This window comes from Streptomyces sp. NRRL S-646 (assembly GCF_000720765.1).
Classification (GTDB): domain Bacteria; phylum Actinomycetota; class Actinomycetes; order Streptomycetales; family Streptomycetaceae; genus Streptomyces.
On the sequence record NZ_JODC01000011.1, the window covers coordinates 115,343 to 170,936 of the forward strand.

General features: G+C 70.5%; 53 protein-coding genes (2 of these 53 cut by a window edge). 27 read left to right on the forward strand and 26 right to left on the reverse strand.

Annotation, left to right across the window (positions count from 1 at the left end; all coding sequences use genetic code 11):
- Together IH68_RS0129180 and IH68_RS0129185 are read right to left on the reverse strand one after the other, a co-directional pair.
- Nucleotides 1-217: the 5' end (the start) of a Crp/Fnr family transcriptional regulator gene (locus tag IH68_RS0129180; RefSeq protein ID WP_030940836.1), read on the reverse strand. The gene continues 500 nt to the left of window position 1, outside the view; the window shows 217 of its 717 coding nt (coding positions 1-217); it begins with the start codon at nt 215-217; the stop codon falls past the left edge of the window.
- A gap of 61 nt (nt 218-278) precedes the next feature.
- Nucleotides 279-1,487, reverse strand: coding sequence for an MFS transporter (locus IH68_RS0129185; RefSeq protein ID WP_030940838.1), 1,209 nt, complete (start codon nt 1,485-1,487; stop codon nt 279-281).
- Nucleotides 1,488-1,570: 83 nt separating this feature from the next.
- Between IH68_RS0129185 and IH68_RS0129190 the strand changes: the two genes are divergently transcribed.
- The 3 genes from IH68_RS0129190 to IH68_RS0129200 all read left to right on the forward strand — a co-directional run bounded on the left by IH68_RS0129190 (nt 1,571) and on the right by IH68_RS0129200 (nt 4,020).
- Nucleotides 1,571-2,566 carry an ArsR/SmtB family transcription factor gene (locus IH68_RS0129190; protein ID WP_030940840.1) on the forward strand — a complete coding sequence of 332 codons (996 nt, stop codon included), beginning with the start codon at nt 1,571-1,573 and terminating at the stop codon, nt 2,564-2,566.
- A 9-nt stretch (nt 2,567-2,575) separates the two neighbouring features.
- Nucleotides 2,576-3,085, forward strand: coding sequence for a glutathione peroxidase (locus tag IH68_RS0129195; protein WP_030940842.1), 510 nt, complete (start codon nt 2,576-2,578; stop codon nt 3,083-3,085).
- A gap of 68 nt (nt 3,086-3,153) precedes the next feature.
- Nucleotides 3,154-4,020, forward strand: coding sequence for a MerR family transcriptional regulator (locus IH68_RS0129200; protein ID WP_030940844.1), 867 nt, complete (start codon nt 3,154-3,156; stop codon nt 4,018-4,020).
- Between the two features lie 122 nt (nt 4,021-4,142).
- On the opposite strand, the gene IH68_RS0129205 is transcribed toward IH68_RS0129200, so the two are convergent.
- Both IH68_RS0129205 and IH68_RS0129210 read right to left on the reverse strand, forming a co-directional pair.
- Entirely contained in the window at nt 4,143-6,038 is a 1,896-nt protein-coding gene (locus IH68_RS0129205) for a membrane protein (RefSeq protein WP_030940847.1), read from the reverse strand.
- A 201-nt stretch (nt 6,039-6,239) separates the two neighbouring features.
- Nucleotides 6,240-9,317, reverse strand: coding sequence for a D-alanyl-D-alanine carboxypeptidase (locus IH68_RS0129210; RefSeq protein ID WP_030940849.1), 3,078 nt, complete (start codon nt 9,315-9,317; stop codon nt 6,240-6,242).
- 232 nt (nt 9,318-9,549) lie between these two features.
- Here IH68_RS0129210 and IH68_RS0129215 point away from each other — a divergent pair, with 232 nt between their 5' ends.
- From IH68_RS0129215 to IH68_RS53660, 3 genes are all read left to right on the forward strand, one after another.
- On the forward strand, nt 9,550-10,308 hold the full coding sequence (locus tag IH68_RS0129215) for a GOLPH3/VPS74 family protein (protein ID WP_030940851.1): 759 nt from the start codon (nt 9,550-9,552) through the stop codon (nt 10,306-10,308).
- A gap of 354 nt (nt 10,309-10,662) precedes the next feature.
- A complete protein-coding gene (locus tag IH68_RS0129220; RefSeq protein ID WP_030940853.1) occupies nt 10,663-11,520 on the forward strand; it encodes a helix-turn-helix domain-containing protein in 858 nt (285 codons plus the stop codon).
- 214 nt (nt 11,521-11,734) lie between these two features.
- A complete protein-coding gene (locus tag IH68_RS53660; protein ID WP_078912651.1) occupies nt 11,735-11,926 on the forward strand; it encodes a DUF397 domain-containing protein in 192 nt (63 codons plus the stop codon).
- Between the two features lie 117 nt (nt 11,927-12,043).
- Here IH68_RS53660 and IH68_RS0129230 read toward each other — a convergent pair whose 3' ends face one another.
- Nucleotides 12,044-12,883: a hypothetical protein gene (locus IH68_RS0129230; protein ID WP_030940856.1), complete on the reverse strand. Its 840-nt coding sequence runs from the start codon at nt 12,881-12,883 to the stop codon at nt 12,044-12,046.
- 79 nt (nt 12,884-12,962) lie between these two features.
- Here IH68_RS0129230 and IH68_RS0129235 point away from each other — a divergent pair, with 79 nt between their 5' ends.
- Nucleotides 12,963-13,748 carry an SDR family oxidoreductase gene (locus IH68_RS0129235; protein ID WP_030940859.1) on the forward strand — a complete coding sequence of 262 codons (786 nt, stop codon included), beginning with the start codon at nt 12,963-12,965 and terminating at the stop codon, nt 13,746-13,748.
- Between the two features lie 149 nt (nt 13,749-13,897).
- Nucleotides 13,898-15,472 carry a sodium:solute symporter family protein gene (locus tag IH68_RS0129240; RefSeq protein ID WP_030940860.1) on the forward strand — a complete coding sequence of 525 codons (1,575 nt, stop codon included), beginning with the start codon at nt 13,898-13,900 and terminating at the stop codon, nt 15,470-15,472.
- Nucleotides 15,473-15,548: 76 nt separating this feature from the next.
- Here IH68_RS0129240 and IH68_RS0129245 read toward each other — a convergent pair whose 3' ends face one another.
- Complete coding sequence (locus IH68_RS0129245) at nt 15,549-16,664, reverse strand: ADP-ribosylglycohydrolase family protein (RefSeq protein WP_030940862.1); 1,116 nt, start codon at nt 16,662-16,664, stop codon at nt 15,549-15,551.
- A 114-nt stretch (nt 16,665-16,778) separates the two neighbouring features.
- Between IH68_RS0129245 and IH68_RS0129250 the strand changes: the two genes are divergently transcribed.
- Nucleotides 16,779-17,150, forward strand: a complete 372-nt coding sequence (locus tag IH68_RS0129250; RefSeq protein WP_030940864.1) for a class I SAM-dependent methyltransferase — start codon at nt 16,779-16,781, stop codon at nt 17,148-17,150.
- 41 nt (nt 17,151-17,191) lie between these two features.
- Nucleotides 17,192-17,698, forward strand: coding sequence for a DUF2165 domain-containing protein (locus tag IH68_RS0129255; RefSeq protein ID WP_030940866.1), 507 nt, complete (start codon nt 17,192-17,194; stop codon nt 17,696-17,698).
- Nucleotides 17,699-17,728: 30 nt separating this feature from the next.
- Here IH68_RS0129255 and IH68_RS0129260 read toward each other — a convergent pair whose 3' ends face one another.
- The 4 genes from IH68_RS0129260 to IH68_RS0129275 all read right to left on the reverse strand — a co-directional run bounded on the left by IH68_RS0129260 (nt 17,729) and on the right by IH68_RS0129275 (nt 22,363).
- Entirely contained in the window at nt 17,729-18,226 is a 498-nt protein-coding gene (locus IH68_RS0129260) for a hypothetical protein (protein WP_234341663.1), read from the reverse strand.
- Entirely contained in the window at nt 18,226-18,789 is a 564-nt protein-coding gene (locus tag IH68_RS0129265; RefSeq protein WP_030940872.1) for a hypothetical protein, read from the reverse strand. Before IH68_RS0129265 ends, IH68_RS0129260 begins: the two co-directional genes overlap by 1 nt.
- 54 nt (nt 18,790-18,843) lie before the next feature.
- Nucleotides 18,844-21,429 (reverse strand): bifunctional FO biosynthesis protein CofGH, encoded by a 2,586-nt coding sequence (locus IH68_RS0129270; protein ID WP_030940874.1) that lies wholly within the window; start codon nt 21,427-21,429, stop codon nt 18,844-18,846.
- Between the two features lie 67 nt (nt 21,430-21,496).
- Nucleotides 21,497-22,363: an LLM class F420-dependent oxidoreductase gene (locus tag IH68_RS0129275; RefSeq protein WP_030940877.1), complete on the reverse strand. Its 867-nt coding sequence runs from the start codon at nt 22,361-22,363 to the stop codon at nt 21,497-21,499.
- Between IH68_RS0129275 and IH68_RS0129280 the strand changes: the two genes are divergently transcribed.
- Nucleotides 22,289-23,863, forward strand: coding sequence for a PHP domain-containing protein (locus tag IH68_RS0129280; protein ID WP_078912682.1), 1,575 nt, complete (start codon nt 22,289-22,291; stop codon nt 23,861-23,863). The two genes, IH68_RS0129275 and IH68_RS0129280, sit on opposite strands and share 75 nt — an antisense overlap.
- 31 nt (nt 23,864-23,894) lie before the next feature.
- On the opposite strand, the gene IH68_RS0129285 is transcribed toward IH68_RS0129280, so the two are convergent.
- Complete coding sequence (locus IH68_RS0129285; RefSeq protein WP_030940881.1) at nt 23,895-24,569, reverse strand: hypothetical protein; 675 nt, start codon at nt 24,567-24,569, stop codon at nt 23,895-23,897.
- 179 nt (nt 24,570-24,748) lie between these two features.
- A complete protein-coding gene (locus IH68_RS0129290) occupies nt 24,749-27,421 on the reverse strand; it encodes a helix-turn-helix transcriptional regulator (RefSeq protein WP_078912652.1) in 2,673 nt (890 codons plus the stop codon).
- Nucleotides 27,422-27,739: 318 nt separating this feature from the next.
- Here IH68_RS0129290 and IH68_RS0129295 point away from each other — a divergent pair, with 318 nt between their 5' ends.
- Nucleotides 27,740-27,985 (forward strand): DUF5302 domain-containing protein, encoded by a 246-nt coding sequence (locus tag IH68_RS0129295; RefSeq protein WP_030940886.1) that lies wholly within the window; start codon nt 27,740-27,742, stop codon nt 27,983-27,985.
- Nucleotides 27,986-28,053: 68 nt separating this feature from the next.
- Nucleotides 28,054-28,446: a nitroreductase/quinone reductase family protein gene (locus tag IH68_RS0129300; protein WP_030940888.1), complete on the forward strand. Its 393-nt coding sequence runs from the start codon at nt 28,054-28,056 to the stop codon at nt 28,444-28,446.
- Between the two features lie 24 nt (nt 28,447-28,470).
- On the opposite strand, the gene IH68_RS0129305 is transcribed toward IH68_RS0129300, so the two are convergent.
- The 6 genes from IH68_RS0129305 to IH68_RS0129330 form a co-directional block, all read right to left on the reverse strand.
- Nucleotides 28,471-29,922 carry an aldehyde dehydrogenase family protein gene (locus IH68_RS0129305; protein WP_030940890.1) on the reverse strand — a complete coding sequence of 484 codons (1,452 nt, stop codon included), beginning with the start codon at nt 29,920-29,922 and terminating at the stop codon, nt 28,471-28,473.
- On the reverse strand, nt 29,919-31,649 hold the full coding sequence (locus IH68_RS0129310; protein WP_030940892.1) for an N-acyl-D-amino-acid deacylase family protein: 1,731 nt from the start codon (nt 31,647-31,649) through the stop codon (nt 29,919-29,921). The genes IH68_RS0129305 and IH68_RS0129310 overlap by 4 nt, the downstream gene beginning before the upstream one ends.
- A gap of 123 nt (nt 31,650-31,772) precedes the next feature.
- Nucleotides 31,773-32,891, reverse strand: a complete 1,119-nt coding sequence (locus IH68_RS0129315) for an LLM class flavin-dependent oxidoreductase (protein ID WP_078912653.1) — start codon at nt 32,889-32,891, stop codon at nt 31,773-31,775.
- Between the two features lie 122 nt (nt 32,892-33,013).
- Nucleotides 33,014-33,784 carry an SDR family NAD(P)-dependent oxidoreductase gene (locus IH68_RS0129320; protein WP_030940896.1) on the reverse strand — a complete coding sequence of 257 codons (771 nt, stop codon included), beginning with the start codon at nt 33,782-33,784 and terminating at the stop codon, nt 33,014-33,016.
- 11 nt (nt 33,785-33,795) lie between these two features.
- Entirely contained in the window at nt 33,796-34,698 is a 903-nt protein-coding gene (locus IH68_RS0129325; protein WP_051833828.1) for an LLM class F420-dependent oxidoreductase, read from the reverse strand.
- 17 nt (nt 34,699-34,715) lie between these two features.
- Nucleotides 34,716-35,948, reverse strand: a complete 1,233-nt coding sequence (locus tag IH68_RS0129330; protein WP_030940899.1) for an amidohydrolase family protein — start codon at nt 35,946-35,948, stop codon at nt 34,716-34,718.
- Nucleotides 35,949-36,179: 231 nt separating this feature from the next.
- Here IH68_RS0129330 and IH68_RS0129335 point away from each other — a divergent pair, with 231 nt between their 5' ends.
- Complete coding sequence (locus IH68_RS0129335; RefSeq protein ID WP_030940901.1) at nt 36,180-39,131, forward strand: AfsR/SARP family transcriptional regulator; 2,952 nt, start codon at nt 36,180-36,182, stop codon at nt 39,129-39,131.
- A 190-nt stretch (nt 39,132-39,321) separates the two neighbouring features.
- Complete coding sequence (locus tag IH68_RS0129340) at nt 39,322-39,507, forward strand: hypothetical protein (RefSeq protein WP_030940903.1); 186 nt, start codon at nt 39,322-39,324, stop codon at nt 39,505-39,507.
- Between the two features lie 69 nt (nt 39,508-39,576).
- Here IH68_RS0129340 and IH68_RS0129345 read toward each other — a convergent pair whose 3' ends face one another.
- Nucleotides 39,577-41,139 carry a FadD3 family acyl-CoA ligase gene (locus IH68_RS0129345; protein WP_030940904.1) on the reverse strand — a complete coding sequence of 521 codons (1,563 nt, stop codon included), beginning with the start codon at nt 41,137-41,139 and terminating at the stop codon, nt 39,577-39,579.
- 95 nt (nt 41,140-41,234) lie between these two features.
- On the opposite strand from IH68_RS0129345, the gene IH68_RS0129350 reads away from it, so the two are divergent.
- From IH68_RS0129350 to IH68_RS0129360, 3 genes are read left to right on the forward strand one after another with little or no spacing between them, the layout of a single operon-like run.
- Complete coding sequence (locus IH68_RS0129350; RefSeq protein WP_030940906.1) at nt 41,235-42,383, forward strand: lipid-transfer protein; 1,149 nt, start codon at nt 41,235-41,237, stop codon at nt 42,381-42,383.
- Nucleotides 42,384-42,385: 2 nt separating this feature from the next.
- Nucleotides 42,386-42,802 (forward strand): Zn-ribbon domain-containing OB-fold protein, encoded by a 417-nt coding sequence (locus tag IH68_RS0129355; protein WP_030940908.1) that lies wholly within the window; start codon nt 42,386-42,388, stop codon nt 42,800-42,802.
- The gene (locus IH68_RS0129360) at nt 42,799-43,578 is read left to right on the forward strand and encodes an enoyl-CoA hydratase/isomerase family protein (protein WP_030940911.1); all 780 of its coding nucleotides are present in this window, start codon (nt 42,799-42,801) and stop codon (nt 43,576-43,578) included. Before IH68_RS0129355 ends, IH68_RS0129360 begins: the two co-directional genes overlap by 4 nt.
- Before the next feature lie 4 nt (nt 43,579-43,582).
- On the opposite strand, the gene IH68_RS0129365 is transcribed toward IH68_RS0129360, so the two are convergent.
- The 3 genes from IH68_RS0129365 to IH68_RS0129375 all read right to left on the reverse strand — a co-directional run bounded on the left by IH68_RS0129365 (nt 43,583) and on the right by IH68_RS0129375 (nt 47,561).
- Nucleotides 43,583-44,074, reverse strand: coding sequence for a hypothetical protein (locus IH68_RS0129365; RefSeq protein WP_030940912.1), 492 nt, complete (start codon nt 44,072-44,074; stop codon nt 43,583-43,585).
- Between the two features lie 134 nt (nt 44,075-44,208).
- Nucleotides 44,209-46,569: a PQQ-binding-like beta-propeller repeat protein gene (locus tag IH68_RS0129370; protein WP_030940913.1), complete on the reverse strand. Its 2,361-nt coding sequence runs from the start codon at nt 46,567-46,569 to the stop codon at nt 44,209-44,211.
- Nucleotides 46,570-46,778: 209 nt separating this feature from the next.
- Complete coding sequence (locus IH68_RS0129375) at nt 46,779-47,561, reverse strand: VOC family protein (RefSeq protein WP_078912654.1); 783 nt, start codon at nt 47,559-47,561, stop codon at nt 46,779-46,781.
- 123 nt (nt 47,562-47,684) lie between these two features.
- Here IH68_RS0129375 and IH68_RS0129380 point away from each other — a divergent pair, with 123 nt between their 5' ends.
- Nucleotides 47,685-48,332 carry a TetR family transcriptional regulator gene (locus IH68_RS0129380; RefSeq protein ID WP_030940915.1) on the forward strand — a complete coding sequence of 216 codons (648 nt, stop codon included), beginning with the start codon at nt 47,685-47,687 and terminating at the stop codon, nt 48,330-48,332.
- A 99-nt stretch (nt 48,333-48,431) separates the two neighbouring features.
- On the opposite strand, the gene IH68_RS0129385 is transcribed toward IH68_RS0129380, so the two are convergent.
- Nucleotides 48,432-48,896: an Lrp/AsnC family transcriptional regulator gene (locus tag IH68_RS0129385; protein WP_030940916.1), complete on the reverse strand. Its 465-nt coding sequence runs from the start codon at nt 48,894-48,896 to the stop codon at nt 48,432-48,434.
- 82 nt (nt 48,897-48,978) lie between these two features.
- Between IH68_RS0129385 and IH68_RS0129390 the strand changes: the two genes are divergently transcribed.
- Nucleotides 48,979-49,599, forward strand: a complete 621-nt coding sequence (locus IH68_RS0129390) for a LysE family translocator (protein WP_030940919.1) — start codon at nt 48,979-48,981, stop codon at nt 49,597-49,599.
- 71 nt (nt 49,600-49,670) lie between these two features.
- Nucleotides 49,671-49,964, forward strand: a complete 294-nt coding sequence (locus tag IH68_RS0129395; protein ID WP_030940921.1) for a hypothetical protein — start codon at nt 49,671-49,673, stop codon at nt 49,962-49,964.
- Between the two features lie 7 nt (nt 49,965-49,971).
- Here the strand turns inward: IH68_RS0129395 and IH68_RS0129400 are convergent, their stop codons facing one another.
- Together IH68_RS0129400 and IH68_RS0129405 are read right to left on the reverse strand one after the other, a co-directional pair.
- Nucleotides 49,972-50,436 carry a nitroreductase family deazaflavin-dependent oxidoreductase gene (locus IH68_RS0129400; protein ID WP_030940923.1) on the reverse strand — a complete coding sequence of 155 codons (465 nt, stop codon included), beginning with the start codon at nt 50,434-50,436 and terminating at the stop codon, nt 49,972-49,974.
- Nucleotides 50,433-51,623 carry an acyl-CoA dehydrogenase family protein gene (locus IH68_RS0129405; RefSeq protein WP_030940925.1) on the reverse strand — a complete coding sequence of 397 codons (1,191 nt, stop codon included), beginning with the start codon at nt 51,621-51,623 and terminating at the stop codon, nt 50,433-50,435. Before IH68_RS0129405 ends, IH68_RS0129400 begins: the two co-directional genes overlap by 4 nt.
- 80 nt (nt 51,624-51,703) lie before the next feature.
- Between IH68_RS0129405 and IH68_RS0129410 the strand changes: the two genes are divergently transcribed.
- Nucleotides 51,704-52,873 carry a thiolase C-terminal domain-containing protein gene (locus IH68_RS0129410; protein WP_030940928.1) on the forward strand — a complete coding sequence of 390 codons (1,170 nt, stop codon included), beginning with the start codon at nt 51,704-51,706 and terminating at the stop codon, nt 52,871-52,873.
- Nucleotides 52,874-52,890: 17 nt separating this feature from the next.
- Here IH68_RS0129410 and IH68_RS0129415 read toward each other — a convergent pair whose 3' ends face one another.
- Entirely contained in the window at nt 52,891-53,238 is a 348-nt protein-coding gene (locus tag IH68_RS0129415) for a DUF1330 domain-containing protein (protein WP_030940930.1), read from the reverse strand.
- Between the two features lie 249 nt (nt 53,239-53,487).
- Here IH68_RS0129415 and IH68_RS0129420 point away from each other — a divergent pair, with 249 nt between their 5' ends.
- The 5 genes from IH68_RS0129420 to IH68_RS0129440 all read left to right on the forward strand — a co-directional run.
- A complete protein-coding gene (locus IH68_RS0129420) occupies nt 53,488-53,820 on the forward strand; it encodes a WXG100 family type VII secretion target (protein WP_234341664.1) in 333 nt (110 codons plus the stop codon).
- Nucleotides 53,817-54,953, forward strand: coding sequence for a WXG100 family type VII secretion target (locus IH68_RS0129425; protein WP_030940935.1), 1,137 nt, complete (start codon nt 53,817-53,819; stop codon nt 54,951-54,953). The genes IH68_RS0129420 and IH68_RS0129425 overlap by 4 nt, the downstream gene beginning before the upstream one ends.
- 24 nt (nt 54,954-54,977) lie before the next feature.
- Nucleotides 54,978-55,208: a hypothetical protein gene (locus tag IH68_RS0129430; protein WP_030940937.1), complete on the forward strand. Its 231-nt coding sequence runs from the start codon at nt 54,978-54,980 to the stop codon at nt 55,206-55,208.
- Nucleotides 55,209-55,287: 79 nt separating this feature from the next.
- Nucleotides 55,288-55,518, forward strand: a complete 231-nt coding sequence (locus tag IH68_RS50280; RefSeq protein WP_159403738.1) for a hypothetical protein — start codon at nt 55,288-55,290, stop codon at nt 55,516-55,518.
- Nucleotides 55,515-55,594 carry the beginning of a hypothetical protein gene (locus tag IH68_RS0129440; RefSeq protein ID WP_234341665.1) on the forward strand. Its footprint extends 193 nt past the window's final position, so the window shows 80 of its 273 coding nt (coding positions 1-80); the start codon lies at nt 55,515-55,517; its stop codon lies beyond the right edge, outside the window. Before IH68_RS50280 ends, IH68_RS0129440 begins: the two co-directional genes overlap by 4 nt.

The window sequence follows — 55,594 nt, forward strand, 5'->3', positions numbered from 1 at the left end:
CGAGCAGGGACTCCTCACCGTTCTCCACCCGGGCGGTCACCTTGGCGAAGCCGGAGAGCAGCAACAGCACATGCCGGTCGGGCCCGCCCTCCCGCAACAGCACGTCACCCGCTTCGAACCGGGTCTCCACCCCCAGCGCGAGCAACTCCTGCCGGGCCTGCGGGGACACCGCCCCCAGCAGACCGCGCGCGGGCCACTTCACAGGGTCGTACGACATGGGCGCTCTCCCCCGGACTTTTCGACGAACGCACCCTTCAATGCTGCCCGTTGCCGAGGCCTCAGGGACGGGAAACCACCGTACGCCGTGCTGCCCGGCCACCGGCTGGGGACTCGGTGCGCCGTCCCGCCCACGCCAGCGTCGATGTCACGACAGCCGACGCGGCCGCCATCACCGTCATCGCCGTGGCGGGCGAGGTGAGTTGGGCCACCGAACCCGCCAGGGCCGCGGCCACGCCCTGCATGGTGAGCATTCCGGCCGAGTGCAACCCCAGGGCGTGGCCGCTCAGTTCGTCCGGGGTGAGGGCCATCAGGCGCTCCTGCTGGACGAGGCTCGCGCCGAAGCCGGCGGAGGCGATCACGGCGAGGACGGCCGACCAGGGCAGCGCGGGCTGCAGGGCGAAGAACAGGTACGGCGTGGCCAGCAGGAGGAGCAGCGGGGTGGCGAGCCGGGGGCGCAGCGCGGGCGGCACCAGACGGCCGACGGTGACGTCGCCCACGAACATACCCAGCGCCCCGCAGGCGAACAGCGCGCCGGCCGCGTGGGGGTCGTAGGAGACGTAGAGGGATTCGCAGCCGACGACCAGGCCGTTGGGGAGCCACAGGCCGAGGTAGGTGAGGCGGCGTGGGCGCGAGGACCACAGGAGGGTGTTCGTGCGCCAGGTCGCCGCGGCGGACGGCCGGCCCGAGGAGCGCGGCGGGCGGGCGGTCAGGCCCAGCCGGGTGCCGAGGGCGGCGGTGGCGTAGAGCGCCGCCGAGATGAGCAGGCAGGCGTGCGGGGACAGGACCGTCAGCAGGGCGCCGCCGGTCGCGAACCCGGTGATCTGCATCAGGCCGGAGAGCATGTTGAACACCGAACGGCCCAGCAGATAGCCGTCCTTGGAGAGGATCTCGTTCAGCAGCCCCCAGCGCACTCCCCCGCCCAGCGAGGCGACCAGGCCCTGGACGAGGACGACGCCGAAGACGGCCGCGACCGGCAGCCCGGGCAGGGCGAGGACGGCCGTACCGGCCGCGAAGGCGAGACCGATGCCGGCCAGCGTCGACCTCGGCGGCAGCCGGTCGGCGCCCGAGAGGAGGAACGTGGCGCCGAGCACCTGCGCCAGCTGAGGGCCGAACATGCTCACCGCCGACAGCAGCGGCGAGTCGGTCATCCGGTAGACCAGCGTGCCGAGTGCCAGGGCGCCGATCGTCTGGGCCGCGGTGTGGGCGGCGGAGGCGAGGAAGAACGGGGTGAACTCCGGGGTGCGGAACAGGTCTCGGTAGCTGCGCATGCACGGAGTCTCGGGAGGGCCGGAGCCCGCGCGTTATTGTTTCGCGCCGACGCGAAAGGTCGTGGGAGGTCGGGGGTGGCTCCATGGGCTGGTGGCAGATCAACGCGGACACCCTCGCGGGCAGCCGGTTCGTGCTGTCGCCGATGGCCGAAACCCTCGCCTCCCTGAAGCTGCTGCACGCGGGCGAGGCCGCGCACCCGGGCGAGCGGGCCTGGCTGGACCGGCATCTGCCCGGCTACCGGGAGCGGCTGGCCGCCGATCCCGTCACCGCGCAGCTGCTGCGCGCAGGGCTCGGGCGGGTGTGGACCGCCGACTTCCTCGCGCCCACCCCCGGCGACGCGGAGAGCTTCGAGGAGGGGGTCGCACGGGTGCGGGCCACCGCCGCCGACCGGGCCCGCGCCGACCTCGTCGTCTCCCTGGCCGGCGGCCCGCTGCCCGCCGCCCTGGACCGAGACGACCTGCCCGAGCGTGCGGCCGGCCTCTTCTGCTACGTCTGGAACGAGACCGTACGGCCGGACTGGGACCGGCGCCGGCGCATCCTCGAGGCCGATGTCGTCGCCCGCACCGCGCAGGTCAGCCAGGGCGGCTGGGCGACCGTGCTCGACGCGCTGCGGCCCGGTCGGACGCGCTGGCTCGGCGACAACCGGCTGCAGGTGAACCTGCACGAGTACCCGCCGCGCGAGATCTCCGGCGCCGAACTCGTCTTCGTCCCGGTGACCCCGCAGCGCCAGGGCGGCTGGGTCTCCTGGGAGGACACCCGCCGGCGGTACGCCCTCGTCTACCCGTGCACCGGCGCCCTGGCCGGCGACCGACCGTCCGCCGTCCCCGCGAGCCTGGCCGCGCTCCTCGGAACCGCCCGCGCCGGAGTCCTCGTCCTTCTCGCCTCGCCCATGAGCACGAGCCAGCTCACGGCGGTGACCGGCCAGGGCCTCGGTTCGGTCGGCCGGCATCTGAAGGTGCTGCTGGACGCGGGGCTGGTGGAGCGGCGGCGGGCGGGCCGGTCGGTGCTGTACTCACGGACGGCGGCCGGCGGGGTTCTGGTGGAGGCCCAGAACCGGGACGACACGTACCGGAGTTAGCATCCGCTTATGACGACTGCAGACAGCAACGGCGCCGCCCCCCTCGACGTGGAGATCGGCGCCCTCAAGGGCGGATCCGCCGACCTCTCCCAGTACGAGGGCAAGGCCGTCCTCATTGTGAACGTGGCCTCCAAGTGCGGGCTGACCCCGCAGTACACCGGGCTTGAGCGCCTCCACGAGCGCTACGCCGAGCAGGGCTTCACCGTCCTCGGCGTGCCCTGCAACCAGTTCCTCGGGCAGGAGCCGGGCAGCGCCGAGGAGATCGCCGAGTTCTGCTCGGCGACGTACGGCGTGACCTTCCCGCTGACCGAGAAGGTCGAGGTGAACGGCGAGAACCGGCACCCCCTCTACGACCGTCTGACCGGCTTCGCCGACGCCGAGGGGCACAGCGGTGACATCCGCTGGAACTTCGAGAAGTTCCTGATCGGCAAGGACGGCAAGGTCGTCGCCCGCTTCTCCCCGCAGACCGAACCGGAGGCCGCGGAGGTCGTGGCGGCGGTGGAGAGCGCCCTCGCGTAGCCGGGCGTTGACCTTGCCCCTGGGGCAAGGACGAGCGTTCCCGTCACCGGGCGGAAAGGACCCGTCCGGTGACGGAGGATGCTCAGGTGGACGACGAACTGCTCACCATCGGTGCGTTCGCGACCCGGGCGCGCCTGTCGGCCAAGGCACTACGGCTCTACGACCGCCTCGGCCTGCTCGCACCCACGCACGTCGACGAGCTCAGCGGCTACCGCTACTACCGCGCCGACCAGGTGGAACGCGCCCGGCTGGTGGCATTGCTACGGCAGCTCGACATGCCGCTCGCCCGGATCGCCGAGGTGGTGGAGGCGGACGGCACCGAGGCCGCCGACCGGCTCGCCGCCTACTGGGCGGACGTCGAGACTCGCATCGCAGGGCAGCGGACGCTCGCCGAGTACCTCCGTGGACGACTGTCGGGGAGGAGCTCCGAGATGTACGGGAAGTTCGTGGTCGAGACGGTGGACGTGCCCGAGCAGGTGGTGATCACCCAGTCACGGCACACGCTGCAGGACGAGTTGCCGGCGTGGATCGATGCGTCGCTGGACCGGCTGGTGCCGGTGGCCGACGAGTGCGGGGGTGTCGCGGCGGCGCCCTACGTCGTCTACCACTCCGAGGTGTCCATGGAGAGCGACGGCCCCGCCGAGACCTGTGTGCCGGTCGCGGACGAGGCCGCGGCACGGGAGTGGGCCGAGCGGCACGGGCGGAGCTGGGACACGAAGGTGCGGGTGGAGCCGGCGCAGCGGCTGGCGTACACCCGGATCACCAAGGCGCAGGTGGCTGCGCCGCAGATCGGGGCCGCCTTCGAGGCGGTGGAGCAGTGGATCGCTGGGCAGGGGCTTGAGCAGGCGGGGCCGTGCCGGGAGGTGTACTTCGCGGACTGGGCTGCGGCGGGGCCGGAGGATGCGGTGTGTGATGTGGCGTTTCCGGTGAGGTGAGTGGCTTTGGGGCGGCGTCGGTTTTTTCGCCCCCGCCGCCCCTTCCCGTCCCATCCCTGGGGGCTGCGCCCCCAGACCCCGGCTTTCGGCCTGAACGGCCTCGTCCTCAGACGCCGGACGGGCTATTTGAGCTCGTCCGGACAGGGGGTCCCGCGAGGCAACTGGTACGGCGCGCCCAGCCGGTACGTTCCCGCCTTCGGGGCCAGCAGGATGGTCCACTTGTCGCCCTTGTCGTCCTCCTGCGTCTGCATCAGGCAGCCGTTGACGTTGTCGAACGACTTGGGCGTGCCGTCCGCGCGGTGCTTGGAGGCGTATGTCTCCTGCGGGGGTTTGACGCCCTTGCCCTTGGTGTCGACCAGGCCGAGCCACGGGGAGTAGGGGACGCGGATCAGGACGCGGCCGGGCTTCTTGACCTCGATGGTCAGCTCGCCCTGGGCCGCGCGGTCGACGGTGGCGGGCGGGTCGGCGAGCGGGGTGGGGTCGGTGACGCGGAACAGCTGCCAGTTGGCGTCGCCCCAGATCTGCTTCAGATACGGCATGCCCCGCTGCACGAGCTCCCGCTCGCGCTCCCCGCCGTCGCCGTCCGGCTCGCCCTTCGGCAGGACGACGAAGTGGACGGCCCAGCGCTGCAGCCACTCGTGGTAGTTCGCCGAATTGAGGGTGTCGTCGTAGAAGAGGGGGTTGCGCTCCATGTCGGCCTGGCGGTTCCAGCCGCGGGCCAGGTTGACGTACGGGGCGAGGGCGGAGGCCTCGCGGTGGGAGCGGGCGGGGACGACCTCGACGCGGCCCTTCTCGGCGCCGACGCCCTGGAGTTCGTTCACCAGGGGGGCGAGTTCGCGCGCCCAGGACGCGGCGGGCGACGTGTGGATGATGTCGTCGACCGACTTGAAGCCGATCCAGCCGGTGAACCCGAGGAACGCGAGCACGGTGACGTACCACTGGCGTGAGCGCGGGACCGTGAACGGGAGCGCCGCGACCAGCGTCACACCGGCGAAGAGCATCGCCAGCCGGGTGATGTTGGAGCCGATCTGCGAGCTGACCAGCCAGACCGCGAGGACTGAGAGGCCGTAGACCGCGGACGTCAACCGGACCGTCGTCCACTCCTTCGGGACGAGCACGAAGGAGAGGACCGCGTACAGGAACGGCAGGATCACCGACCAGAAGGTCATCGGCTGGGTCCCGGAGAAGGGGAACAGCCAGGCCGACACGGCCACCACCGCGGCCGGGGTGAGCCCCAGGGCCCAGGCGCCGGGACGGCGTTTCTGCAGGAACAGGGCGACGGCGACCAGCCCGACGAACAGGCCTGCGACCGGTGACGACATCGTCGCCAGCGCGGCCAGCGGGGCCGTGCACAGGGCCTTCGCCCAGCGCTTGTAGCGCCACTTGTACGGCCAGCAGAAGACGGTGGCGACCGCGCCCAGCGCGAACATCGTGCCCAGGCCGAAGGTCACCCGGCCCGAGACCGCGTTGCACAGGAACGCGAAAAGTCCCGCCAGCGACGCCCACAGCGGGTTCTTCACGCTCCGGCTGCGGATGAGGATCATCGTCAGCAGGCCGGCCGAGAAAGTCCCGGCGATCATCATCGTCGTACGGACGCCGAGCACCGACATCAGGTACGGCGAGACCACGCTGTACGACACCGGGTGCATACCGCCGTACCAGGCGAGGTTGTACGCCGAGTCCGGGTGCCGGCCGACGAACTCGGCCCATGCGTCCTGCGCCGCCAGATCGCCACCACTGTTCGCGAAGGTGAAGAACCAGACGATGTGGAGTACGCCGGACAGGGCGGTGAGGGAGAGCACCGGATGGCGCAGCAGACGCTCGCGCAGGGCGAGGAAGGCGGCCGTCGCACGTGACGTGCTGTCGCTGTTCGCCCGCTCGCTCACCTGCGGACGATCAGTGTCACTTCCGTACATACCGGGCACACCGTCCGTGCGCGGTGCGGGCACGCGTATTCGCGGGCCGGTTCCCGGTCCCGGATCGGCGTCGTCGGCGCGTGTCGGCTCCGCAGTGGCCACCTGAAGGCACTCCCCGTGGTGTCCCGTCTTCTGTTCTGGGACGCGTCCCGTTGTCCGCTGGTTCGCGGCTGCGTCCCCGGGGATTTCCCGGTCGCGTCCCGTGAGCGGCGGCCTGCCCCGTTTCGTGACGCTAGCACGCACCCCGCCGGGGGGCTCCCTGGTGGGCCCGCCGACGGGGTGCGACGGCATCCGCGGCTGCTGTCAGCCGAGGCGCTTGAGCTTCGCCGTGAAGCCGGGTTCTGCGAGGTCCTTCTGCAGCGCGACCGGGACCTTGACCGCGCCGCTGGTGCCGTCGCCCACGGTGAGCGTGCCCACCTTGGTGCCGGCCTTCGCGGTGTGCGGGACGTCGTCGGCGTCGAAGGACAGCTTCACCTTCAGGCCCGCCCAGCCGACCGCGGCGACGTCCTTGGTGAGCACTACCGGCGTGTGACCGCCGAGCTGGTCGTCCACGTACCCGACGACGTCGCCCTTCTTGAGTATCTTCGTCGAGGTCAGCGCGTCCCGGGCGGCGAGCATCGCGGTCTTGCTGACGTGGTTGACGGTGTCGATGATCGGCGCCGTTTGCTGGTCGAGGATCGCGCCGACGACGGTGACCGTCTCCCCGCCGACCTCCTTGGTGGCGGCGAACAGGAGATTGCCGCCGGCCTTGCTGGTCGTACCCGTCTTGATGCCGATGGCGCCGTCGAAGGGGACGAGCTTGTTGTAGTTGCCCCACTCCTTGCCGGAGGGGTCGACCCATTTGGGCAGCTTGGTGATGTCCATCAGGGCCGGGATCTTCACCAGCTCGTTGCCGAGCTTCACCTGGTCCTCGGCGGTGGAGACGGTGGTCTCCTTGAGGCCGGAGGCGTCGGTGTAGGTGGTGTTCTTCATCCCGAGCTCCTTGGCCGTGTCGTTCATCTTCTTGATGAACGCGGCCTCGGATCCCTCGTCCCAGCGGGCCAGCAGCCGTGCGATGTTGTTCGCGGACGGGATCATGACCGCCGACAGGGCCTGCTTCTCGGTGAGGACGTCACCCTTCTTGACGGTGTTGAGGGTGGACTCGTTGTGCTTGTCGTAGCCGCCCTCCTTCTCCGCCAGGGCGTCGACCGTGATCTTCTTGCCCTCCTCGCCGGGCTTCAGCGGGTGGTCCTTCAGGACGATGTACGCGGTCATCGCCTTGGCGACGGAGCCGATGGCGACGGGGGTCTGCTTGCCGAAGTTCCCCATCGTGCCGATGCCGTTGACGTCCATCCAGCCCTGGCCCTCGCTCGGCCAGGGAAGGCCGGCCTTGTTGCCGTCGAAGGTGTACGAGTCGTCGGCGGTGAGCGCGAGGGTGGGGGTGGGCAGGGGGCGCACGGCCTGCACGATCGCAAAGATGATCGCGAGGAGCAGCACCAGCGGGGTCCAGATCTTGACCCTGCGGATGAGCGTGCGGACCGGGGTCTGCGGCGGCGGAGGCGTGTTGGTCAGCTCGGCCAGCAGGTCCAGCGGCGGCTTCGGGGGCAGCGGCTGCTGGGCGGTGCGCTCGGGGCCGACCTGGGGGACGGGGGCAGTCGCGTCCGCGGGCTGGCGCGGCGTGCGCGGTTCGTCGAGGGGCTTGAGCGCTACGAATTTGCTGGTGCGCTCGGCTTCGGACGGCTCGGGGGTCTTGGGCGCCTTGGTGCCGCCGCCCAGCTTGAGCATGGTGGTGGGGTGGTCGAGCTGGGGCTTGGTGGGGCGCTTGAAGACGGCGGTGGGCTGGTCGACGGGCCGGTCCTCGGCCTCGGCCTCGCCTTCGGCCCCGGCGCTCCCACCCGCACCCCCCGTACCACTTTCGTCGTCACCTGCGGGTGCCCCCTCCGGGGCTCCCTCGCCGTCGGCGGCTGCGGGTCCGTCGTCGGCGACGGGTTCGCCGTCCGCTTCGGCTTCGCCGCCCGTTCCGGGCCCGTCGCCGGTGCCGGGGCCGTCGCCGGCTTCGGGCCCGTCGCCCGTCCCGGCGTCGGCGTCCGCTCGGGCATCAACATCCGTTTCGGAGTCGACGTCCGTTTCAGACTCGGCGTCCGTTTCGGAGCCGGCATCCGCGACGGAGTCAGCGCCCGCCTCGATCCCGGGGACAGCGTCCTCCGGGCCCTCTTCCGCTTCTGCCTCCGCCTCGTCGGAGTCGGCAGCAGCCCCGTCCTCGACATCGCTGTCGGCGTCGGGGCCTGCTTCCGCTTCCGGCTCCGCGGCAGCGTCCTCGTCGGCCTCAGCGGCCGTCTGAGCGTTCTCGGGCTCCTCGGGGTCCTTGGAGTCCCCGGAGCGGACCCACGCGGCCACAGCAGCCCGCAGCCGGGCGTCACCGGTCTCGTCGCCCTTGGTCGCGGCGGCGTCGGTGGCGACCGCGTCGTCGGCGGAATCCGCAGCATCGGCACCACCGGCCGCCGCGCCCTCGACGTCGGAGTCCTCCGCCTTCGCAGCCCCGGACTCCTCACCCGCGGTCCTCTGGGCCCCGGGCCGCGCGGCCGCGGGCTCCTCAGCCGCAGCCGCCTCGCCCTTCGCCTCCGCAGTCCTCGGCTTCTCAGCCGCGGCCTCCTCGGCCCCGGGCTGCGCGGCGGCGGGCTCCTCAGCGGCCGCCTTTCCGGCCTCCGCCTTCACGGTTCCGGGCTCCCCGCCCTCGGGCTCCTCAGCCCCAGACTCCTCGACCTCGGCCCCCTCAGCGGCGGCCCCGGCCACAGGCTCGTCGGCTTCCGCCATCGCAGCCCCGGACTTCACAGCCGCAACCTCTTCGGCCCCAGACCGCTTGGACGCGAGCTCCTGAGCAGCGGCCCCGGCAACAGCCTCGCCCGCCTCGGCGGCCGCCGGCTCCTCAGCCGCGGGCTTCTCGGCCCCAGGCCCCTCAGCCGCAGCCGCAGCCCCGGCCCCGGGCGTGTCCGCCACAGCCTCCCCGGCCTCCGCCTCCGCAGCCCCGGACTTCACAGCCGCAGCCCCCTCGGCCCCAGACCGCTCGGCCTCGGGACCCTCGGCCACAGCCTCCCCGGCCTCGGCCTCCGCAGTCCCCGGCTCCTCGGCCGCCGTCCCCCCGGCCTCCTCGACCGCGGTCTTCAGATCCCGTACCGAGAACACCCGTGTTGCCGTGTCGACGCCTCCGCGTGACTCCGGCGTATCGGAGGATGTGGACGGTGAGCCGGTTTCCCGGGCCACCGAGAGACGGGGATCGCGCGCCGGGCGCTCCTGGGTGCCGGACTCGGGAACCGGGCCCGTGTTCCCCGACGTCGGTTCTGCCGACGACTCGCGCTTCTTCGACCTGTCGGGGGACTCGCCCGCCACCGATGCCTCCTCCATGCCGCACGCCCTCCGTGCGGCTACCGAACCGTGAACCCGAACCGTGCACCGCCGCCCGAACACCGCTCAAACGCGCTGTCCGAACCATGTACCAGTGTCCTGTGTGCGGGCTTAACCCCTGCGGTAGACGAGAACGACATACCTACTGGTTCCCTCACAAACAGGTCACGCACCCTCGACAGACCAATGTGAGAGGGGTCACCCTGTCTTTCATCCACGCGGGGAGGCATGGATGGGCAGGAGCCGCAGAACACTTCCGGAGGAGCTTCTGCTGCTGGCGTTGGACCCGGCCACGGGTACCACTGCACAGCCGCAGTCGCTCGACCTCGGTCTGGCCGGAGCACAGCTAGTGGAGCTGGCGCTGGCCGGACGGATAGCCCCAGACGGGGATCGTATCGCCGTGGTAGCCCCACGGCCGACTGGAGATCCAACATTGGACTGTGCGTTGGAGCTGCTGCGCAGGCGTGGCGCTCCGGTGCGTGCAGTGAACTGGATTGGCGGGCCCCGGCTGGGACTGCGCCAGACCTACCTCTCGCATCTGGAGCGGTGCGGCATGGTGCATGCCGTGGCGGGTCAGATGTGCGGAGTGCTGCCGACGACTCGCTATCAGGCGACGGACAACGAGATCAGCCGGGAGATCAGAGCCCGGCTGGACACCGCGATCCGCACCGGCGTACCGCCGGACCCGCGGACCGCCGCACTCGCCGCACTGGCACACGCGGTCGGCCTCGGCAAGCACCTGTATCCGGGGAACGAGGGGCGTTCGTCCCGTTCCCGGCTGCGGGATCTGATCAGGCACGACCCCATGGGCGGTCTCGTCGCGCACGCCGTGATGGACGTCCAGAACGGCGTGGGCGCACAGCCACGCCGCAACCCGGCCCCGGCCGGCCGCCAGGCCGCCGCCGGACCGGCCAGGTCCGCACCGGAACCCGCTCGTGGCGTTCCGATGCAGCCGCGCCGCGGTTCCATGGCGCGCGTCGTGGCCCACTGAGCCGCAGTTCCACGACGGGCGGCACGAACCGCAGCAGTACCGCACGATGCACCGCAGCACCACGCACCGCCGAGCGCCGCACCGAGCCTGCAGAGGCAGTCCCCGAGACCCGGTACGGGAGCCGCTGGTCCGCGCGGGGCAGCGGGGCCGTACGTCATCCGTCCCTACGGATGCCGTAACGGTTCCGCTGCCCCGCGCGGCCGTTTTCCATGAACTCGTGAACTGGCATGTATGCAGCGCATATACGCCGTTTCCCAGCGGTACCAAGTCCCTTGGTGGCAGTCTGCTCAACAGCAGATACGCAAAGTGGCAAAGTACAGCTAGCGCAGGCACGCAGCCGGAGGTGCACGTCTCGTGGCGTCCAATGTCAATCCCACCGTCAGGCGACGCCGGCTGGGCCAGGAGCTGCGTCGGCTCCGCGAGCTCAAGGGCATGACGGCCGAAGAGGTCGCCGAGCGGCTGCTGGTGTCGCAGTCGAAGATCAGCCGGCTGGAGAACGGGCGGCGCAGCATCAGCCAGCGCGACGTCCGCGACCTGTGCGGGGTGTACGAGGTGGAGGACCACCGGATCGTCGACTCGCTGATGCAGATGGCCAAGGACAGCCGCCAGCAGGGATGGTGGCATTCCTTCGGCGACATCCCGTACAGCGTCTACATCGGGCTGGAGACGGATGCGGCGAGTCTGCGGGTGTACGACCCCCAGGTCGTCCCGGGGCTGTTGCAGACCCGGCAGTACGCGGAGGCGCTGATCGCGGGGGCGTTGCCGGAGACGGCGGCCACGGACGTCGAGAAGCGCGTGCAGGTGCGCCTGCGTCGGCAGGAACGAATCACCGCCCCGGAGAACCCGCTCCGGCTGTGGACGGTGATGGACGAGGCGGCCGTGCGCCGGGTCGTGGGCAATCGTTCCCTCATGCGCGACCAGCTGGAGTACCTCGTCGAGCAGTCCCAACTGCCGCACGTCACCGTGCAGGTGATCCCCTTCGACATGGGCGCCCACCCGGGGCTGAACGGCCAGTACGCGATCCTCGAGTTTCCGGACGCGGCGGACTCCAGCGTGGTCTACATCGAGGGCGTCACCAGCGACCTGTATCTCGAGAAGGCCAACGACGTGCAGAAATACAGCGTGATGTACGAGCACCTGCGCGCCCAGGCCCTGAATCCGGACCAGTCACGGCAGTTCATCGCGGACATCGCGAAGGAGTACGCGCGCTGAAGCGCCGAAAGGTACACCTTCCCCGGGTCGGACTGGAAGACCCATCTGGAATATGCCACCCGGTCGAGTGAATGGTCACTTCGTACGTCGAGGTTGGCGAGTAGCGTCGATCACGCCACCACACACCAAGGGTTGGCGCAAACCGCGCTGTGGGTTCGGAGTCGGATCCGTCGTGCGGTGACAGCAACTCAACAACTGGCATTCCGGAGCAAAAATGGCAATTCGTCAGGGCGCCACGGACACCTGGACCAAGTCCTCGTACTCCACGGGCAACGGCGCGTGCGTCGAGATCAAGTCACCGGTCCGCGCGGCTATGGCCGTCCGGGACTCCAAGGTCCCCGAGGGTCCCGTACTGGCCTTCCCGGCCGACGCGTGGAACACCTTCGTCGGCTCGATCAAGGCGTAGGGGGGGAGGATCTGCTGATCCTCGACTGCGTTCGCCTTCCACAATTTCACAAGCAGCACTTGAAGAGCCCTCTCGTCCAGCCCGCCGTCCTTGCCGAGGGGGCTCGGCTTGTGCCCCCTACCTGAGCCTGTCCACGTACTTGTCCGTCCCCGGCACCGTCGGGACGAAGGGCGCCACCAACTCCACCCGCCCCAGCCCCGCCTCCTGCACCGGCCCGTCCAGGTCCGCGAAATACGCCTCCCAGCACTCGCGCGGATCCGCCTCCAGGAACCACAGCAGGGTCAGCCTCGTCTCGACGCCCTCGACCTGCTTGACGTACGTCATGCGGTCGCCGGGCAGGGGCGTCGGGCGGAACACGGTCACCATCGCGGCCGGTGAGCCCGCCACCCGCCTGGGCAGGTGGCGGGAGCGCAGCCACTCCAGCAACTCGGCCCGCTGCTCCGCCGATTCGGCGTCGATCACCTCGACGACCAGGCCCGCGTACGGGTGGTCGAGGGCGTGGAAGTCGCGGGGCCCGGCGGCCCCGTCCCGGTAGACCGTCGCCTCGTGGTCCTGGAACGCCGTGAAGACGTGCGTACGGTCCTGGTAGACCCGGGCATCGCGGTTGAGGCGCTTGTTGATCGCGACGGTCCACCGCATGTGGTCGTCGTAGCGGCCGTCCGTGATCCAGTACGTCGAGATGTAGCAGCCCGCGGTGACCGGCTGGGCGATCGCCGACTTCTCGGGGTAGCGCAGGAGTTGGAGGTCGCGGGTCGCCACCCAGCGGCGCCCGGCGTACATCCACGGCATGGCCATCGCGCCGGCGTAGTAGTGGTCGTCCTCGTACCAGCGGTTGTACGCGTACTCGTGGCCGGGGTGCGGTTCGACCATGGTGATCAGCGCATGGCCGGGGCGGACCCCGTACGGCCCCACGGCGGCCAGCTCGGCGTACACGTCGCTACGGGTTTCCTCGCTCACGTCGCTCCCCTTCCGTCCTCCGCCGGTCGCCCATACTCTGACGCCCCGTCAGATAAATCGCCATACCCGGGAGGCTCCGATGTCACTGCTCACGGGCAAGACCGTCGTCGTGTCGGGGGTCGGCGCCGGGCTGGGTCACCAGGTCGCGGCGGCGGTCGTGCGCGACGGCGGCAATGCGGTGCTCGGGGCGCGCACGGAGGCCAACCTCGCCAAGACGGCCGCCGAGATCGACCCGGACGGGACGCACACGGCGTACCGGGCGACCGACATCAGGGACGAGGGGCAGTGCGAGGCGCTGGCGGCGCTCGCCCGGGAGCGGTTCGGGCGGATCGACGCGGTCGTCCATGTGGCCGCTCTGGACAGCCACTTCGGCGGCCTGGAGGACGCGGACTTCCTGACCTGGCAGTCGGTGATCGACGTGAATCTGCTGGGGTCGTTGCGGATGACGCGAGCCTGTCTGCCGGCGCTGAAGACGTGCGGGGGCTCGGTGGTGTTCATCGGGACGCAGTCGTCGGTCGCGGCCCCCACACAGGTGAAGCAGGCCGCGTACGCGGCCTCGAAGGGGGCACTGACGAGCGCGATGTACTCCCTGGCGCGGGAGCTCGGGCCGCATCGCATCCGGGTCAACACCGTACTGCCGGGCTGGATGTGGGGGCCGCCGGTGCAGGCGTACGTCCGGTTCACGGCACAGACGGAGGGCGTGCCGGAGGCCGACGTACTGCAGCGGCTGACCGGGCGGATGGCGCTGCCGGACCTGGCGACGGACGGGGACGTGGCGGACGCCGCGGTGTTCCTGGCCTCGGACCGGGCGCGGGCCATCACGGGGCAGTCGCTGCTGGTCAACGCGGGGGAGCTGATGCGCTGACCCCCGCACGAGCTGGTTCATGTGCATGAACGCAGGTCAACACAAGGAACATTTTTGCCTTCCTTTGACCTGACGCTTGCTTGTCGTGCCCATGTTGGCGCGCCCAGGATGAGCGAGCCGTTCACAAGGCGGACCCTGGGAGGGGGCACATGAACAGTCTCGACTGGGTCGTACTCATCGGCTACTTCGGTGTGATGGTCGCGATCGGCGTCTGGTCGCACAAGCGAGTGGACGACGTCAGCGACTTCTTCACGGCCGGCGGGAAGATGCCGTGGTGGCTGTCCGGCATCTCGCACCACATGTCGGGCTACAGCGCGGTGATGTTCACGGGCTATGCGGGCATCGCCTACACCTACGGTGTGACCTCCTTCGTCACCTGGTCCTTCCCGATCGCGCTGGGCATCGCCGTCGGCTCGAAACTGTTCGCGCCGCGCATCAACCGGCTGCGCTCCAGGCTCCATGTGGCCTCCCCGCTGGAGTACCTGAAGAACCGTTACGACCTGAAGACCCAACAGGCGCTGGCCTGGTCCGGCATGCTGCTGAAGATCGTGGACGTGGGCGCCAAGTGGGCGGCGATCGCGACGCTGCTGTCCGTCTTCACCGGCATCACCCTCAACCAGGGCATCCTCATCACCGGCGCGATCACCGCCGTCTACTGCACCATCGGCGGTCTGTGGGCGGACGCGCTGACCGAACTCGGCCAGTTCGTCATCCAGTTGCTGGCGGGCATCTCGATGTTCGTCGCCGTCGTACTGAAGCTGAACGACAAGGGCATCGGCTTCTTCGGCGCCTGGGACGAGCCGGCCCTGCACGGCCACGGCAAGCCGCTGGTCGGCCCGTACGGGACCGTCTTCCTCCTCGCCTTCCTCTTCATCAAGCTCTTCGAGTACAACGGCGGCATGCTCAACCAGGCCCAGCGCTACATGGCGACGGCCGGCCCGCGGGAGGCCGAGCGGTCGGCGCGGCTGTCCGCCGTCCTGTGGCTGGTCTGGCCGGTGGTCCTCTTCTTCCCGATGTGGATGTCCCCGCTGCTGGTCCACGCCCAGAAGCCGGACGGCTCCGACTCCTACGGCCTGATGACCGAACAGCTGCTGCCGCACGGCCTGTTGGGCCTGGTCATCGTCGGCTTCTTCTCGCACACCATGGCCATGTGCTCGTCCGACGCCAACGCGATCGCGGCCGTCTTCACCCGGGACGCGGCGCCGGTGCTGTCCCGTCGGGCCCGGGAGTGGGGCCCGCGCTCGGGCCTGATCGCGGCCCGAGTGACCACGGTGGTCTTCCTCGGCCTGTCGATGGCGGTGGCGACCCAGGTCAACTCCCCCACCTTCAAGGACATCATCACGGTGGTCATCAAGTGGGTCGCCGGACTGATGGGCCCGATCGCCATCCCGATGATGCTGGGCCTGCTCCGCCCGTTCCGCCGCTCCGGCCCCACGGCGGCCCTGACCAGCTGGTCGATGGGCCTGCTCGCCTTCTGGCTGGTCAACTACCCCATCAACTGGAACGTCAAGGGCGGCGTCCCGCTCCAGTACCAGGTCTCGATCCCGCTGGCGGTCTCCCTGGTCCTCTACATCCTCATCGGCTACCTGAAGCCGGAGGACACCCCGGAGCGCCTCGCCGTCATCGAACGCATCAACACGGACGACGACAGCGCGGCCGCGGCGGCGGTACCTGCGCCGGCCGGTCCTGCGGAGGGCGCCGTGGGCACCGCGGTGAAGGAGTAGCGCCCGCGGACGTGGTGGTGACGGGGTTGACGGGGTTGCAGCCGGGGGGCTGCAACCCCGTCGTTCGTCATGAGCCCTAGGCCCTCGGATAGCGGGCGAGCCACCCGGGGGACGACCCCGCCGGCCCGTGCAGTGCGGGCCCCTGTGTCATCTCCATGGCGAAGTCGTCGGCCAGCTCCAGAAGCGTCGGGCGGCCTTCCAGCTCGGCCAGCCAGCCCGGCGGAAGGGCCGTTTCGCCGTGCAGGGCGCCCAGGAGGCCGCCGGTCAGGGCGGCCGTCGCGCCCGAGGGGCCGTCCTGGTTCACGGCAAGGCACAGCCCGTGCCGGAAGTCCTCCCCCACCAGTGCGCAGTACACGGCGGCGGCCAGCACGCCCTCCGCCGACCCGTCCCCGGCCAGCTCCTCGACCCGCGCGGGCGTGGGCATGCCCTGCCGTACCGCGCCCAGCGCATGCTGCAGCGCGTCCGACACCGCCTGATGCCCCGGCCGTGCGGCGAGCAGCGCGAGCGCCCGCTGCACGGCCCCGTCGAGGGTCTCGCCACGGGCCAGACCGTGCACGATCACGGCGTACGCGCCCGCCGACAGATAGGCCACCGGATGCCCGTGGGTCTGCGCCGCGCACTCGACCGCCAGCTGGACCACCAGCTGCGGCTCCCAGCCGACCAGCAGCCCGAAGGGCGCGGAACGCGCTGTCGCCTCGGGGCCGATCTCACCGGGGCTCTTGGGCGCGTCCAGGGTCCCCATGTGCTCGTCCCCGAACCCGAGAAGCAGCGAACGCGCCGGATCCCGCCGGGCGTACAGCCACTCCTCCCTGGCCAGCCATCCATCATCCTTACGACGCTCGTCCGGCCCCCAGTCGCGCTGGGTGGCCGCCCAGCGCAGATACGCCCGGTGCAGATCGGTCGGCGGATGCCAGGCACCGGTGTCGCGGCGCACCTGCGCACGTATCAGCCCGTCGACGGTGAACAAGGTCAGCTGTGTGATGTGGGTGACGGCACCCCGTCTGCCGTACGCAAAGGCGAAGTCCGCGACGCCCTCGGCCCCGTACGCCTCCCGGATCCCGTCGAGATCCAGCGCGTCGACGGGCGCCCCGAGCGCATCTCCAACGGCAGCCCCGAGCAGCGTCCCCCGCACCCGGCTCCGGAAATCCTGCTGCTCGACACGGCCCCATATGGCCCCGGCTGGCGCATTCACCAAGACCTCCCCGATGGCTCCGCCCGACGCATGACAGTTCAGCACTGTAATCGAACGGGAACGGTCGGTTCAGAGGGCAGAGTGGTATGCGAGACATGACAGGAGTGGTCACGAGTGACCCCGAGTGCTCAGTTATCGGCTGATGCTGCGCGGCTCCGCGCCGCCGTCGACGCCCTGCCGCTGCGCGAAGGGATGCGGGTCCTGGAGATCGGCTGCGAACCCGGCGCCGCGGCCCGGGAGGTCGCCCGCAGGGTCGGCGACGGACACGTCCACGCCACCGACCGCTTCGCTCGCGCGATCGCCCAGGCCGTAGCCGGCTCCGAAGCCGAAATCTCGTCCTGGGGCCCTGGACGGCCGCCACCCGGAAGCGGCCGCCGCGCCCTGGACAGGATCGCGGCGGCGCTGACGCCGACGGGCCGGCTGCTGGTCGACGACGGTTCGTCCATGGTCGAGGTCCGGGCCGTTCCTCGTTCTGGTTCTGGCTGATTGATCTCGAACACGCCACCCCGTGAGGGAAGATGGCCGTCATGGCATCGACACCCCCACGCAGCGCACTCCATCTCACCGCCACCCTCCTCACCGCGAGTGTCGCCCTCTACATCGCCCTCGTGGCCTTCGGCAACATCACGGACTTCGGCACGAACCAGGCGTTCGTGCAGCATGTACTGGCCATGGACACGACGTTCAAGGACGACGACCTGATGTGGAGGGCCATCACCAGCAAGGGACTTCAGAACACGGCGTATGTCGCGATCATCGTCTGGGAGACCCTCGCGGCCCTCGTCCTCATATATGGCACCTGGCTCTGGGCGCGGCGCGACTACACCCGCGCCCGCAGCATCTCCACCTACGGCCTGCTGATGCTCCTGCTGCTCTTCGGTGCCGGGTTCATCGCGATCGGCGGTGAGTGGTTCTCCATGTGGCAGTCGAAGACCTGGAACGGACTGGAGGCGGCGACCCGTGTGATCGTGTTCACCGGGGTCGTGCTGCTCGTCGTACAGCTGACCGACCGGCGGACCGACTCGTCTGCCTGACCGCCGCCGCCTCGCCAAATACAGCTACAGCTAAGGCTGTTGCTTCTTCTCCACATAGAAGGAGTAGGCGAAACTTCCGTTGCCCGGACCGGTCGCATCGGCGTTGAAGCTGATGGGGCCGGGACCGGAGTCAGAGGCGGACACCTCCACACTCTGCTGGAAGATCGACCCGTCACATGTGCTGGTATGCGTCGCCGAAGGAACATACCTGCCGTCGACGGTGAACTTGACGACGGCCTTGCCCTTCCCTGTGCAGGCAAAGGCGAATGTCACACTCCGCACGTTTTCGGGTATCGCGGGCAGGGTGTTTCCGATCTGCGGCTGCAAGCGGCCATATCCGCTCCCGAGGGCCTCTCTGCCGGCGAACGCCTGGTTCAGAATCGCCTTTGCGCCCTTGCCGTCCGGTGCGGGGCTGACCGAAGTCGGGGTCGTACGGGACGCGCGTGCCGACGAGTCGGTCGGCTCACCGGAGTCGCAGGCGCTGCTCAGTGCCACCGCGGCCACGAGGCACAGCAGGGCCGCTTTCACTACTTGACCACCGCCACCTTCGTCCCCGCCGTCCCGAACGTCCACAGCGCAGTCCCGTCCGCCGTCCGCATCCGGATGCCGCCCGTCGCGGTGTTGGACGCGGGCGGCGGGGACGAGCCGTCCACCGCGTTGGAGAAGGCGACATTCACGCCGGATTTGACCGAAAAGTACACGATGTGTTCGATCTTCACGCCGTCGGAGCCGGTGATGGCGCCCCGGGTGCGGGCGCCGACCGTGTACGTGCCGGGGTCCGGGCTCACCGTCCCCGGCCACACCGCGAACGTACGGCGGGCCGCATCGCTCGCGTCGACCAGCCACACCGTCTTCTTCCCGAGGGAGTAGACGATGCGCCGCCCGGTCCCGGAGCCGTCCGGTACCGCGGCCGGTGCCGTGGACTTCGTGGGCGTGGGATGCGCGCCCGCCGACGCCGACGCGCTCGGCCGGGCGGCGACCGCGTGGGGCTTCGGCCCCTTGTCGGCCTGTACGGCCAGGACGACGACAGCGGCGATCGCTCCCACCGTCAGACCGGTCACCCAGACCTTCGGGGCTGGCACGGCACGCATCTCCTCAGCTCCACATCCCCATGTCCTCATGGAACAGGGGTCGGATCATCGTACTCAGTCCAGCACCGGCAAAAGTTCCGGCAAGTGCCCGTCGGACGCCGCCGCCGCCCGCTGCCGTTCCTCCGGCACCTCCCCGTACAGCGTCGTCCGCGGTTTCGCCGGGCGACCGGCCGCGTCCGCCACTGCGATCAGGTCCTTGACCGACTTGTACGAGCCGTAGGAGGAGCCCGCCATGCGGGAGATCGTCTCCTCCATGAGGGTGCCGCCCAGGTCGTTGGCGCCGGAGCGGAGCATCTCCGCCGCGCCCTCCGTGCCCAGCTTCACCCAGCTGGTCTGGATGTTCGGGATCCACGGGTGCAGGAGCAGGCGGGCCATCGCCGTCACCGCACGGTTGTCGCGCATGGTCGGGCCGGGGCGGGAGATCCCTGCCAGGTACACGGGGGCGTTCGTGTGGATGAAGGGGAGAGTGACGAACTCCGTGAAGCCGCCGGTGCGTTGCTGGATTCCGGCGAGGGTGCGCAGGTGGCCGAGCCAGTGGCGCGGCTGGTCCACATGCCCGTACATCATCGTCGAGCTCGACCGGATGCCCAGCTCGTGCGCCGTCGTGACGACCTCGATCCAGGTCGCCGTCGGCAGCTTGCCCTTGGTCAGGACCCAGCGGACCTCGTCGTCGAGGATCTCGGCGGCCGTGCCGGGGATGGTGTCCAGGCCCGCCTCCTTGGCCGCGCTCAGCCACTCCCGGATGGACATCCCCGTGCGCGTCGCACCGTTGACCACCTCCATGGGCGAGAAGGCGTGGACGTGCATCCCGGGGACGCGGGACTTCACCGCCTTCGCGATGTCGAAGTACGCCGTACCGGGCAGGTCGGGGTGGATGCCGCCCTGCATGCAGACCTCCACCGCGCCCACGTCCCAGGCCTGCTGGGCCCGGTCCGCGACCTGCTCCAGGGACAGGGTGTAGGCGTCGGCGTCCGTCCTGCGCTGGGCGAACGCGCAGAAGCGGCAGCCCGTGTAGCAGACATTGGTGAAGTTGATGTTGCGGGTGACGATGTACGTCACGTCGTCGCCGACGGCCGACTTCCGTACGTCGTCCGCGATCCGCGTGAGGGCGTCCAGTGCGGGGCCGTCGGCGTGCAGCAGGGCGAGGGCCTCCGCGTCCGTGAGGCGCGTCGGGTCGTCCGCCGCCGTCGCCAGGGCCGCCCGTACGTCCGTGTCGATGCGCTCCGGCAACATGCCGGGGGCGGCCGCCTCGCGCAGGGCGGCCCAGTCGCCGTACACCTCGTCGAAGTCGTCACGGCGGTCGGACGTACGGCCCTCGGTGTCGATGGAGGAGTGCAGATCCGTACGGCCGGAGGCGACGAAGGCCTCCTCCGGTTCCTGCCACGGAAGCCCCTGCGGGAGGACCTCGGGACGCGCGAGACCCGTCTCCGGGTCGGCCAGGGCGCGCACGTGCGGGCGCAGGCGCGGGTCCAGCCAGGGTTCGCCGCGCTGTACGAACTCCGGGTAGACGCAGAGGCGTTCACGCAGTTCGAAGCCGGCGGCGCGGGAGCGCTCGGTGAGTTCCTCGATCTGCGGCCAGGGGCGTTCCGGGTTCACGTGGTCGATGGTCAGGGGGGACACACCGCCCCAGTCGTCGATGCCTGCTCCTATCAGGCGCTCGTACTCGGAGTCGACGAGGTTGGGCGGGGCCTGGAGGTTGGCGGACGGGCCCATGATGTGGCGGGCTACGGCCACCGTGGCCACCAGTTCGTCCAGCTCCGCGTCCGGCATGCCGCGCATCGCGGTGTCCGGTTTGGCGCGGAAGTTCTGGATGATCAGTTCCTGGATGCCGTGGTAAGCGCGGGAGATCTTGCGGAGCGCGAAGAGGGACTCCGCCCGCTCCTCGTACGTCTCTCCGATGCCGATCAGGAGGCCGGAGGTGAAGGGGACCGAGGAGCGGCCCGCGTCCTCCAGCACCCGCAGCCGTACGGCGGGTTCCTTGTCCGGGGAGCCGTAGTGCGGGCCACCGGGCTCGGACCAGAGCCGGGTGGCGGTCGTCTCCAGCATCATGCCCATGCTCGGGGCGACCGGCTTCAGGCGCTGGAAGTCCGTCCAGGACATCACGCCGGGGTTGAGGTGGGGCAGCAGGCCCGTCTCCTCCAGGATGCGGATGGAGATGGCGCGGACGTAGGCGATGGTGTCGTCGTAGCCGTGCGCGTCGAGCCATTCGCGCGCCTCGGGCCAGCGGTCCTCGGGCTTGTCGCCCAGGGTGATCAGGGCTTCCTTGCAGCCGAGGGCCGCGCCCTTGCGGGCGATGTCGAGGACCTCGTCCGGGGACATGAACATGCCGTGACCGGCGCGGCGGAGCTTGCCGGGGACGGTGACGAAAGTGCAGTAGTGGCATTTGTCCCGGCACAGCCGGGTGAGGGGGATGAAGACGCTCTTCGAGTATGTGATGACGCCCGGACGCCCCGCCTGTTCGAGGCCGGCGTCTCGTACCCGGGCGGCGGACGCGGCGAGGTCGGTGAGGGCCTCGCCGCGGGCCTGGAGGAGCACGGCGGTCTCGGTGACGTCCAGGGCGACGCCGTCACGGGCGCGTTTGAGGGCGCGACGCATGGAGTTGTCGGTCGGTCCGGTTCCGGAGGTCGCGGAAGTCGTCATTCTTTGAGCATACGTTCGGGTTGATCAGGTCAAAGAGGCGCCGGCTCATCCACGGAAACGCCGTTCGTTACACGGTGTCACTGGAACCGGCCAGGAAGGTCCCGTACTCATCGAGCACCCGCAGCACCTCCGCCTCCCCCGCCGGCGGCAGCTGCACCACGACCTCCTCGATGCCGAGGTCCGCGTAGTGGGCCAGTTTGCCCGGGTTCGGGTACACGGCGTACGGGACCACCTGCAGCGCCGACGGGTCGCGGCCCGCGTCCGCCCAGGCGGCCCGCAGCACCGGCAGTGACTCCGTCAGCCCGCGCCCGCCGATCGGCAGCCACCCGTCGGCGTACTCGCAGATGTGGGAGAAGAGCTTGGGACCGGCGGCCCCGCCGACGAGGGTGCGCGGGCCGACGACCGGACCGCGCGGCTTCTGCACCGGCTTGGGGTGGGCATACGAAGCCCGTACGCTCCCGAACTCCCCTTCGTACGCGGCCGGTTCGTCACTCCACAGCGCACGCATCAGGGCCATCCTGTCCCGCACCAGCTCCCGCCGCGTACGCCACTCGACCCCGTGGTCGGCGGCCTCCTCGACGTTCCAGCCGAAGCCGAGGCCGAGGGTGAAGCGGCCGCCGGAGAGGTGGTCGAGGGTCGCGATCTGCTTGGCGAGGTCGATCGGGTCGTGCTGCGCGACCAGCGTGATGCCGGTGCCGAGGCCGAGCCGCTCGGTCACCGCGGCCGCCTGGCCGAGCGCGACGAAGGGGTCGAGGGTGCGGCCGTACTCCGGCGGCAGCTCACCGCCCGCCGGGTACGGGGTCACACGCTCCACCGGGATGTGCGTGTGCTCGGGCAGATACAGGCCGGCGAAGCCGCGCTGCTCCAGCTCACGGGCGAGCCGGACGGGGGCGATGGTCTCGTCGGTGAGGAAGATCGTGACGGCGATTCGCATGGGTCATCTGTACCGGGTGCGGCCCCATATGTCCATACCGACTGGTCGGTCGTTACCTGCAGCTGTCGCGCAGGCATGACATCGCGCAACCGGTCGGCCTACGTTGGAGACGTGACGACGATTCGCGGCACCCTGCCTCCGGGCTCCCCGGACTATGTGTACGTACCCGTCGAAGTACCGTCCGGTGTAAGCGAGTTGAAGGTCTCCTACACCTACGACCGCCCCTCCGTCCCACCCGGCACCCCGGGCAACGCGCTCGACATCGGCCTCTTCGACGAGCGCGGCACCGAGCTGGGCGGGAAGGGGTTCCGGGGATGGTCGGGCGGGGCGCGTACGGAGTTCTTCGTACGCGCGGACGACGCGACGCCCGGCTACCTCCCCGGTCCGATCCACCCCGGCACCTGGCACATCGCGCTGGGCCCGTACACGGTGGCCCCGCAGGGCCTGTCGTACGAGCTCACGGTCACGCTCACGCACGGGGAGCCCGGCGAGACACCTGAGCCGGTGTACCCACCCACACGGGCGAAGGGCCGGGGCCGCGCCTGGTACCGCGGCGACTGCCACCTCCACACCTGGTACTCCGACGGCCGCCGCACCCCGGCCGAGGTCGCGGCCCTCGCGCGGGCAGCCGGCCTGGACTTCATCAACTCCTCGGACCACAACACCCACTCCTCGCACCCGCATTGGGCCTCGGCGGCGGGCGACGACCTGCTGATCATGCTCGGCGAGGAGGTGACGACGAGGAACGGCCACGTCCTCGCCCTCGGCATCGATCCCGGCACCTTCGTCGACTGGCGCTACCGGGCCCGGGACAACCGCTGGGCCACGTCCGCCCGCCGGATCCACCGCGCCGGAGGCCTGGTCGTACCCGCCCACCCGCACGCCACCTGCGTCGGCTGCGGCTGGAAGTTCGGCTTCGCGGAGGCGGACGCGGTCGAGGTGTGGAACGGGCCGTGGACGCCGGACGACGAGGTGACGCTCGCGGAGTGGGACAACCAGCTGGTCGCTTCCGTGCGGGAGGGGCGCGACTGGATTCCGGCGATGGGCAACAGTGACGCTCACCGGAATCCGGACGTGGTCGGCATGCCCCAGTCAGTGGTCCTGGCCGAGGATCTGACCCGGGAGGCGATCCAGGACGGCATCCGGGCGGGGCGCTCGTACGTCGCCGAGTCCCGCAACGTCACACTGGCCTTCACGGCCTCCGCCGGCGGCCGGACCGCCGGTCCCGGCGAGCGGCTGGACACCGACCACGAGACGCCGGTGACCGTACGCCTGGAAGCGGCCGGCGCCCCGCGCTGCACGATCCGCTTCGTGACCGACCAGGGCGTCCTGTTCACGAGCGAACCGCTGCCGGTCACAGGCTCGGGCACGGTGGAGTGGCGGACGACACCGGCGTACGCGGCCTACGTACGGGCCGAGTTGCGGCACGAGACGGCGGTGGGGCCGCTGCCGGGGGTGATGGCGGCGTTGACGAATCCGGTCTTCCTCGGCCGCCCGTGACGGTGCCGCTGCGCAACGGGTCTGCGGCCGGTCACAGGAAGAAGGGCAGGTTCACGATCAGGGCGACGTATGCGATGCAGCCGAGCACCATGAGCACGGCGTACTGGACGAAGTGGACGTGACGCCACGGCGTGGGTATCCCGGGAAAGCGCTTCTTCAGTAGAGGCCATTTGAGGAAACCGTGGTCCTGGAAGACAAGATCCAGGTGCTGCCACAACTCCCGGAGCCCTTCCGCGTCCCAGAGCCGGGCGTCGATGAGCACCGGCCGGTGGTCTCTGGAGGTGATGACGATCCGGCTGCCGTGCGGACCGTCGACGGGCACCCTGACCGTGTGCAGCCCCGTCAGGGAGGACACCGGAGTGTGCAGAACCTTGCGGTTCCATCGGTCGCGCACCGTCAGGACGCCGTCTTCCAGGCGGATGCCGGCGTTGGCCCAGCGCAGGCCGATCAGCGCGCAGACCCAGAGCAGCGGGAACACGACTGCCAGGATCCCGATCACCAGCCCCGTCATCCCCGACCCTGCTGACGTACCGCGTCCCTTGGCCATCATGAGACCCATACGCAGCGCCCCGATGGCGATGAGGGGCGACGCCTTGATCAGCAGGGCCTTGCTGGGCCCGTTGTCGGGCCTGACGGAAACCCAGGGGAGGTCCACCTCGTCCGCCGGGTCGGTGAGCGGGGCATCGCCCGGTGGCCGCGTAGTCATGCGCATGTCCTCCTTCTGCGTCGCGCCGCGCTCCGCCGTATGTGCCGGCCAGGAATTGTGGGCAGGGACGCACGACCACTCTCCCGGAACGCCTGGATCGCCGGCATCGGGGAAACTACGTAAACGCACACGCGACCGACGGTGAAGACGTGCTCGCAGCAGCCTTCCGTCTCGCGTTGTCAGGGATTCTGTCCTCCCTTGGTGAGCAGGACATGCGTGAGGCTTGCTCGGTTCGCCACGCCCAGCTTCCGGTAGATCTGCCTCAGATGGGTCTCCACAGTGCGCACGCTGAGGAACAGGGCCTCCGCCACCCGTTGGTTCGTCATGCCCTTGCTGACCAGGCGGGCTATCTCCCGCTCCCGGCCCGACAGGAGACCCCAGGGACCCTCCGGCGCGAGTGACCGGGTCTGGTCCGTGAGTTCGTGGCGGCGGCGCGCGACCGTGTCGGCGAGCTGTGCCGAGCCGCATCGGCCGGCCAGTGCCTCAGCCCGGTCCAGCCAGTCGGCCACCTCCTGCGTGCGTCCCACGCTCAGCGCGACTTCGGCTGCGTCGAGCAAGGTGCGGCACAGCTCGATGCGTTCCTCACCGGCGGCGAATCCTTCGACGGCTTGCTGCGCACTGTGCAGGGCGCTGTCGATGTCGCCCCGTACCACGTGGTCCCACATGCGCGCCCGATGCGCGAAGGCCCGTCGGCCGGGCGACGGGAGCTGCCCGGCACAGGACTCGGCCAGCTCCGCCCAGTGCGCGGTGGCGGCCGAGTCGGACACGGCGGCGGCCGCTCTTGCCAGCGCGGCGCACCAGCGTGGCTTGCGCCAGCCCGCCACCCGAGGAAGCTCATCGCCCCCGGCGGCGTCCAGCAGCAGCCAGCGGGCCTGCGCCGCATTCGACTGGTCCGCGTGCAGCGTGAGTTCGGCGTGGAAGCAGCGAACGGAGATGGCCCAGGAGGCCCGCGAGCCGTCCACGCTTTCCAGTGCCCGGGCGGCCGACGCCTGCCAGGTTTTCTGGTCCCGCCCGCCCTGCCAGAAGAGCGCCTCGGCACGGACCATCGCGATGATCGCCTCCGTCACCGGTGCACCGCCGCCCGCCGTGATCGCATCGGCGCGGTCGAGTGTGGCCAGTGCGGCGCGCAGCCGCCCCGAACGCAACTGGGTGTTGGACAGTACCGTGAGGATGTTGGGCTCGATGTAGACCTGACCGGTACGCCCGCACAGCGCGGCGGCGCGCTGCAGATGGCGTTCGGCGTCATCGAGCCGTTCCAGCATCCCCTCGGTCATGCCCAGTTGCAGCAGGGCGTCCAGGTTCGTCGACAGCAGGGAATCGCCGGCCGCGTCCACGAGATCGGCGGCGGCCGTGGCCTGTCGGCGTGCTCTTTCCTGGTCGCCGAGGAACAGCGACGCGAGCGCGGCCTGTGCCAGGGCGTGGGACTCACCGGCCCGGTCGCGGTGGCCACGGGCCAGCGCGGCGGCCGTCTCGGCATGGTGGCGGGACGACTCGTAGTCCCGCACCGCGTAGGCGTGGTCGGCGAGTTCGACATGCAGGGCGGCAGCGATGGCGCCGTTGTGTTCTGTCATGGCGGCCAGCCCTGCCCGAGCCATGGCTCCGGCCTCCGTGTGCCTGCCGCGGTGGCGTTCCAGCCGGCTCGAATCGGCGAGTGCGGCCGCTTCGTGCGGGCCGGTGATGGCGGACCGCAGCGTGTCCAGCAGCGTGCGGACGTCGGCTGCCTTGCCGCTCAGCATCCGGGCCCGGGCAAGCAGGACCTGCGCCTCGTACCCGTGCTCCGCTCCCTCCGACAGCAGGGCGGTTGCGGCCTCCAGATGGTCGACAGCCGCAGACGGCGAGTCGAACAGTTCGCTGCGGGCCGCGCTGATGAGGGTGGTGGCGTGGTCCGGCCGGCTCGGGTCGGCGATCTGGGCGACATGCCGGGCTCGCAGCGTGACGGGTGCGGTGCGCCGTGCCAGTTCGGTATCTGCCCGCCTGTGCATGGCATGTCGCCGGCTCGGCGGCACCCGCTCGTACACGACCTCGCTCAGGGCGCGGTGACGGATGGCGAGATGAGCAGCGCGCTCGGCCGGCCGCACGAGGTCGAGGTGGGTCAGCATGTCCAGCGCTTCGAGAGTCGCCGGCAGGCCGAGGTCTGCCACCGCCGCCAGCAACTCCGGCTGGAACGGCCCGTCGAGAACCGCCGCTGCCCGTACGGCCGTGAGTGCGTCCTCGTCGAGCCCGGCCAGCTCGCCCAGGATCGCTGTCACGGCCTGGTCGTACGCCGGTCCTCGCGTGCCCAGCGCTTTGAGGTACAGCGGATTGCCCAGGGCGTCGTCGTAGAGGGTGTCCGCGCGCAGAGGATCGCCGAGCAGTTCCGCCGCCTCCTCCCGGGACAGCGGACCGAGCGGCACAGTGGCGAGGAGACCGGCCGCCACCGCGCGCGCCAGCGACTCGGCGCTCCCGGCCGGCAACTGGCGGGGGCGGTAGCCGAAGAGGCAGAGCGACGGGCTGGTGACAGTAGACCGCATGACCCGCTCTGCCAGGGCGATCTCTTCCTGGTGCAGAGCGTGCAGGTCGTCCACCACGACCACCAGGGGCGCGTCCGGACGAGGCTGCGCGTCGGCGACCGCCTCCACGGGCACGACCGGGATTCCGGCGGCTCGGGCCCGGGTCGCCACAGCGGCCAGGAGGGTGCTCTTTCCGATGCCGGGCTCACCGGTCACCGCAACGGCCCGCCCGGAACCGGCCCGCACCTCGCTGAGAGCCTTCAGGAGTTCGGCGGTCTCCGCGGTGCGGCCCACGAACGCAGACGTCGCCTCGGTGGCCCGGCCGGACGCGGACAGACCCCCAAACTGCCGATCATCAGACATGACCGCAGCGTAGTCGGGCAAACCGGTAGTTGGGGATGGTAGGTGACCAAGCCCGCACCGAAGGTTTGCCACCAAGGTGCCGTGCCGCGACGGTGGTTGCGGGCAGGACCGCGCGGCAGCCCTGGACGACGACCTGGTCCAGATCTGTGACCGCTGCCCATGGTCCGACGGCCACGCCCCCGTCGGCCGGCACGTATCCAGTCCACTCGGGCCGGGGTGTGAGGCAGGCTGCAGGTTGCTCCACGCCGGACGCGGGCGCCCGGCGCCGGACCCGGCATGACAAGCTGTGCTCACACTGCCCGAACCCAGGAGGTCACCATGACTGCAGAGTCTCCACGGCAAGAAGGTTCGGAGCCGGATGAGGCCGAGAGCCCTGCCCTGGCGCCCGATGAGGACGGCCAGTACGACCTGAAGGGCAAGTTCCGGGAGGCCCTGGCGCGCAAGCGCAGCAAGCAGGAGGAGGCCGCGGCGGCTCTGTCTGAGAACGCCGACGCGTCGAAGATTCGAGGCGCGCACGGCCCGGCTGCGAGTCAGCGGTCGTTCCGGCGAAAGAGCGGCGGCTGAGTCCGCTCCTCAGGCTCCTCCCGCTGCCGCGGGAGGAGCCGCTTCACACAACAGGAGATCCGGGAACGATGCCCCGTCGCGCCGAGAGCAAGTACCGAGCCGTCACGGCCTTCCAGCGCAAGCTCAACGCGGTCATGCGCCGCCTTCCGCTCCAGACCCTGCTGGAGACCACGGGCCGCACCTCCGGCCTGCCCCGCCGCACGCCCCTCGGCGGGCGCCGGGTCGGCGACTCGTTCTGGCTGGTTTCCGAGTTCGGCGAGCGCTCGCAGTACGTCCGCAACATCAAGGCCGATCCGCGGGTACGGGTCCGCCTCCGCGGCCGCTGGCACACCGGCACGGCCCACCTCCTGCCGGACGACGACACCGCGGCCCGACTGCGCGCCCTGCCCCGGCTCAACAGCGCGGCGGTACGGGTGATCGGCGTGGGACAGCTGACGGTGCGGGTGGATCTGGACGGGTGAGCCGGAGGCGCCCGTCGGGCCTGCTCACCCCGGCCACACGAGCGCCTGCACCTCGCTGTACGCATGCAGCGCGTACGAGCCGACGTCCCGCCCGACCCCGCTCTTCCTGAAGCCCCCGAACGGCGCCTCCATGTTGCGGCCGACGGTGTTGATCCCCACCCCGCCCGCCCGCAGCTGCCGGGCCACGCGGAAAGCGCGGGCGACATCCCCGGACCACACGTAGTCGATGAGCCCGTAGTCGCTGTCGTTGGCGAGGGCGATGCCTTCTTCCTCCTCGTCGAAGGGGATCACCGACACGACCGGGCCGAAGATCTCCTCCCGGGCCACGCGCATGTCGTTGGTGCAGTCGGCGAGGAGGGTGGGAGCGACGTAGAAGCCGCGGTCGGTCGCCGGGCGTTCACCGCCCGCCGCCACCACCGCGCCCTCCTTGCGGCCCAGTTCGACGTACGACTCCACGCGGTCCCGGTGGGCCGCGGAGATCACCGGGCCGACGATCGTGCCCGGCTCCCTCGGATCGCCGACCTTCAACCGGCCCGCGTACGAAGCCAGTTGCTCGACCAGGCGGTCGTACACGCCCCGCTGTGCCAGCACCCGCGTAGGTGCCGTGCAGATCTGGCCGCTGTAGAAGGAGAAGGTGGTGCCGATCCCCGCCACCGCCGAGCCGAGGTCCGCGTCGTCGAGGACGACCGCGGCGCCCTTCCCGCCCAGCTCCAGGAGCTGCCGCTTCAGGGACCGCCCGCAGACCTCGCCGATGCGCTGCCCGACCGCCGTGGAACCGGTGAAGCTCACCATGTCTACGTCGGCCGAATCCACCGCCGCCTCGCCGACCTCCACCGCCCGCCCGGAGACCACGTTCACCACACCCGCCGGGGCTCCTGCCGCCTCCAGCGCCTCCGCCATGCGGTAGACCGACAGGGGATCCTGCGGGGCCGGCTTCACCACCACCGTGTTGCCCATGGCGAGGGCGGGGGCGATCTTGCCGGCCGGGTTGGCCCACGGGTTGTTGTACGACGTGATGCAGGTGACCACGCCGACCGGCTGGCGGACGGCCAGCGCGCCCATCACGCCCGCCCTCCCCATCGGGCCCGCCTCGTTGATCTGCGGCGGGATCGGCCACTCGGCGGGCTCCACGCGCGCGTACCGCCGGAATCGGGCCCCCCCGACCCCGACCTGCATCGCCCGCGCCGTCCCCGTGGTCGCACCGGTCTCCGCCTGCGCCAGCTCGGCGTACGGCACGAACCGGCTCGCGATGATGTCAGCCGCGCGGCCGAGCACCGCCGCCCGTTCCTCGGGCGGGGTCCTCGACCACGGCCCGAAGGCCTCGCGGGCCGCGGCACACGCCGCGTGCACCTGATCCCGCGAGGCCTCCGGAGCCCACCCGATGGTCTCCTCGGTCGCCGGGTCGACGACCGCGTAGTGGCCGCCGTCCGGCTCGATCCAGCGGCCCCCGACGAAGAGCCGCTGCTCAGCGTTCAACGGGTGCTCACCGTCCTCGTGTCCCGCCCGGACCGCAGCACGCGCCCCGGCACGGCGCCGCTCACCACGTCGTCCCGGATCGCCTCGACCCCGTTGACCCACACGGCCCGCACCCCGATCGCCTTGGCGTCCAGCCGCGGACTGTCACCCGGCAGGTCGTGCAGCAGGGTGGCCGTACCCGCGTCGATCCGCTCCGGGTCGAAGAGGACCAGATCCGCATGGAAGCCCTCCTCCACCCGGCCCCGCTCACGCAGCCCGAAGAGCCGGGCCGGGTCGTCGGTCAGCATCTTCACCGCCTGCTCCAGACCCACCAGCTTCCGCCGGCGCAGACAGTCGCCCAGGAAACGGGTGGTGTACGGGGCTCCGCACATGCGGTCCAGGTGCGCACCGGCGTCGGATCCGCCGAGCAGCACGTCCTCGTGCTGCCAGGTCTCGGCGCGCAGCGCCCAGGACGCTGGGTCGTTGTCGGTGGGCATGGGCCACAGGACCGTACGCAGTTCGTCGGCCGCGCAGATCTCGACGAGGCACTGGAACGGGTCCTGCCCCCGCTCCTCCGCGATCTCCTCGACGACCCTGCCCGTCAGCCCCTCGTTCGCCTTGCTGTACGTGTCCCCGATGACGTACCGCCCGAAGTTCGTGAGCCGCCGGAAGACGCCGGCCTCCTTGGACGTGGCGTGCTCCAGCATCTCCGCGCGTACGTCAGGGTCGCGCAACCGGGCGAGCCGCTCCGGGACCGGCAGCCCGAGGACCGGACCCCAGCCCGGTATCAGGTTCAGCGCACAGAAAGTGCCCAGGGACATGTTCATCGGCGTCAGGATCGGCATGGTCAGCGCGACCACCCGGCCGCCCGCCTTCCGTGCCTGCTCACTCGCGTACAGCTGCCGGGGCACACGTTCGGGTACGGAGGCGTCGATGGTCAGGACGTTCCAGTTCAGGGGACGTCCTGCGACCGCGCTCATCTCCGCGAACAGGTCGATCTCGGCGTCACTGAACTGGTCCAGGCAGCCGGCGACGATCGCCTCGATCTGCGTGCCCTCGTGCTCGCCGACGGCGCGCGAGAGCGCCAGCAGCTCCGCCGGCTGAGCATGCCGGGAGGCGACCGGCTTCCCGTCGCCGTCGGAGTGGGTGGATGACTGGGTGGTGGAGAAACCCCAGGCCCCGGCGTCCATGGCCGCGTGCAGCAACCCCACGATCTCCGCCAGCTGCTCCTCACTGGGCTGCCCACCCACCGCATCCGGCCCCATCACATACCGGCGCAGGGCACAGTGCCCGACCATGAACCCCGCGTTGACCGCGATACGTCCCTCAAGGGCGTCCAGGTAGTCGCCGAAGGAGTGCCAGCTCCAGGGCGCCCCCTCCTCCAGCGCGACCAGCGACATGCCCTCGACCTTGGACATCATGCGGCGCGTGTAGTCGGCGTCCTCGGGCCGGGACGGATTCAAAGGCGCGAGCGTGAACCCACAGTTCCCGGCCGCGACGGTCGTCACCCCATGGTTCAGCGAGGGCGTCGCGTAGGGATCCCAGAACAACTGGGCGTCGTAGTGCGTGTGCGGGTCGACGAACCCGGGGGCGAGGACGAGCCCGGAAGCGTCCTCGCTGGTCCGGGCCTCCTCGGTGACGATACCGATGACGGCGATACGACCGTCTCGTATGCCTACGTCGGCGGTGTACGCGGGCGCACCCGTGCCGTCGACGACGGTCGCGCCTTTGATGAGGTGATCAAGCATGGAGCCTCCTTCTCAACTCCGGCGAGGGTGACGCGCCCCAAGGGGCGCGGGGCTGTGTTGAATTTGCGGCTACCGCCGCGCGGGCGCGACAAGCCACAACGCACCCGCACCCCGCAACGGCGATCAAGCAGCAGCCCGGAACCGGGACGTCCGATGAACAGGATCCGTGTCGATCTTCGGAATCACGTGCTCCCCGATCAGCCGAATCGTCTGCAGCGTCTCCTCCTTCGGCACCCCCACCGGCAGCCCGAAGCTCAGCTGGTCCGCCCCGGCCTGCTCCCACCGCTTGCACTGTGTGAGCACCTCGTCCGGATCCCCGCAGATCAGCAGCTCCTCCTCGATCAGCACCTCCACGAACTCGGGCGTGTACTCCGGCAGCGTCTCCGGCCACACGGGGAAGCCCTCCGGCCGCGGGAAGGTGTCGTGGTACCGGAACACCAGCGACGGCAGGTAGTGCAGCCCGCCGTTGGTGGCGATCCGTATCGCCTCGTCGTGTGTGGGCGCGCAGATGGCGGTCGTCGTGACCATCACGTTGTCGTTGACGAAGTCCCCGACCGGCTCCGCGTTCACGATCGCCGTCTTGTACTGCTCCAGCACCCACTCCATGTCGGAGACCTTCTGGATGCTGAACCCGAGCACACCGAGGCCCTTACGAGCGGCCATGGCATACGAGGGCGGAGACCCGGCGGCGTACCACATCGCCGGATGCGACTTCCCGTACGGCTTGGGCAGGACCTTGCGCGGCGGGAGCTGCCAGTGCTTGCCCTGGAAGCCGGCGTACTCGTCCTGGAGCCACATCTTCGGGAACTCGGCGATCGTCTCCTCCCAGATCTCCTTGGTGTAGTTCATGTCGGTCACACCCGGAATGAACCCGAGGATCTCGTGCGAACCGGCGCCCCGCCCGCTGCCGAACTCGAAGCGGTTGCCGGTGAGATGGTCGAGCATGGCGACCTTCTCGGCGACCTTCACCGGGTGGTTGACCTGGGCGAGCGGGTTGAAGATTCCCGAGCCGAGATGGATCCGGTCCGTCGCGTGCGCCAGGTACCCCAGGAACACATCGTTGGCGGAGAGGTGTGAGTACTCCTCCAGGAAGTGGTGCTCGGACGCCCAGGCGTACTTGAAGCCCGACTTGTCCGCCTGGATGACGTACTCGGTCTCCTCCATCAGTGCCTTGTGCTCGGCGAGCGGGTCGGTCTCGGCGCGCTTGCCCACGTATCCCTGTACAAAGAGCCCGAATTCCAAGGCGGGTCACCATCCCTACGTTCCTGACGCACCGTCAGATTCTCTGCCGCCCGACTGTTGCACCGCCCGCATGCACCGTCAATAGCTGACGGCCAGTCAGATGCACCGGCTGGGGTGACCGGTCAGAAGACCGACACCCCCGCGAGCCAGCCCCCGTCGATCACGAACGGCTGCCCCGTGATGTAGGAGGAGTCGTCGGAGGTCAGGAACAGGGCCAGTCGCGCGACCTCCTCCGGCCTCCCGATCCTGCCGAGCGGCACGAGCTTGCGGTACAGCTCGTCCAGGGCCCGGCCCGTCTCCTCCGCGTCCGCCGCCGGGTCCAGCTGGGCCGGGTTGGACATGGCGGTGTCGATGGCGCCGGGGCACATGGCGTTGACGCGGATGCGCCGGTCGGCGAGTTCCAGGGCTGCGACGCGGGTGAGGCCGAGGATGGCGTGCTTGGTGGCGGCGTACGTCCCGACGGCCGCCATGCCGGTCACGGCCGTGTAGGAGGCGGTGTTGACGATGGTGCCGCCGTCCTCCATCACCGGTGCGACGGTCTTGATGCCGAGGAAGCAGCCGACCTGGTTGACCTGGACGACCTGCATGAACTCGTCGAGGGGTGTGTCGAGGAGGGAGTTGAAGCGCAGGATGCCGGCGTTGTTGACCAGGCCGTCTATCCGCCCGAGGGAGTTCTTCACGGCGCTCACGGCCGACCGCCACTGGTCCTCCTGGCTCACGTCCAGGTGGACGTAGCGCGCGCCCAGTTCCTTCGCGAGGGCGCTGCCCTGGTCGTCGAGGACGTCGGCGATCACGACCTCGGCCCCCTCCGCTCCGAACAGGCGGGCCTCCTGCTCCCCCTGTCCGCGCGCCGCCCCGGTGACGATCACGACGCGTCCGTCCAGCTTGCCCATGCCATGACTCCTCAGAGAGTGGGCGCCACTTCGGCGCCGAAGGCCGCCATCTGGTCGGTGAGTTCGGTGCGGCTGCGGCTGCGGAACCGCACCTGGATCTGGTGCACGCCCATCGCGCGGTACGCCCGCAGGGACTCGGCGAGCGCGTCCGGAGGGCCGGTGAGAGTACGGCGGCCGACGTCCCAGGCGGGTGTGCCGAGGTAGAGCGGCTCGGTGATGGCACCCATGGTGAACGGCTCATCGAGGTCAGCCTCGTCCCGCAGCCGCCGTATCCGCTCGATCTGTGCGGGCAGCCGGTCCCGTGGGTCGCCCTGCGGCAGCCAGCCGTCGCCCTTGAGGGCGGCGCGGCGCACGGCTGCCGGGGACGATCCACCGACCCACACCGGCACGCACTCCTGGGCCGGCCGCGGCTGCTGCCCCAGCCCCTCGAAGTCGTAGAGCTTGCCGTGGTGTTCGGGGAACTCGTCCGGGCCGAGGGCGGCACGCAGCGCGTCGATCGACTCGTCGAGGACGGCCCCGCGCCGGTCGAATTCGACGCCGAGCACCTCGAACTCCTCCCGCACATGCCCGGCGCCGACGCCGAGGATCAGGCGGCCGCCCGCCAGATGGTCGAGGGTGGCGTACTGCTTGGCCGTCAGCAGCGGATGCCGTAGGCCCACGACGGCCACGTGGCTGAGCAGCCGTACCCGCTCGGTCACGCCCGCCAGGAAGCCGAGGGTGGCGACGGGGTCGTACCAGACCGTGCTCATGGCGGGGGCCAGCCGGCGCGGGATCGCGACGTGGTCGCAGCTCGCGAGGTAGCCGAAGCCGGCGCGGTCGGCGGTACGGGCGATCTCCACCAGGTCCTCGGGGCCGGCGCCGGCCTCCCAGCCCTCGGCGTAGATGGTGCTCTGGGACTGGACGGGCAGCTGCATCCCGTACGTCAGGGCACTCACCGCCAGAGCCCCTCAGGGGTGAGCCCCAGCAGTTCGACGGCGTTCCCGCGCACGATCCGCTCCACCACCGCCGGGTCGAGGTGGCCCATCTGCGCCTCGCCGACCTGCCTGGACTTCGGCCAGGTGGAGTCGGAGTGGGGGTAGTCGGTCTCGTAGAGGACGTTGCCGACGCCGATCGCATCGAGGTTCTTCAGCCCGAAGGCGTCGTCGAAGAAGCAGCCGTACACGTGCTCGGCGAAGAGTTCGGACGGCGGGCGGTGGACCTTGTCGGCGACGCCGCCCCAGCCGCGGTTCTCCTCCCAGACGACGTCGGCGCGTTCGAGGATGTACGGGATCCAGCCGATCTGGCCCTCCGCATACATGATCCTGAGATTCGGGAAGCGTTCGAACTTGCCGCTCATCAGCCAGTCGACCATCGAGAAACAGCAGTTGGCGAAGGTGATGGTGGAACCCACGGCGGGCGGGGCGTCCTTGGACGTCGAGGGCATACGGCTGCTGGAGCCGATGTGCATGGCGATGACCGTGCCCGTCTCGTCGCACGCGGCGAGGAAGGGGTCCCAGTCGTCGGAGTGGACGGAGGGGAGGCCGAGGTGCGGGGGTATCTCGGAGAAGGCGACGGCGCGGACCCCGCGGGCGGCGTTGCGCCGGACCTCCGCCGCCGCGAGTTCGGCGTCCCAGAGCGGGATGAGGGTGAGGGGTATGAGCCGGCCCTGGGCCTGCGGCCCGCACCACTCCTCCACCATCCAGTCGTTGTAGGCCTGGACACAGAGCAGGCCCAGCTCGTGGTCCTTCGCCTCGGTGAAGGTCTGGCCGCAGAAGCGCGGGAAGCTCGGGAAGCAGACGGAGGACTGGACGTGGTTGACGTCCATGTCGGCGAGGCGCTGCGGGACGTCGTACGAGCCCGGTCGCATCTGCTCGTAGGTGATGACCTCGAGTTTGATCTCGTCCCTGCTGTAGCCGACCGCGGTGTCGAGACGGGTGAGGGGACGCTGGAGGCCCTCGTACAGCCACCAGTCGCCGAGGGGTCCGTCGTCGCCGGGGGCGCCCATCACGGGACGGAAGCGGCCACCGAGGAAGGAGATCTCCTTCAGCGGGGCGCGGACTATGCGGGGGCCGGTGTCGAGGTACTTCTTCGGCAGGCGGCTCTGCCAGACGTCGGCGGGCTCCACGGTGTGGTCGTCGACGGAGATGATCAGCGGGAAGTCCGGGAAGTCCTTGGTGGTCTCCATGGCGGTCACGGTAGCGCCGATCTGACGGTCCGTCAGCTATGTGGTTGCGGGTGCTTGGAGGCTTCTTGTTGCTCGGGTCTGTCGGTATCTGTGCCAAGAGGTGTGCGAAGAGCAGGTGAGGGCCTTGTGATATCCCGCGCGTCTGCCTGTGTGAGCGCTCTCCACAGCTGACGCATCCGCCATGAACAAGGCAAACTGACGTAGTTGCCCACTGTGTCTAGGGAGACGGCGATGGACGGTGTACCGCGAGTGCCGGAACAGAGGCGGGCCGGCTCCTCTGCGGAGCCTGCCCCGCTGAGCTTCGGCGTGCTCGGTCCGGTACGAGCCCGACGCGGAACGGAGCAGCTGAGCACCGGCTCCCCGCAGCAACGTGCCCTGCTCGCCGCCCTGCTGCTGCGCGAGGGCCGCACGGCCACCGCGGGCGAGCTGATCGACGCCGTGTGGGGCGAGGAACCGCCTTCGCAGGCCCTCGCCGCGCTGCGGACGTACGCCTCCCGGCTGCGCAAGGTGCTGGACCCGGGGGTCCTGGTGAGCGAGTCCGGCGGGTACGCGGTGCGCGGGCTGGCCGAGGGCGCCCTCGACCTGGCCGTGGCACAGGACCTGGCGGCCGAGGCGGAGAAGGCGAGGAACGCCGGGGACCTGTGCCACGCCCGTGAGGCGCTCGGCCGCGCCCTGGCACTGTGGGACGGCGAGGTGCTGGCCGGCGTACCCGGCCCGTACGCGGAGGCACAGCGGGTCCGCCTGGAGGAGTGGCGGCTCCAACTCCTCGAATCCCGCCTGGACATGGACCTGGAGCAGGGCTGCCACGCGGAGGCGGTGTCGGAGCTGACCGCCCTCACCGCGGCCCACCCGCTGCGCGAGCGCCTGCGCGAACTGCTGATGCTGGCGCTGTATCGCAGCGGCCGCCAGGCGGAGGCACTGGCCGTGTACGCGGACACCCGCCGCCTGCTGGCGGACGAGCTGGGGGTGGACCCGCGGCCGGGGCTGCGGGAGCTGCAGCAGCGGATCCTGCGGGCGGACCCGGGTCTTGCGGAGCCGCCGTCCCCGCAGGCCGAGCCGGCCGCCGCCCCGGTCCGCCCCGCCCAACTGCCCGCCACCGTCCCCGACTTCACCGGGCGGGCGGCCTTCGTCCAAGAGCTCAGCGAGGTGCTGTCCTCGGCCGAGGGACGTGTGATGGCGGTGTCGGCGCTGGCGGGCATCGGCGGCGTCGGCAAGACGACCCTCGCGGTGCACGTCGCCCACCAGGCCCGGGCGGCCTTCCCGGACGGGCAGCTGTACGTCGACCTCCAGGGCGCCGGCGCCCGGTCGGCGGAGCCGGAGACCGTCCTCGGCTCCTTCCTGCGCGCCCTGGGCACGGCCGACTCGGCCATCCCGGACTCCCTGGCGGAGCGGGCGGCGCTGTACCGCTCGGTCCTGGACGGCCGCCGGGTCCTGGTCCTGCTCGACAACGCACGGGACGCGGCGCAGGTCCGCCCGCTGCTGCCCGGCACGGAGGGCTGTGCGGCGCTGGTGACCTCACGGGTGCGGATGGTCGACCTCGCCGGGGCCCATCTGGTGGACCTGGACGTGATGTCCCCCGACGAGGCGCTGTCGCTCTTCACGAAGATCGTGGGCGAGGAGCGGGTGGCGAGCGAGCGCGAGGCCGCCCTGGACGTGGTGGCGGCCTGCGGTTTCCTGCCGCTGGCGATCCGCATCGCGGCATCCCGGCTGGCGGCCCGACGCACCTGGACGGTTTCCGTACTGGCCGCGAAGCTCGCCGACGAGCGCAGGCGCCTGGACGAACTGCAGGCCGGCGACCTGGCGGTCAAGGCGACCTTCGAGCTGGGCTACGGCGCGCTGGAGCCCGCCCAGGCACGGGCGTTCCGGCTGCTGGGCCTCGCGGACGGGCCGGACATGTCGCTGGCGGCGGCCGCGGCGGTCCTCGACCTCCCCCTGGAGGAGACGGAGGACCTGCTGGAGTCGCTGGTCGACACCTCGCTGCTGGAGTCGGCGGCTCCCGGCCGCTACCGGTACCACGACCTGGTGCGGCTCTACGCGCGTGCGTGCGCCGAGCGGGACGAGTGGCCGCCCAGCGAGCGCGATGCCGCGATGTCGCGGCTGCTGGACTTCTACCTGGCGACGGCGTCGGAGGTCTATCTGATCGAACGGCCCGGGGACCGGCTGGTGGACCACCTTGAGCACGCCGCCCACCCGGGGCTGAGCTTCTCGGACCGGCACGCGGCGCAGGACTGGCTCTACTCCGAGGCGGTCTCCCTGCTGGCGTGCGTACGCCAGTCGGCACGGCCCGGGACCATCCGCAGGGCCGTCGACGTGCTGTGGGCGGCGGTCGACCTGGCGGAGTCGGGTGCCAACTCCCGGGAGTACGAGGCGGTCGCCGCACGTCTGCTGGAGGTGGCGCAGGAGGCACGGGAGCCGCGCGCCCAGGCCCGGGCACTGATCACCCTGGCCTACGCCCACAGCCTCACCGGCCGTTTCGACTCCGCCGACGAGGGAGCCGCCCAGGCCCACGAACTGGCCCTCGGCTCCCGCGACCGGCTGGCCGGCTGCTGGTCGTCCAACATCCTCGGCGTGATCGCGATGTACCAGAGCCGCTACGAGGACAGCGAACAGCACTTCACCCGCGCCGCGGAGAACTTCCGGGCCGTTGGGGACCGTTCGGGAGAGGCGAGCGCCCTGTGCAACCTGTCGCGCACGCATCTGGCCACCGGCCGCACGGACAGCGCGGTCGCCCTGGCCGAACAGGGCACCGCCATGTACGACGGCATGGGGCACGACCTGAAGGGCGCCAACGGCCGCTACGCGCTGGGCCTCGCGCTCACCAGCAGCGGGCGGCTGGGCGAGGCGACCGAGTGCCTGCAGCAGGCCCTGCTGGTGTTCCGGGAGAGCCGGCAGCGCCTGTGGGAGGGGATGACCCTCTTCCGTCTGGCCGAGCTCGGTCTCGCGGCCGGGCTCCCCGCCCAGGCGGCGGCGGACGCCGAGACGGCGCTGACGCTGCTGCGCGGCATCGGCGGGGAATGGCGGCGGGGCAACGTCCTCACGGTCCTCGGGCGCGCCCTCAACGGCATCGGCCACCTCGACCGGGCGCAGGTGTGCTGGCGTGAGGCCCTGGACATCTTCGAGGCGCTGGACGCGCCGGAGGCGGACGAGGTACGGGGGCTGCTGACACCGAAGGCGGTCGCCTGAGCGGCGTTCATCGTTCGTTTATCGCCGCCAGGCATTGTCTTCTGTGCCGGGCCGTCGCGTCGGGGGGCAGACGGAACGGCACGTGGCCGCGCCGTAAGGTGAACCGGCCTCAGGATCCGTCCGGCAGTCCTCGGGGGAGTTGCCGGGCGGATCTTGCCATCCAGCGCACCACTTCAGGGGAGATCGAGAGATGAGCGACCAGAACAGCACCGACAACATCCACGTGACGGACGAGCCGCTGAAGGCGACGGCCAAGGACACCGGCACGGTGACCACGGACAACATCCACGTCACGGACGAACCGCTCACCGCGACGGCCAAGGACACCGGCACGGTGACCACGGACAACATCCACGTCACGGACGAGCCCGCCTGACCGCACCACCTCCGGACGGGGAACGGCCGCGGTGGCTCGGAGGGGGAGCCACCGCGGCCGAGGTGCATGTCAGGATCTGCGCAGCTCCCCCTTGACCACCTTCCCGCTCGCGTTCCGCGGCAGTTCCGCCACGAACTCCACCCACCTCGGCACCTTGTAGTTCGCCATCTCGCGCCGGGCCCAGGCGATCAGGTCGTCCGAGGTCGTCGAGGAGTCCGGACGGCGCACCACGTACGCCTTCCCGACCTCGCCCAGCCGCGGATCCGGTACGCCGATCACGGCGACGTCGGCCACATCCGGGTGCAGGCCCAGCAGTTGCTCTATCTCCGCCGGGTAGGCGTTGAAGCCGCCGACGATGAACATGTCCTTGATCCGGTCGGTGATCCGCAGGTTCCCGTCCCCGTCGAGCACGCCCACGTCGCCGGTCCGCAGCCAGCCGTCCTCCGTCAGGACCTCCGCCGTGCCGGCCTCGTCCTCGTAGTAGCCGCGCATGACGTTGAAGCCGCGGACCAGGACCTCGCCGGGCTCGCCGATCGGCGCCTCGACCCGCACCTGGGTGCCCGGTATCGCGCGGCCGGACGTCGAGGCGATCACCGTGGGGTCGTCGCCGCGCCGGCACATCGTCACGATGCCGCTGGCCTCCGAGAGGCCGTACGCCGTCAGGACCGTCTCCACGCCCAGTTCCCCGCGCAGCCGCTCCACGAGTTGCAGCGGCACCACTGCCGCGCCCGTCACCACCAGCCGCAGCGCCGAGAGGTCGTGGGCGTCGCGGGCGGGGTGGTCCAGCAGGGACTGGTGCAGGGTCGGCGGGCCGGGCAGTACCGACACCCGTTCCGACGCGATGTTCGCGAGGGCCGTGTCGGTGTTGAACACCGGCTGGGGAATCATCGTCGCGCCGCGCATCAGACAGGCCAGGACTCCGGCCTTGTAACCGAAGGTGTGGAAGAAGGGGTTCACGATGAGGTAGCGGTCGCCCTGCCTCAACCCCGCCAGGTCGCACCAGATCTCGTACGCCCGCAGCGTCTGCGCATGTGTGATCACCGCGCCCTTGGGGCGGCCCGTCGTACCGGACGTGAAGACGATGTCCGACGGCGAGGAACCGTCCACCGCCGCCGAGCGCGCCCGCACTTCGGCCGGCCCGACCGCGTCCCCGCCCGCGAGGAAGTCCTTCCACGTGCGGAAGTCCTCGGGCGCGTCGTCCGACAGCACCACCACCTGATCGAGGTACGGCAGCCCGGGCCCCCGGTCGACCGCCCGCCGCAGCGAGGCCACGTACGACGTCCCCAGGAACGCCCCCGTCACGAACAGCAGCCGTGCCCCGCTCCTGCGCAGCACGTCCGCCGCCTCCGCGCCCTTGAAGCGCGTGTTGATCGGCACGAGCACCGCCCCGGCCGACACCGCGCCCAGCGCCGCCACGATCCAGGCCGGCGAGTTCGGGGCCCAGATCGCGACCCGGTCGCCCGGTGAGATGCCCGCCGCGACACAGGCCGCCGCCGACCGTTCGACGCGGGCGCCCAGTTCGCTGTACGAGATCCGGGTACGGCCCTCCACCACCGCCTCGGTGTCCGCGTACCGCTCGGCCGCCGACCGGACGAGTCCCGGAATGCTGCCCCACTCCACGTCACCGCGCACAACAGCCCCCTACGACCTACTAGCTGACTACCCGTCAGATTAGCTGTAGCCTGACGCCCTGTCAGCTGTCCTGGCACCCTGCGGAGGTCCCCACCATGGCCGGAATCAAGGACGCCACCGCGATCGTCGGCATCGGACGGACCCCCTTCGCCAAACGCCTCGACGAGGACGAACGGACCCTCGCCTGCCGTGCCGTCCTCGCCGCCCTCGACGACGCCGGTATCGCGCCCGGCGAGGTCGACGCGCTCGCCTCGTACACCATGGAGGAGACCGACGAGGTGGAGCTGGCGAAGGCCGTCGGCCTCGGTGACCTCACGTTCTTCAGCAGGATCGGGTACGGGGGCGGCGGTTCGTGCGCCACGGTCGCCCACCTCGCGGCCGCCATAGCCTCCGGTCAGGCCACGGTCGGCGTCGCCTGGCGCTCACGCAAACGGGGTTCCGGCCCCCGCCCCTGGAAGAACACCACCGTCCAACTGCCCACCCCCGCCCAGTGGACCCGCCCCTTCGGTCTGCTCCGCCCCGCGGACGAGATCGCCATGCTGACGCGCCGCTACATGCACGAGTACGGCGCGACCCGCGACCACCTCTTCAACGTCGCCCTCGCCTGCCGCAACCGCGCCAACCAGAACCCCGCCGCCGTGATGTACGAGCGGCCCCTGACCCGCGAGATGTACATGACCTCCCGCTGGATCAGCGAGCCGCTCTGCCTCTTCGACAACTGCCTGGAAACAGATGGCGCGTTGGCGTGCGTGGTGGTCTCCCGCGAGCGCGCCCGGGACTGCAGACGGGCGCCCGTCTACGTCCACTCCGCCGCCCAGGGCCTGCCCGCCCAGCACCACGGCATGGTCAACTACTGGAACGACGACCCGCTCACCGGCCCCGCCTGGACCGCCGCCCGGCACCTGTGGAAACACGCGGACTTCACGCCCCAGGACGTCGACGTGGCCCAGATCTACGACGCGTTCACCGCGCTCATACCGCTCTCCCTGGAGGGCTACGGCTTCTGCGGCCGCGGCGAGGGCGGAGCGTTCACCGAGCAGGGGGCCCTGGAGATCGGCGGGCGGCTGCCCCTCAACACCAGTGGCGGCGGGCTGAGCGAGGCCTACGTCCACGGGTTCAATCTCATCACCGAAGGCGTACGGCAGCTCCGCGGCACCAGCACCGCCCAGGTCCCGGACGCCGCCACCTGCCTCGTCACCGCCGGTGAAGGCGTCCCCACCTCCGCCCTTCTGCTGAGGAGTTGACCATGCTCGATCCCGTCATCGACTCCGACGGCGCCCCCTTCTGGGGCTACGCCCGCCAGGGCGAACTCCGCGTCCAGGCCTGCGCCGACTGCGGCGAACTCCGCTTCCCGCCCCGGCCCTGCTGCCCGCACTGCCAGTCCTTCGCGAGCGAATGGCGGCAGGTCGCCGGTCACGGTCGCATCTGGTCGTACGTCGTGCCCCACCCGCCGCTCCTGCCCGACTACGCGGACCAGGCCCCGTACAACGTCGTCGTCGTCGAGCTCACCGACGCCCCGCGCATCCGTCTCGTCGGCAACCTCGTCGCCGAGCCCGGTGCGCGGCTCGACTCGGTGCCGGCGGAGCGCATCCGGATCGGGGCCAAGGTGCAGGTGGTGTTCAGCGGCGAGGGCCTTCCGCAGTGGGTTCTGGAGCGCTCATGACTACTTCTGCTGTCCGTCTCACCACCGACAAGGACACCGGCGTCGCGGTCGTCACCCTCGACCGGCCCGAGCGGCTCAACGCCGTCGACCTGAACATGCGGGACGAACTGCAGGAGACCTGGCGGGAGTTGCGGTTCGACGACTCCGTACGAGCCGTCGTCCTCACCGGCGCCGGTGAGCGCGCCTTCTGTACGGGCCTCGACCGCACCGCCGTCGTCCCGCAGCCCAACTCCCCCTACATGGCCGACGATCCCCTCCTCCATGTCGGGCCCAAGGCGAACGACCTGTGGAAGCCGGTCATCGCCGCCGTACGGGGAATGGCCTGCGGGGGTGCCTTCTATCTCCTCGGCGAGTCGGACTTCGTCGTCGCCGACACCACAGCCGCCTTCTTCGACCCGCACACCACGTACGGCATGGTCAGCGCCTACGAGTCCGTGCTCATGGCGCAGCGCATGCCGTACGGCGAGGTCGCACGGATGATGCTGATGGGGACGGCGGAGCGGATCTCCGCGCAACGGGCCTTCGACATCGGGCTCGTCTCCGAACTCACCGAGCCCGGCGGGGCGTTGGCAGCCGCAACGGAGTGCGCCACCGTGATCGCCGGGTATCCGGTGGAGGGCGTCCAGGGGACCGTGCGGGCGCTGTGGGCGGCGAGGGAGAGCGCCGTCGCCCCGGGGTTCGCGCAGGCGGCCCACCTGGTCTCGCTCGGGAACCTCCCGGGCGAGCGGCAGGCGGAGCTGTTCGCCGAGCGGCGGAGGGAGTTCCGTACGCGGTAGGACGTCAGCTCGCGGCCGGTGCCTGGTCCTGCACCTCGCAGTGCTTGATGCGGGTGACGAGGGCGTTGCTGCCGCCCACGTTCACCCTCACGGTCGCCGTCCCGTTCGCGGGTACGTCCGCGATGTCGACCCGGGTGCCGGCGGCTGCGCCCTTGGCGTCCCGGAAGGTGACGGTGACCTCGAAGGTGCCCGCGGTGTCGTTCGGGTTGCTGACCTCGACGGTCGCGTACGGCTGCTTCACGGTCGCGCACTTCAGCAGGACCGCCATGGCGGGCGACAGCGCAGCGGCCGTGGACGGCGACGAGTACGATCCGCTGCCCCCGGTCGTGGTCGTCGTGTGCGACGACGTGTCGTGGTCCTGCGAGGAACTGCTGCACCCGCCGCTGCTGTGGTGGTGCTTGCCGATGCCGTGGTGCCGTCCCGAGAAGCCGGTCAGCGACAGGATCACGAACCCGATGACGGCCGTGTACTTGAGTGTGCGCCCCCGTGTGTTCACACGGTCACTCTAGCGAACCGCTGTCACGGCCATGTCACCGCGTGGCGACCGCCGCGCACCCGGCGTAGCGTCTAGGTGGACGGCCGCCGGCCACACCCTTCCGTGACATCGGTACGACGGCCGTCGCCAGCAACTCATGCGGGCCGGGCGGTCCCCGTCCCCTTCTCCGCGTCCAGCGCGTACACGCAGCGGTCCTTGCTGCACGCGTACACGACGCCGTCCTTCACGACCGGGGAGCCGGTGATCTCGCCGCCGGTCGCGAGTTTCCAGCGCAGCCGGCCGTCGTCGGCCTTCAGCGTGTAGAGCAGGTGGTCCGTGGAGCCGAAGTGGATGCGGCCCTCCGCCACCGCGGGGGCGCCCACGATGTCGCCGCCCGCCTGGAAGCGCCACTTGGGTGTGCCGGTGACCGCGTCCAGGGTGTACAGCCCCTTGCCGCTGCCGACGTGGACGTGCCCGGCCGCCACCAGAACGGGGTCGATCGACGCCCGGGACTCGGTGGCGATGCGCCAGCGGTCGCGGCCGTCGGTGGCGTCGAGGGCGTACACCGTGCCGAGGTAGTCGACCAGGTAGATGCCGCCGCCGGTGACCGCGGGGCCGGGTGCGAAGGTGGGCGGGCAGAGGAAGACCGCGGGGGCCTCGAAGTGCCATTTCACACGGCCGCTCGCCACGTCGATCGCCAGGACCCGGGTGCCGGCGGAGACGTACGCGTATCCGTCCGGAGCGTGCGTCACCCGTACCGGCACGCCGCCGCAGGAGGCCGCGTCGCCGATCGGGTAGGACCAGCGCTCCTTGCCGGTGCGGGCGTCCAGGGCGCGCAGCCGGGCGTCCTGCCAGACGTAGACCGTGCCCTCGTGGACGGCGGGCCCGGCCTCCGGCGACTCGAAGTCGGTCTGCGCCCCGGTGAGTTCCCACAGCTTCTGGCCGTTCGACGCCTCCCAGGCCTGGACGCTGCCGCCGCGCGTGCCGGTGACGACCGTGCCCCGGTCGGCCTTGAGGGAGTACACCCAGGCGTCCGTGGACAGCCGCCACAGGTCGGCGCCCTCACGGCAGTCCAGCGCGAACAGCGTCGGCCCGTCGGAGGCGTGGATACGGCCGTCGGCGACCGCCATCGACCAGGCCACATCCCGCGTCTTGAACCGCCTGCGGCCGGTGGCCACGTCCAGGGCGTGCACCTCGAAGGAGGTGACGTAGACGAGGTCGCCGGAGACCGACGGGGTGCCCCACACATCGTTCGACATGCGGAAACGCCAGGGGCGCCAGCCTGCCGCGGTCTCCGGCGGCGCGGGCGGCGACGCGGGGACGACAGGGCCTACGGCAGGATCCGCGCCGTTGACTCCGGGGCGCGGCTTGGACCAGGAGGCGGCCAGGGCGGCCTCCGGAGGAGGCGCCTTCACGGCGGCGGCGCGGACGTCGGAGACCCGCGGCCCGGGCCCGATGGGCACCTGGGCGCCGGCCAGCCGGACGGGACCGGTGTCGGGGGCGCCTACGGACACGGGGGACGCCGGTACGACGGGGTCGTGCGAGGGCGGGGGTGGCACGGGGGCGGGTCGTGCGCCGCCGCCGCTGCGGCCGCCGCCCTGGCCCGGCTTCCCCGCCGGACGGCCGTTACGGCGCGACTCGATCAGGCTCACCGCCCGCTCGGGCAGCCAGGCGGAGGCCGTACCGCTGTCGTCGGAGCCGGAGCCGAAGAGATGGGGGGCCAGCTGGGCCTGGAGGTCGGCCGGGTTGGGCCTGGCCGTGGCCTCCATCTGCATGAGGGACTCGATCAGCGGGCGCAGCTCCTCCGGGAGACCCTCCAGATCCGGGCCCTCCCGCAGCAGCATGAAGACCGTCTCGACGGGGTTGGCGCCGTGGAAGGGCGGATGCCCGGTGGCGGCGAAGACGAGCATCGAGCCGAGCGAGAACACGTCACTCGCGCCGGTCACGGACCGCGAGTCCTTCGCCTGCTCCGGCGACATATAGGCGGGCGTACCCACCGCGACGTTCGTCATCGTCAAACGCGTGTTCGAGACACCGGAGGCGATGCCGAAGTCGATCACCCGGGGACCGTCCTCGACGACGAGGACGTTCGAAGGCTTCAGGTCCCGGTGCACCAGACCGGCGCCGTGGATCGACTGCAGCGCCTCGGCCACACCCGCCGCGAGCCAGCGCACCGCCTGGGCCGGGAGCGGCCCGCACTCGTTCACTATCTCTTCGAGGGAGGGCGCGGGCACGTACGCGGTGGCCAGCCACGGCACGGCGGCGCGTGCGTCGGCGTCGACCACGGCCGCCGTGTAGAAGCCGGAGACCGCCCGGGCGGCCTCGACCTCGCGCGAGAAGCGGACGCGGAACAGCTGGTCCTCGGCGAGCTCCGTACGGACCGTCTTGATCGCCACACGCCGGCCGGACGCCGAGCGCGCGAGATAGACCAGTCCCATGCCGCCGGCACCGAGCCGCCCCAGCACCTCGAACGGACCGATACGCCGCGGATCGTGCTGTGTCAGCTGATCCACCACTTGCCTGCCACCTCCCCGTACGGCCGCGCCGGCCACATCTGTGCGCGACCCCGTGCAGCGTCTCACCACCGCACCGCCATGGCGGCACGCACCCTGATTCTTCCTGTCCCGGGCACTGGTTGCGAACCCGGGACCGAGTCGGGATGCCTCACCCCAAAACGGTACGTTTCACCGCGCGGTCTGTTTCAGTCGGTCTATTTCAGCAGTTTTCAGTCGCTCTGCTGCGGTCGTTCCATCGGTCGTTCCATGGATTGCTCCGGCGATCGCTCCAGCACCGCGAACGACGCCCCCTGATTGTCGGTGACGACGGCCACCCTTCCGTACGACGTCTCGAATACTGGCGCCCAGATCCGACCTCCGAGACGGCTCACCGTCCCGAGTGCTGCGTCACAGTCCTCGACGCCGAAGTGGACCAGGAAGTGGGGCGGCATCTCGGCCGGGAAGACCTCCGAGACGGCCGCCCTTCCGAAGTCGGGCCTGGCGTCCGGCCCGAACAGGGCGTCGTGGAAGAGATCACCGTAGAAGGTGTTGGCGACCTCCACGTCCCGGGCGTACAGCTCGGCCCAGGCGAAGGTGCCGGGCTCGTGCCGCCTGCCGAAGCCGGGGTGGCTGCCCGGCTCCCAGAGGCCGAAGACGGCACCCTCGGGGTCGGTGACCAGCGCGGCCGTGCCCAGCTCGGCGACCGGCGTGGGCGCCGTGACGACCTGCCCGCCGGCCGCCCAGATCCGGTCGGCCAGCGCCTCGGCGTCCGGCGTCGCGAAGTACACGGTCCACACGGTGGGCAGCCGCCCGTCCGTCTTGCGCGCGACCGCGGCGACCGGCTCCCCCTCCTGTCGGGCCCACACGATGCCGCCGGCCACCTCCGGCCGGTCATCGAAGGTCCACCCGAAGAGCTCGCCGTAGAACCGCTTGCCCGCCTCCACATCGGGAAGCTGCGCGTCCACCCAGCACGGGACGCCCTCTCCGTACGCGGATGCCCTGTTTTCGGCCATACCGCCAAACTAACGGCGACTCACGCACCCCGCAGGACCAGGCACACCTGCCTCCGCCCTCTCGTGCACCCCATTTGCAGTCGGCCGAATCGCGCTCCCATCACCCCTCGGTAAGCTGACGACATGACAGGACAAGTGCGTACCGTCGACGGCCGCGTGGCCGGCCGGCGTGGGCAGGCGACCCGGCAGAAGCTGCTCGACTGCCTCAGCGAGATGCTCAGCTCCTCCCCTTACCGGGACGTCAAAGTCATCGATGTCGCCCGGAAAGCGGGGACTTCGCCCGCGACCTTCTACCAGTACTTCCCGGACGTCGAGGGCGCCGTCCTGGAAATCGCCGAGCAAATGGCCACCGAGGGCGGTCAGTTGACCGCCCTTCTGGAGGACCGCTCCTGGGTCGGCAAGGCCGGCTGGCAGACCGCGCAGGAACTCGTGGACGGTTTCCTCGAGTTCTGGCGCAAGAACGACGCGATCCTGCGCGTCGTCGACCTCGGTGCGGCCGAGGGCGACAAACGGTTCTACAAGATCCGTATGAAGATCCTGAACTCGGTGAACAACTCCCTCACCGACTCGATCACCGAACTGCAGTCCAAGGGAAGGGTCGACAAGGACGTGAACCCGGCGGCGGTCGCCGGTTCACTGGTCGCGATGCTCGCGGCCGTCGCCTCGCACCAGAAGGGATTCCAGACCTGGGGCGTCAAACAGGCTGAACTCAAGCCGAATCTGGCGCTGTTGGTGCATCTGGGCGTGACCGGCAAGAAGCCGACGAAATAGATCTCTTCGCAGATCTCTCTTTTCTCCAGGCCCAAGTCCTGTCTGGCAGGCGGTGGTTCACCCGACGGTGAGCCGCCGCCTGCCGCGCTGTTCGGGCCTCTACGCGGGCGTCTGTGCAGGCAGCGGACGGTCCCGCACCACGTGCTTCATCACCAGCGTCGACGTCAGGCGCTGCACTCCCGGCAGTGTCGCCAGCCGCTCGTCGTACAGCCGCTGGAAGGCAGCGAGGTCGGCGGTGGCCACCCGCAGCAGATAGTCGGGTTCCCCGAACAGCCGCTGCGCGTCCAGCACATGCGGAATCTCCGCGATCGCCCGCTCGAACCCGGCGACCGTGTCCCGGTCCTCCTGCCGCATGGACACGAAGACCAACGCCTCGAAGGTCAGCCCCACAGCGGCCGGGTCCACCACCGCCCGGTACCCACTGATCGCCCCCGACCGCTCCAGCTCCCGCAGCCGCCGATGACACGGCGAGACACTCAGCCGCACCCGCCCGGCCAGCTCGGTCACGGTCAGCCGCCCGTCCTGCTGCAGCTCGGCAAGGATTTTGCGATCCACGTCGTCCATGGGGTAGATCCTTCCATGGATGTGCTGATGTCGAGCAAAATCCGGGAACACTTTCGAGCCAATCGCGCCTAATGTCGCTCTCGTGGACAACGGACTGCTGCTTTCCTTCCTCGCCCTCGATCTTCTGCTGGTGTGCGTGCCGGGTGCCGACTGGGCGTACGCGATATCGGCCGGTCTGCGCGGCCGTTCCGTGGGGTGGGCGGTGGGCGGTCTGGTCGCCGGGTATGCGCTGCACACGGTGCTGGCGGTGGCGGGACTCGCGGTACTGGTGGCGGGCGAGCCACGGCTGCTGACGGCGCTGACGGTGGCGGGAGCCGGGTATCTGGTGTGGCTGGGGTGGGGGGTGCTGCGGCGACCGGGCACCCCCGGCGCTACGGGCGAACCCGCCGAGGCCTCCCGCACCCGCGTCTTCCTGCGCGGCGCGACGATCAGCGGCCTGAACCCCAAGGGCCTGCTGCTGTATCTGTCGGTCCTGCCCCAGTTCCTGACCACCCAGGGCAACCTGCCCGTCCCCGTCCAGACCGCCACCCTCGGCCTGCTCCACATGGCGTGCTGCGCCGCGGTCTACCTCACGGTCGGCCTCGGCGCCCGGGCGGTCCTGGGCACCCGACCGTCCGCGGCGCGTGCGGTGGCGCGGACGTCGGGGGCGGCGATGTTGGGGATCGGGGCGTTTTTGCTGGTGCAGCGGTTGGCGACGCTGTGAACGTTGGACGCCCGGTTTACGTATGTATGGGGAGATAGATGCCCGTATGCCTCGCGAAAGGAGAGGCGATCATGAACATCCTGAAGCGTGCGGCGGTTGCTGTGGCTTCGGTGGCCCTCATGACCGGAGCCGCAGGGATTGCATTCGCCGATCAGACCCCACCGCCCAACGGCCAGCCCGGCGCGTCATGCGAGGACCCAAGCACCTCCACTCGCCCCGGGCATGCCTCGACCGCCCCCGGCTCCGCTTTCAACCCCACCGGCGTCTCCGGCACCAAGTACGCCGGTGAGCAGCCCCAGAACTCCAAGAACCCCAAGTCCGTCTCGCAGTACGACGTGGCCTGCTTCCAGGTCTCGAACCACTGAGGCCGACTTACCTCCACACAACCCTGAACACCCGTATCTCCCGCTCCACCCGAGCCTGATACGTCGCATACGGCGGCCAGAAGGCCAACAGCGCCTTCCAGGCCGCCGCCCTCTCCTCCCCCTCCAGCAGCCGGGCCGTGACCGGTATGTCCCGGCCCTTCCAGCTGATCTCGGCGTCGGGATGGGCGAGCAGGTTGTGGGTCCAGGCAGGGTGGTCGGTGCGGCCGAAGTTGGAGCCGATGAGAAGCCAGCCGCCCTCCTCCGGCATACAGGCGAGGGGCGTACGACGCGGGAGGCCGCTCCTCGCACCCGTGGACGTGAGGATCACCCCGGGCAGCATCTGGGCACTGAGCAGGTATTTTCCGCGCGTCAGCCGATGTACGGCCTTGTCGAGCTTCGGCACGACGTGCGGCGCCACCTTGGCGAAGCCCCTCGTCGACGACACCTTCTGCACCAGCCGTTCGCCGATCACACCGCCACCCCCAGGCCCTGTTCAAATAGGTGCGCCGCCTCGGCGGCGTGCGCCCGCAGCCGGTGTACCGGCCCGAACAGCAGCTCGTCGCCCGCGGCGCGCTTGAAGTACAGATGCGCCTCGTGCTCCCAGGTGAAACCGATGCCGCCGTGCAACTGGATCCCTTCGGCGGCGGCACCGCGCAGCGCCTCCAGGGCCTGCGCGAGGGCGAGCCCGCCCACCTTCTCGCCGTGGGCGGTGGCCCAGGCGGCGTAGTAGGCAGCCGAGCGCGCCGCCTGGACCTGGACGTACACGTCGGCCAGCCGGTGCTTCACAGCCTGGAAGGACCCGATCGCCCGCCCGAACTGCTCGCGCTGCTTGACGTATTCGACGGTGCGTTCCAGTGCGCGGTCGGCTGCCCCGACGGCTTCGCAGGCGAGTACGGCGGCGGCCGAGTCACCCACGGCGGAGAGGGCGCCGAGAACGTCAGTCCCGTCTTCCGTACCCAGCAACTCGGCTTCCACATCTCGCAGTTGGACACGCGCCTGCGGCCGGGTCGCATCAAGTGCGGTCTGCCGTACGCGTACGAGCCCGGCCGCATCCCCCGGCACGAGGAAGAGGAGGGTGCGCGAGCGGGCGAAGCCGCCGGTGTGGGCGGCGACCACCAGGAGCTGCGCGCTGTGGCCGTCCAGCACCTGGTCGACCTGCCCGTACAGCCGCCAGCCGTCGCCCGCCCGCCCGGCCTGGACGCCCCCCGCACGCCCCCCGCCCGCCCAGTCGCCGTCGCCCGCACCGGTGAGGGCGAGGGCGGTGGCGAGGGCAGCACCCGGCACGGCGAGGGCTGCGGTGAGGGTGCCGTCGGCGATACGGGGCAGCAGGGCGGCGCGCTGGGTGTCGGTGCCGAGGGCGAGGATCAGGGGTGCGGCGAGCACACAGGTCGCGAGGAGAGGTGAGGGGGCAAGGGTCCTGCCCGACTCCTCTGCCGCCAGGGCGAGTTCGGTCACGGTGCAGCCGATACCGCCGTACGCCTCCGGGAGGGCGAGTCCAGGCAGGCCGAGCTGGTCGGCGAGGGCGGTCCACAGGGCCGGGTCGTGTCCGGCGGGGGTGTCGAGGGCGGCGCGCAGCTCCTCGGGGCCGCAGCGCTTGCGGAGCAGTTCGCGCAGGGTGCGGCGGATCCCGTCCTGCTCGGCCGTGAAGCCGGCGTCCATGGCTACCCCTTCCCTCCAGATCTGACGGTCCGTCATATTAGGAGGGTCGGAGCGAGATGCACAGGGGGAGGAGACCTCTCATGACTGGCGGGACCCGCAAGGTGGCCGTGGTGGGCGTGGCCCTCTCCGACTGCGGCCGCGTGGACGACGCGACCCCGTACACCCTGCACGCGCAGGCGGCCCGCCGTGCGCTGGCCGACGCGGGACTGGGCCGTGAGGTGGTGGACGGCTTCGCCTCCGCCGGCCTGGGCACCCTCGCCCCCGTAGAGGTGGCCGAGTATCTGGGCCTGCGCCCCACGTGGGTGGACTCGACGTCGGTCGGAGGCTCGACCTGGGAGGTGATGGCGGCCCACGCGGCGGACGCGATAGCGGCGGGTCACGCGAACGCCGTCCTGCTGGCCTACGGCTCGACGGCCCGCGCGGACATCAAGGCGGGCCGCCGCACCGGCAACCTCTCCTTCGGCGCTCGCGGCCCACTGCAGTTCGAAGTCCCCTACGGCCACACGCTGATCGCCAAATACGCGATGGCGGCCCGCCGCCACATGATCGAACACGGCACGACGATCGAGCAGTTGGCGTCCGTCGCCGTGCAGGCGAGGGCGAACGCCGCGCTGAACCCGGACGCGATGTTCCACACCCCGATCACCCTGGACGAGGTCCTCTCCGGCCCGATGATCGCGGACCCCTTCACGAAGCTGCACTGCTGCCTGCGTTCCGACGGCGGGGCGGCGGTGCTGCTGGCCGCCGAGGAGTACGTACGGGACTGCCGTACGGCTCCGGTCTGGGTGCTCGGCACCGGGGAGCACGTCTCGCACGCCGCGATGTCCGAGTGGCCCGACTTCACGGTGTCGCCGGCGGCGGTGAGCGGGCGGCTGGCGTTCGAACGGGCGGGGGTGCGGGCGGAGGAGATGGACTTCGCGCAGATCTATGACGCGTTCACCTACATGACGCTGGTGACGCTCGAGGATCTCGGGTTCTGCGGGAAGGGGGAGGGTGGGGCGTTCGTGGAGAAGGGGCGGTTGAGGGTCGAGGGCGGGGAGCTGCCGGTGAACACGGACGGGGGTGGACTGTCGGCCCAACACCCCGGGATGCGGGGGCTGTTCCTGCTGGTGGAGGCGGTACGGCAGCTGCGGGGAGAGGCGGGGGCGCGGCAAGTCCGCGCACCGGACGGGGAGTTGCCGCGCCTGGGCGTGGCCTCCGGCACCGGGGGCTGGTTCTGCTCCGCCGGGACGGTGGTGCTGGGCAGGTGATCAGCCGGCTGCGAGGGCTACTCGGCAGGCAGCGTCTCCCGCATCGCACGCGCGGTGGAGGCAGGGTCGTAGTCCCCGGGAACGCCGTCGACCAGGATGATGTCGCCGTCGATGTGCCGCGAGCGCAGCGGTGCGATCTCCTGGTACTCGGGCGAGTCCCACCAGGTCCGCGCCTCTGTGATACCGGGAAAACCGATCACCACGACATGCCCGGGCCAGCTGCCCTCCTTCACCTCGTGCTGTGTGGCGTGCACCAGGAAACGGCCGCCGTACGGCTCGAAGGTGCCGGAGACCCGCTCGATGTACTCGGCGATCTCCGGGTGCGGGGCGGCTTCCTGCAGATGAGCTATGGCGTAGGCGGTCATGGGGAGTTGGCGTCCTTCCGGTCGAGGTCGGGCTCGTACGCAGACGATCTTGGCAGGTGGGGGCAGCGGGGTCGATGACCTGACAGGTAAGCGGCCTGGCTGTGCCCCGTAGGAATCCAGCCAAGGGCACGTCATCGTCCCGTCTTGATCCCGCAAACAGTCGTTTTGAACGAGCAAACAGTTCTTCCCGGCAAGTCAATGGCTCCGGTACTGCTGGTCTGTTCATGCATTCGACGACGGGGGAGCAGAATGAGCCAGTTCGGTGTCGACCCCGACACACTGAACGAGCTTGCCGGGAAGTTCGACAGAGAAGCCAAGGACCTGGCGAAGCCGATCGACGGCTTCGCGGCGACCGCGTCCCAGATCGGCGAAGCCTTCGGTCTGCTCGGCGCTTGCGACGGTGCGGCGCAGAAGTACCAGACGCTGCTGAACAGCACCCTCAAGGCGCTCGGGCAGCTGCCCGGCGTTCTCACCGGCGACGGCGACCGGCTGCGTCTCAACGCCACCAACTACAAGGCCTCCGACCAGACCGCCGTGGAGCACCTCCGTGCCGCGACCCGGCCGGCGGGAGGCCCGGCGTGAGCATCAACAGCTGGATCGACGGCAAGGTACTGGACATCCTCCAGGCCTGTGGCGTGGAACTCCCGGGCGGCAACGGCGACACGCTCCGCTCGATCGCCCACGCCTGGGACACCATGGGCAACGAGCTGACGGAAGTCGCGCATGCCCTCGACATCCAGATCCAGGGCGTCGACAAACAGGGCTGGCACGGTGAGGCACGCGATGCCTTCGAGAAGCACTGGGCGGAGCAGAAGCGCGTCATCGACGACGTCGCGCACAACTTCCACCAGGTGGCCGACGGACTGCGGGCGTACGCCGACGAGATCGACAAGATCAACGAGGAGATCATCGACATCTGCGTCGAGATCGCCGAGATGGAGATCGCCGGCGCCGCGCTGTCCTTCTTCACCGGTTTCCTCTCCGACCTCGTCGCGAACACGGCGGTGGCCACGCGGGTCGCCAAGATCATCGACCTGGTGAAGCTGTTCACTTCAGCGGCCGAGAAGGTGGCGGCGCTGCTGGAGCGGTTCGGCGCGCTCACCGAGGAAGGCGCGGCGAAGCTGGCGAAGGTGGCCGAGTTCGCCGCGAAGTTCCTCAAGAAGGGCGCCGAGAGCTTCGTCACCAACTTCGTGGCGGACTCGGGCAGCCAGATGCTCAACCAGGCGCTCACCGGGCAGCCGATCACGGTGGGCCAGGACTTCTCCACCGCCGGCAAGGAGGCCCTGGGAACGGCCGCGTTCACCGCAGGCGGCGGGGCGCTGGCCGAGGGCGCCAACCTGACGGGCGCGGTGGGCAAGGTCCTCGGCGGCGAGGGCCGGGTCGGCAACGCGTTCAACGGCGCGCTGGGCAACATCAGCGGGGGCCTCACGGCCGACGTGTGGAACCACCAGGACGGCGCGACGATCGGCTGGGACGTGGCGACGAACGCGCTGACGGGAGCGACCGGAAACGCGGCGAACGACGCCCACTTCCATCACATGGAGGAGAACGGCAGCCTCGGCGGCGAAAACCTCAGCGACAGGGGCAAGCTCACCGACGCCGCGTACAAGAACTCCTCGGGCACAGGCCTCAACGCGGCGGTCTACGCGGCAGGCTCCGGTATCGAGTCGGACGCCCAGAACCTGGCCAAGGACGTCAAGAAGGCGGGCGAGTGATCCGTGCACAGTGAGGTGGGGGGCATGATCCTTGCCGGGGTCGCGCACAACAACCCGAACTACGACCCGGGCTGGGTCTCCTTCTTCGCGGCGCTCGTCGTGCTCGCGGGGTGCGTGATCGTCCTTTTCGGTGGGGCCATGTCCGTCGGCATGCGGGGCTTGGTAGGTCCAAGGAAGTGGGCCGGTTACGCGATCGGGCCGGTGACCATCACGATCGGCCTCGCCGTCGCCGCCCTCGGCGTCTGGCTCTGGTGACCGCGGGACGTTGGACGACTGGGCCCATTGAGCCGGGCGTCCAGGTCCCGGCCAAGGGCGAGTGAGAGTGGTCGGCGACGTGAGACTTGCGGCCACGTGGACCCCCAACCCGAACCACCCCGCCACCTGGACCGGCTTCTTCTGGGCGCTCCTCGGGGTTGCCGGGTGCCTGATCGTCGTCATCGGCGCCACCCTGACCTTTGCTCTCTGGAACGTCAGCGATCAGAAGAAGGTGGGCAACTACGTTCTCGGGCCGGTGATCCTCGTGATCGGGCTTGCCATCGCCGGCTGGGGCTTCGGTCTGTGGTGACCGTGCACGATGGGCTCGGCGACATGATCCTTGCGGGGGTCGCGCACAACAACCCGAACTACGACCCGGGCTGGGT

What these genes read in the sequence shown, in the direction of transcription:
- IH68_RS0129385 (WP_030940916.1), bottom strand. Translation starts at nt 48,896, where the DNA reads ATGGACGACGTGGATCGCAAAATCCTTGCCGAGCTGCAGCAGGACGGG.
- IH68_RS0129430 (WP_030940937.1), top strand. Translation starts at nt 54,978, where the DNA reads ATGATCCTTGCCGGGGTCGCGCACAACAACCCGAACTACGACCCGGGC.
- IH68_RS0129325 (WP_051833828.1), bottom strand. Translation starts at nt 34,698, where the DNA reads ATGCAGCTGCCCGTCCAGTCCCAGAGCACCATCTACGCCGAGGGCTGG.
- IH68_RS0129290 (WP_078912652.1), bottom strand. Translation starts at nt 27,421, where the DNA reads ATGTCTGATGATCGGCAGTTTGGGGGTCTGTCCGCGTCCGGCCGGGCC.
- IH68_RS0129295 (WP_030940886.1), top strand. Translation starts at nt 27,740, where the DNA reads ATGACTGCAGAGTCTCCACGGCAAGAAGGTTCGGAGCCGGATGAGGCC.
- IH68_RS0129310 (WP_030940892.1), bottom strand. Translation starts at nt 31,649, where the DNA reads ATGCTTGATCACCTCATCAAAGGCGCGACCGTCGTCGACGGCACGGGT.
- IH68_RS0129190 (WP_030940840.1), top strand. Translation starts at nt 1,571, where the DNA reads ATGGGCTGGTGGCAGATCAACGCGGACACCCTCGCGGGCAGCCGGTTC.
- IH68_RS0129380 (WP_030940915.1), top strand. Translation starts at nt 47,685, where the DNA reads ATGACAGGACAAGTGCGTACCGTCGACGGCCGCGTGGCCGGCCGGCGT.
- IH68_RS0129335 (WP_030940901.1), top strand. Translation starts at nt 36,180, where the DNA reads ATGGACGGTGTACCGCGAGTGCCGGAACAGAGGCGGGCCGGCTCCTCT.
- IH68_RS0129240 (WP_030940860.1), top strand. Translation starts at nt 13,898, where the DNA reads ATGAACAGTCTCGACTGGGTCGTACTCATCGGCTACTTCGGTGTGATG.
- IH68_RS0129340 (WP_030940903.1), top strand. Translation starts at nt 39,322, where the DNA reads ATGAGCGACCAGAACAGCACCGACAACATCCACGTGACGGACGAGCCG.
- IH68_RS0129405 (WP_030940925.1), bottom strand. Translation starts at nt 51,623, where the DNA reads ATGGACGCCGGCTTCACGGCCGAGCAGGACGGGATCCGCCGCACCCTG.
- IH68_RS0129275 (WP_030940877.1), bottom strand. Translation starts at nt 22,363, where the DNA reads ATGCGAATCGCCGTCACGATCTTCCTCACCGACGAGACCATCGCCCCC.
- IH68_RS53660 (WP_078912651.1), top strand. Translation starts at nt 11,735, where the DNA reads ATGGCAATTCGTCAGGGCGCCACGGACACCTGGACCAAGTCCTCGTAC.
- IH68_RS0129360 (WP_030940911.1), top strand. Translation starts at nt 42,799, where the DNA reads ATGACTACTTCTGCTGTCCGTCTCACCACCGACAAGGACACCGGCGTC.
- IH68_RS0129330 (WP_030940899.1), bottom strand. Translation starts at nt 35,948, where the DNA reads ATGGAGACCACCAAGGACTTCCCGGACTTCCCGCTGATCATCTCCGTC.
- IH68_RS0129185 (WP_030940838.1), bottom strand. Translation starts at nt 1,487, where the DNA reads ATGCGCAGCTACCGAGACCTGTTCCGCACCCCGGAGTTCACCCCGTTC.
- IH68_RS0129300 (WP_030940888.1), top strand. Translation starts at nt 28,054, where the DNA reads ATGCCCCGTCGCGCCGAGAGCAAGTACCGAGCCGTCACGGCCTTCCAG.
- IH68_RS0129415 (WP_030940930.1), bottom strand. Translation starts at nt 53,238, where the DNA reads ATGACCGCCTACGCCATAGCTCATCTGCAGGAAGCCGCCCCGCACCCG.
- IH68_RS0129210 (WP_030940849.1), bottom strand. Translation starts at nt 9,317, where the DNA reads ATGGAGGAGGCATCGGTGGCGGGCGAGTCCCCCGACAGGTCGAAGAAG.
- IH68_RS0129215 (WP_030940851.1), top strand. Translation starts at nt 9,550, where the DNA reads ATGGGCAGGAGCCGCAGAACACTTCCGGAGGAGCTTCTGCTGCTGGCG.
- IH68_RS0129265 (WP_030940872.1), bottom strand. Translation starts at nt 18,789, where the DNA reads ATGCGTGCCGTGCCAGCCCCGAAGGTCTGGGTGACCGGTCTGACGGTG.
- IH68_RS0129235 (WP_030940859.1), top strand. Translation starts at nt 12,963, where the DNA reads ATGTCACTGCTCACGGGCAAGACCGTCGTCGTGTCGGGGGTCGGCGCC.
- IH68_RS0129375 (WP_078912654.1), bottom strand. Translation starts at nt 47,561, where the DNA reads ATGGCCGAAAACAGGGCATCCGCGTACGGAGAGGGCGTCCCGTGCTGG.
- IH68_RS0129285 (WP_030940881.1), bottom strand. Translation starts at nt 24,569, where the DNA reads ATGACTACGCGGCCACCGGGCGATGCCCCGCTCACCGACCCGGCGGAC.
- IH68_RS0129350 (WP_030940906.1), top strand. Translation starts at nt 41,235, where the DNA reads ATGGCCGGAATCAAGGACGCCACCGCGATCGTCGGCATCGGACGGACC.
- IH68_RS0129420 (WP_234341664.1), top strand. Translation starts at nt 53,488, where the DNA reads ATGAGCCAGTTCGGTGTCGACCCCGACACACTGAACGAGCTTGCCGGG.
- IH68_RS0129410 (WP_030940928.1), top strand. Translation starts at nt 51,704, where the DNA reads ATGACTGGCGGGACCCGCAAGGTGGCCGTGGTGGGCGTGGCCCTCTCC.
- IH68_RS0129355 (WP_030940908.1), top strand. Translation starts at nt 42,386, where the DNA reads ATGCTCGATCCCGTCATCGACTCCGACGGCGCCCCCTTCTGGGGCTAC.
- IH68_RS0129270 (WP_030940874.1), bottom strand. Translation starts at nt 21,429, where the DNA reads ATGACGACTTCCGCGACCTCCGGAACCGGACCGACCGACAACTCCATG.
- IH68_RS0129255 (WP_030940866.1), top strand. Translation starts at nt 17,192, where the DNA reads ATGGCATCGACACCCCCACGCAGCGCACTCCATCTCACCGCCACCCTC.
- IH68_RS0129395 (WP_030940921.1), top strand. Translation starts at nt 49,671, where the DNA reads ATGAACATCCTGAAGCGTGCGGCGGTTGCTGTGGCTTCGGTGGCCCTC.
- IH68_RS0129195 (WP_030940842.1), top strand. Translation starts at nt 2,576, where the DNA reads ATGACGACTGCAGACAGCAACGGCGCCGCCCCCCTCGACGTGGAGATC.
- IH68_RS0129320 (WP_030940896.1), bottom strand. Translation starts at nt 33,784, where the DNA reads ATGGGCAAGCTGGACGGACGCGTCGTGATCGTCACCGGGGCGGCGCGC.